At 44.5% G+C, this 56,088-nt stretch carries 63 protein-coding genes and 1 tRNA gene (2 of these 64 only partly in view); 25 read left to right on the top strand and 39 right to left on the bottom strand.

The window, feature by feature from the left end; translation table 11 throughout:
- The 6 genes in view from AC5SLM_RS12490 to AC5SLM_RS12465 are tightly spaced (at most 43 nt apart) and all read left to right on the top strand, a layout consistent with a single transcriptional unit that may run on beyond the window.
- Positions 1-389, top strand: the 3' end of a protein-coding gene (locus tag AC5SLM_RS12490; RefSeq protein ID WP_495251296.1) for a glycerate kinase type-2 family protein. 859 nt of this gene lie to the left of the window's left edge; only the last 389 of its 1,248 coding nucleotides appear in the window; its start codon lies beyond the left edge, outside the window; it ends in the stop codon at positions 387-389.
- 3 nt (positions 390-392) lie between these two features.
- Positions 393-1,607, top strand: a complete 1,215-nt coding sequence (locus AC5SLM_RS12485; protein WP_495251295.1) for a glycosyltransferase family protein — start codon at positions 393-395, stop codon at positions 1,605-1,607.
- Positions 1,588-3,288 (top strand): alpha-amylase family glycosyl hydrolase, encoded by a 1,701-nt coding sequence (locus AC5SLM_RS12480; protein WP_495251294.1) that lies wholly within the window; start codon positions 1,588-1,590, stop codon positions 3,286-3,288. The genes AC5SLM_RS12485 and AC5SLM_RS12480 overlap by 20 nt, the downstream gene beginning before the upstream one ends.
- 43 nt (positions 3,289-3,331) lie before the next feature.
- The gene (gene galU, locus AC5SLM_RS12475; protein ID WP_495251293.1) at positions 3,332-4,162 is read left to right on the top strand and encodes a UTP--glucose-1-phosphate uridylyltransferase GalU; all 831 of its coding nucleotides are present in this window, start codon (positions 3,332-3,334) and stop codon (positions 4,160-4,162) included.
- A gap of 9 nt (positions 4,163-4,171) precedes the next feature.
- Entirely contained in the window at positions 4,172-5,413 is a 1,242-nt protein-coding gene (locus tag AC5SLM_RS12470) for a glucose-6-phosphate isomerase (RefSeq protein ID WP_495251292.1), read from the top strand.
- Positions 5,410-5,982, top strand: coding sequence for a hypothetical protein (locus AC5SLM_RS12465; protein WP_495251291.1), 573 nt, complete (start codon positions 5,410-5,412; stop codon positions 5,980-5,982). The genes AC5SLM_RS12470 and AC5SLM_RS12465 overlap by 4 nt, the downstream gene beginning before the upstream one ends.
- Here AC5SLM_RS12465 and AC5SLM_RS12460 read toward each other — a convergent pair.
- Positions 5,941-6,711 (bottom strand): patatin-like phospholipase family protein, encoded by a 771-nt coding sequence (locus tag AC5SLM_RS12460; RefSeq protein WP_495251290.1) that lies wholly within the window; start codon positions 6,709-6,711, stop codon positions 5,941-5,943. The two genes, AC5SLM_RS12465 and AC5SLM_RS12460, sit on opposite strands and share 42 nt — an antisense overlap.
- Entirely contained in the window at positions 6,695-7,456 is a 762-nt protein-coding gene (locus AC5SLM_RS12455; protein ID WP_495251289.1) for a UDP-2,3-diacylglucosamine diphosphatase, read from the bottom strand. The genes AC5SLM_RS12460 and AC5SLM_RS12455 overlap by 17 nt, the downstream gene beginning before the upstream one ends.
- A 99-nt stretch (positions 7,457-7,555) precedes the next feature.
- Between AC5SLM_RS12455 and AC5SLM_RS12450 the strand changes: the two genes are divergently transcribed.
- Complete coding sequence (locus AC5SLM_RS12450) at positions 7,556-9,145, top strand: methyl-accepting chemotaxis protein (protein ID WP_495251288.1); 1,590 nt, start codon at positions 7,556-7,558, stop codon at positions 9,143-9,145.
- Between the two features lie 9 nt (positions 9,146-9,154).
- Here AC5SLM_RS12450 and AC5SLM_RS12445 read toward each other — a convergent pair whose 3' ends face one another.
- Positions 9,155-9,508, bottom strand: coding sequence for a DUF4870 family protein (locus AC5SLM_RS12445; protein WP_495251287.1), 354 nt, complete (start codon positions 9,506-9,508; stop codon positions 9,155-9,157).
- Position 9,509: 1 nt separating this feature from the next.
- On the opposite strand from AC5SLM_RS12445, the gene AC5SLM_RS12440 reads away from it, so the two are divergent.
- The 4 genes from AC5SLM_RS12440 to AC5SLM_RS12425 all read left to right on the top strand — a co-directional run bounded on the left by AC5SLM_RS12440 (position 9,510) and on the right by AC5SLM_RS12425 (position 13,181).
- Complete coding sequence (locus AC5SLM_RS12440) at positions 9,510-10,100, top strand: SprT family zinc-dependent metalloprotease (protein ID WP_495251286.1); 591 nt, start codon at positions 9,510-9,512, stop codon at positions 10,098-10,100.
- A gap of 141 nt (positions 10,101-10,241) precedes the next feature.
- Entirely contained in the window at positions 10,242-10,676 is a 435-nt protein-coding gene (locus AC5SLM_RS12435; RefSeq protein WP_495251285.1) for a Dps family protein, read from the top strand.
- Between the two features lie 47 nt (positions 10,677-10,723).
- Entirely contained in the window at positions 10,724-11,533 is an 810-nt protein-coding gene (gene zupT, locus AC5SLM_RS12430) for a zinc transporter ZupT (RefSeq protein ID WP_495251284.1), read from the top strand.
- Positions 11,534-11,690: 157 nt separating this feature from the next.
- Positions 11,691-13,181, top strand: coding sequence for a fumarate hydratase (locus AC5SLM_RS12425; RefSeq protein WP_495251283.1), 1,491 nt, complete (start codon positions 11,691-11,693; stop codon positions 13,179-13,181).
- Between the two features lie 271 nt (positions 13,182-13,452).
- Here the strand turns inward: AC5SLM_RS12425 and AC5SLM_RS12420 are convergent, their stop codons facing one another.
- Positions 13,453-14,481 carry a chemotaxis protein CheX gene (locus AC5SLM_RS12420; RefSeq protein WP_495251282.1) on the bottom strand — a complete coding sequence of 343 codons (1,029 nt, stop codon included), beginning with the start codon at positions 14,479-14,481 and terminating at the stop codon, positions 13,453-13,455.
- A gap of 654 nt (positions 14,482-15,135) precedes the next feature.
- Here AC5SLM_RS12420 and AC5SLM_RS12415 point away from each other — a divergent pair.
- The 5 genes from AC5SLM_RS12415 (at position 15,136) to AC5SLM_RS12395 (ending at position 19,538) form a co-directional block, all read left to right on the top strand.
- Positions 15,136-16,254, top strand: a complete 1,119-nt coding sequence (locus tag AC5SLM_RS12415; protein WP_495251281.1) for a hypothetical protein — start codon at positions 15,136-15,138, stop codon at positions 16,252-16,254.
- Positions 16,255-16,383: 129 nt separating this feature from the next.
- Positions 16,384-16,638, top strand: a complete 255-nt coding sequence (locus tag AC5SLM_RS12410) for a hypothetical protein (protein ID WP_495251280.1) — start codon at positions 16,384-16,386, stop codon at positions 16,636-16,638.
- A gap of 253 nt (positions 16,639-16,891) precedes the next feature.
- The gene (locus AC5SLM_RS12405; protein ID WP_495251279.1) at positions 16,892-18,208 is read left to right on the top strand and encodes a hypothetical protein; all 1,317 of its coding nucleotides are present in this window, start codon (positions 16,892-16,894) and stop codon (positions 18,206-18,208) included.
- Positions 18,209-18,532 carry an excisionase family protein gene (xisR, locus tag AC5SLM_RS12400; RefSeq protein ID WP_495251278.1) on the top strand — a complete coding sequence of 108 codons (324 nt, stop codon included), beginning with the start codon at positions 18,209-18,211 and terminating at the stop codon, positions 18,530-18,532.
- Entirely contained in the window at positions 18,468-19,538 is a 1,071-nt protein-coding gene (locus AC5SLM_RS12395) for a tyrosine-type recombinase/integrase (protein ID WP_495251277.1), read from the top strand. The genes xisR and AC5SLM_RS12395 overlap by 65 nt, the downstream gene beginning before the upstream one ends.
- A gap of 841 nt (positions 19,539-20,379) precedes the next feature.
- Here AC5SLM_RS12395 and AC5SLM_RS12390 read toward each other — a convergent pair.
- From AC5SLM_RS12390 to AC5SLM_RS12340, 11 genes are all read right to left on the bottom strand, one after another.
- The gene (locus AC5SLM_RS12390; protein ID WP_495251276.1) at positions 20,380-20,784 is read right to left on the bottom strand and encodes a hypothetical protein; all 405 of its coding nucleotides are present in this window, start codon (positions 20,782-20,784) and stop codon (positions 20,380-20,382) included.
- Positions 20,785-20,793: 9 nt separating this feature from the next.
- Positions 20,794-22,227, bottom strand: a complete 1,434-nt coding sequence (locus AC5SLM_RS12385; RefSeq protein WP_495251275.1) for a plasmid recombination protein — start codon at positions 22,225-22,227, stop codon at positions 20,794-20,796.
- A 154-nt stretch (positions 22,228-22,381) separates the two neighbouring features.
- Positions 22,382-22,573 carry a hypothetical protein gene (locus AC5SLM_RS12380; protein ID WP_495251274.1) on the bottom strand — a complete coding sequence of 64 codons (192 nt, stop codon included), beginning with the start codon at positions 22,571-22,573 and terminating at the stop codon, positions 22,382-22,384.
- 105 nt (positions 22,574-22,678) lie between these two features.
- Positions 22,679-23,896: a tyrosine-type recombinase/integrase gene (locus AC5SLM_RS12375; RefSeq protein ID WP_495251273.1), complete on the bottom strand. Its 1,218-nt coding sequence runs from the start codon at positions 23,894-23,896 to the stop codon at positions 22,679-22,681.
- A 234-nt stretch (positions 23,897-24,130) separates the two neighbouring features.
- Positions 24,131-24,221: transfer RNA gene (locus AC5SLM_RS12370), tRNA-Ser, on the bottom strand.
- A 96-nt stretch (positions 24,222-24,317) separates the two neighbouring features.
- Positions 24,318-24,464, bottom strand: a complete 147-nt coding sequence (locus AC5SLM_RS12365) for a hypothetical protein (RefSeq protein ID WP_495251272.1) — start codon at positions 24,462-24,464, stop codon at positions 24,318-24,320.
- A 51-nt stretch (positions 24,465-24,515) separates the two neighbouring features.
- Positions 24,516-25,199, bottom strand: a complete 684-nt coding sequence (gene pyrF / locus AC5SLM_RS12360; protein WP_495251271.1) for an orotidine-5'-phosphate decarboxylase — start codon at positions 25,197-25,199, stop codon at positions 24,516-24,518.
- Positions 25,199-25,597: a transcription antitermination factor NusB gene (gene nusB, locus AC5SLM_RS12355; protein WP_495251270.1), complete on the bottom strand. Its 399-nt coding sequence runs from the start codon at positions 25,595-25,597 to the stop codon at positions 25,199-25,201. The genes pyrF and nusB overlap by 1 nt, the downstream gene beginning before the upstream one ends.
- Positions 25,598-25,606: 9 nt before the next feature.
- Positions 25,607-26,071, bottom strand: coding sequence for a 6,7-dimethyl-8-ribityllumazine synthase (gene ribH, locus AC5SLM_RS12350; RefSeq protein WP_495251269.1), 465 nt, complete (start codon positions 26,069-26,071; stop codon positions 25,607-25,609).
- Between the two features lie 37 nt (positions 26,072-26,108).
- Entirely contained in the window at positions 26,109-26,912 is an 804-nt protein-coding gene (gene kdsA / locus AC5SLM_RS12345; RefSeq protein WP_495251268.1) for a 3-deoxy-8-phosphooctulonate synthase, read from the bottom strand.
- Positions 26,909-27,811: a DMT family transporter gene (locus tag AC5SLM_RS12340; RefSeq protein ID WP_495251267.1), complete on the bottom strand. Its 903-nt coding sequence runs from the start codon at positions 27,809-27,811 to the stop codon at positions 26,909-26,911. The genes kdsA and AC5SLM_RS12340 overlap by 4 nt, the downstream gene beginning before the upstream one ends.
- Positions 27,812-28,038: 227 nt before the next feature.
- Here AC5SLM_RS12340 and AC5SLM_RS12335 point away from each other — a divergent pair, with 227 nt between their 5' ends.
- The 6 genes from AC5SLM_RS12335 (at position 28,039) to AC5SLM_RS12310 (ending at position 35,720) form a co-directional block, all read left to right on the top strand.
- Entirely contained in the window at positions 28,039-29,133 is a 1,095-nt protein-coding gene (locus tag AC5SLM_RS12335; protein ID WP_495251266.1) for a mechanosensitive ion channel family protein, read from the top strand.
- A 7-nt stretch (positions 29,134-29,140) separates the two neighbouring features.
- Positions 29,141-30,529, top strand: a complete 1,389-nt coding sequence (gene der / locus AC5SLM_RS12330) for a ribosome biogenesis GTPase Der (RefSeq protein WP_495251265.1) — start codon at positions 29,141-29,143, stop codon at positions 30,527-30,529.
- Entirely contained in the window at positions 30,526-31,035 is a 510-nt protein-coding gene (locus tag AC5SLM_RS12325; RefSeq protein ID WP_495251264.1) for a shikimate kinase, read from the top strand. The genes der and AC5SLM_RS12325 overlap by 4 nt, the downstream gene beginning before the upstream one ends.
- A 124-nt stretch (positions 31,036-31,159) precedes the next feature.
- Entirely contained in the window at positions 31,160-32,125 is a 966-nt protein-coding gene (trpS, locus tag AC5SLM_RS12320; protein WP_495251263.1) for a tryptophan--tRNA ligase, read from the top strand.
- Positions 32,126-32,134: 9 nt separating this feature from the next.
- A complete protein-coding gene (gene serS, locus AC5SLM_RS12315; protein ID WP_495251262.1) occupies positions 32,135-33,379 on the top strand; it encodes a serine--tRNA ligase in 1,245 nt (414 codons plus the stop codon).
- Position 33,380: 1 nt separating this feature from the next.
- Positions 33,381-35,720, top strand: a complete 2,340-nt coding sequence (locus AC5SLM_RS12310; protein WP_495251261.1) for a tetratricopeptide repeat protein — start codon at positions 33,381-33,383, stop codon at positions 35,718-35,720.
- Here AC5SLM_RS12310 and AC5SLM_RS12305 read toward each other — a convergent pair.
- From AC5SLM_RS12305 to AC5SLM_RS12245, 13 genes are all read right to left on the bottom strand, one after another.
- Positions 35,717-37,273: a 2-isopropylmalate synthase gene (locus AC5SLM_RS12305; protein ID WP_495251260.1), complete on the bottom strand. Its 1,557-nt coding sequence runs from the start codon at positions 37,271-37,273 to the stop codon at positions 35,717-35,719. The genes AC5SLM_RS12310 and AC5SLM_RS12305 overlap by 4 nt on opposite strands.
- A gap of 165 nt (positions 37,274-37,438) precedes the next feature.
- Complete coding sequence (gene pssA / locus AC5SLM_RS12300; RefSeq protein ID WP_495251259.1) at positions 37,439-38,182, bottom strand: CDP-diacylglycerol--serine O-phosphatidyltransferase; 744 nt, start codon at positions 38,180-38,182, stop codon at positions 37,439-37,441.
- Positions 38,182-38,826, bottom strand: coding sequence for a phosphatidylserine decarboxylase (locus AC5SLM_RS12295; RefSeq protein ID WP_495251258.1), 645 nt, complete (start codon positions 38,824-38,826; stop codon positions 38,182-38,184). Before AC5SLM_RS12295 ends, pssA begins: the two co-directional genes overlap by 1 nt.
- A 2-nt stretch (positions 38,827-38,828) precedes the next feature.
- On the bottom strand, positions 38,829-40,853 hold the full coding sequence (ftsH, locus tag AC5SLM_RS12290; protein WP_495251257.1) for an ATP-dependent zinc metalloprotease FtsH: 2,025 nt from the start codon (positions 40,851-40,853) through the stop codon (positions 38,829-38,831).
- A 6-nt stretch (positions 40,854-40,859) separates the two neighbouring features.
- Positions 40,860-41,687, bottom strand: a complete 828-nt coding sequence (locus AC5SLM_RS12285; protein ID WP_495251256.1) for a 50S ribosomal protein L11 methyltransferase — start codon at positions 41,685-41,687, stop codon at positions 40,860-40,862.
- A 6-nt stretch (positions 41,688-41,693) separates the two neighbouring features.
- Positions 41,694-42,059: a chemotaxis response regulator CheY gene (locus AC5SLM_RS12280; protein ID WP_495251255.1), complete on the bottom strand. Its 366-nt coding sequence runs from the start codon at positions 42,057-42,059 to the stop codon at positions 41,694-41,696.
- Positions 42,060-42,102: 43 nt separating this feature from the next.
- Positions 42,103-42,840 (bottom strand): 1-(5-phosphoribosyl)-5-[(5-phosphoribosylamino)methylideneamino]imidazole-4-carboxamide isomerase, encoded by a 738-nt coding sequence (gene hisA / locus AC5SLM_RS12275; protein ID WP_495251254.1) that lies wholly within the window; start codon positions 42,838-42,840, stop codon positions 42,103-42,105.
- 26 nt (positions 42,841-42,866) lie between these two features.
- The gene (locus tag AC5SLM_RS12270) at positions 42,867-43,151 is read right to left on the bottom strand and encodes a type II toxin-antitoxin system RelE/ParE family toxin (RefSeq protein WP_495251253.1); all 285 of its coding nucleotides are present in this window, start codon (positions 43,149-43,151) and stop codon (positions 42,867-42,869) included.
- A complete protein-coding gene (locus AC5SLM_RS12265) occupies positions 43,151-43,426 on the bottom strand; it encodes a hypothetical protein (protein ID WP_495251252.1) in 276 nt (91 codons plus the stop codon). Before AC5SLM_RS12265 ends, AC5SLM_RS12270 begins: the two co-directional genes overlap by 1 nt.
- Positions 43,427-43,468: 42 nt before the next feature.
- Positions 43,469-44,080, bottom strand: coding sequence for an imidazole glycerol phosphate synthase subunit HisH (gene hisH / locus AC5SLM_RS12260; protein ID WP_495251251.1), 612 nt, complete (start codon positions 44,078-44,080; stop codon positions 43,469-43,471).
- A 19-nt stretch (positions 44,081-44,099) separates the two neighbouring features.
- On the bottom strand, positions 44,100-44,651 hold the full coding sequence (locus AC5SLM_RS12255) for a c-type cytochrome (RefSeq protein ID WP_495251250.1): 552 nt from the start codon (positions 44,649-44,651) through the stop codon (positions 44,100-44,102).
- 226 nt (positions 44,652-44,877) lie between these two features.
- Complete coding sequence (locus tag AC5SLM_RS12250) at positions 44,878-46,002, bottom strand: porin (protein ID WP_495251249.1); 1,125 nt, start codon at positions 46,000-46,002, stop codon at positions 44,878-44,880.
- 133 nt (positions 46,003-46,135) lie between these two features.
- Positions 46,136-47,314: a major outer membrane protein gene (locus AC5SLM_RS12245; RefSeq protein ID WP_495251248.1), complete on the bottom strand. Its 1,179-nt coding sequence runs from the start codon at positions 47,312-47,314 to the stop codon at positions 46,136-46,138.
- 253 nt (positions 47,315-47,567) lie between these two features.
- Between AC5SLM_RS12245 and AC5SLM_RS12240 the strand changes: the two genes are divergently transcribed.
- The 3 genes from AC5SLM_RS12240 to AC5SLM_RS12230 all read left to right on the top strand — a co-directional run bounded on the left by AC5SLM_RS12240 (position 47,568) and on the right by AC5SLM_RS12230 (position 48,445).
- Positions 47,568-47,837, top strand: a complete 270-nt coding sequence (locus AC5SLM_RS12240; protein ID WP_495251247.1) for a hypothetical protein — start codon at positions 47,568-47,570, stop codon at positions 47,835-47,837.
- Entirely contained in the window at positions 47,834-48,106 is a 273-nt protein-coding gene (locus AC5SLM_RS12235; RefSeq protein ID WP_495251246.1) for a type II toxin-antitoxin system RelE/ParE family toxin, read from the top strand. The genes AC5SLM_RS12240 and AC5SLM_RS12235 overlap by 4 nt, the downstream gene beginning before the upstream one ends.
- A 96-nt stretch (positions 48,107-48,202) precedes the next feature.
- Positions 48,203-48,445 carry a DUF2442 domain-containing protein gene (locus AC5SLM_RS12230; RefSeq protein ID WP_495251245.1) on the top strand — a complete coding sequence of 81 codons (243 nt, stop codon included), beginning with the start codon at positions 48,203-48,205 and terminating at the stop codon, positions 48,443-48,445.
- A 73-nt stretch (positions 48,446-48,518) separates the two neighbouring features.
- On the opposite strand, the gene AC5SLM_RS12225 is transcribed toward AC5SLM_RS12230, so the two are convergent.
- The 11 genes from AC5SLM_RS12225 to AC5SLM_RS12175 form a co-directional block, all read right to left on the bottom strand.
- Positions 48,519-48,854, bottom strand: coding sequence for a type II toxin-antitoxin system RelE/ParE family toxin (locus tag AC5SLM_RS12225; protein ID WP_495251244.1), 336 nt, complete (start codon positions 48,852-48,854; stop codon positions 48,519-48,521).
- A gap of 350 nt (positions 48,855-49,204) precedes the next feature.
- Positions 49,205-49,447, bottom strand: coding sequence for a ComEA family DNA-binding protein (locus AC5SLM_RS12220; RefSeq protein WP_495251242.1), 243 nt, complete (start codon positions 49,445-49,447; stop codon positions 49,205-49,207).
- A 146-nt stretch (positions 49,448-49,593) separates the two neighbouring features.
- Positions 49,594-50,037, bottom strand: a complete 444-nt coding sequence (locus tag AC5SLM_RS12215; RefSeq protein WP_495251243.1) for a HepT-like ribonuclease domain-containing protein — start codon at positions 50,035-50,037, stop codon at positions 49,594-49,596.
- Positions 50,030-50,317 (bottom strand): nucleotidyltransferase family protein, encoded by a 288-nt coding sequence (locus tag AC5SLM_RS12210; protein WP_205459184.1) that lies wholly within the window; start codon positions 50,315-50,317, stop codon positions 50,030-50,032. Before AC5SLM_RS12210 ends, AC5SLM_RS12215 begins: the two co-directional genes overlap by 8 nt.
- Positions 50,318-50,397: 80 nt before the next feature.
- A complete protein-coding gene (locus tag AC5SLM_RS12205) occupies positions 50,398-50,640 on the bottom strand; it encodes a ComEA family DNA-binding protein (protein ID WP_495251242.1) in 243 nt (80 codons plus the stop codon).
- A 128-nt stretch (positions 50,641-50,768) separates the two neighbouring features.
- The gene (locus AC5SLM_RS12200) at positions 50,769-51,044 is read right to left on the bottom strand and encodes a type II toxin-antitoxin system RelE/ParE family toxin (protein ID WP_495251241.1); all 276 of its coding nucleotides are present in this window, start codon (positions 51,042-51,044) and stop codon (positions 50,769-50,771) included.
- Positions 51,034-51,288 carry a prevent-host-death protein gene (locus AC5SLM_RS12195; RefSeq protein WP_495251240.1) on the bottom strand — a complete coding sequence of 85 codons (255 nt, stop codon included), beginning with the start codon at positions 51,286-51,288 and terminating at the stop codon, positions 51,034-51,036. The genes AC5SLM_RS12200 and AC5SLM_RS12195 overlap by 11 nt, the downstream gene beginning before the upstream one ends.
- A 160-nt stretch (positions 51,289-51,448) precedes the next feature.
- Positions 51,449-52,237: a 3'(2'),5'-bisphosphate nucleotidase CysQ gene (cysQ, locus tag AC5SLM_RS12190; RefSeq protein WP_495251239.1), complete on the bottom strand. Its 789-nt coding sequence runs from the start codon at positions 52,235-52,237 to the stop codon at positions 51,449-51,451.
- Positions 52,231-53,595, bottom strand: coding sequence for a phosphomannomutase/phosphoglucomutase (locus AC5SLM_RS12185; RefSeq protein WP_495251238.1), 1,365 nt, complete (start codon positions 53,593-53,595; stop codon positions 52,231-52,233). Before AC5SLM_RS12185 ends, cysQ begins: the two co-directional genes overlap by 7 nt.
- A gap of 8 nt (positions 53,596-53,603) precedes the next feature.
- On the bottom strand, positions 53,604-55,742 hold the full coding sequence (locus AC5SLM_RS12180) for an STT3 domain-containing protein (RefSeq protein ID WP_495251237.1): 2,139 nt from the start codon (positions 55,740-55,742) through the stop codon (positions 53,604-53,606).
- A protein-coding gene (locus tag AC5SLM_RS12175; protein ID WP_495251236.1) for a UDP-glucose dehydrogenase family protein crosses the window boundary here: on the bottom strand, positions 55,739-56,088 show its 3' end. Its footprint extends 976 nt past the window's final position; only the last 350 of its 1,326 coding nucleotides appear in the window; the start codon falls outside the window, past its right edge; the stop codon is at positions 55,739-55,741. Before AC5SLM_RS12175 ends, AC5SLM_RS12180 begins: the two co-directional genes overlap by 4 nt.

The raw sequence follows: 56,088 nt of genomic DNA, 5'->3' as shown, positions 1-56,088 counted from the left end.
AGGTTGCCGCGCGCATTTACGCGGACATCACCGCAGCCCCCTCTAAAACCTGCTTGCTTTATGGGGGTGAGCCTACGGTGACCCTCACAGGCGATGGACAAGGGGGTAGAAACCAACAGGTGGTGCTTTACTTTTTAACCCACCTCACCCCAGACGCACCCGTCGCCTTGCTAAGTGGCGGTACCGATGGAGTGGATGGCAACAGCCCTGCTGCGGGTGCTTTTGGGGACAATAGCGTGCGCTCACGTGCCCAGCAACGTGGCCTAGACATGCACGCACATCTCCTTACATGTAACGCTTATGCGTTCTTTGAACAAACCCAAAGTGCCCTCATTACCGGCCCCACAGGCACCAATGTCATGGACATTCTCATCGCCCTCAAGGAGTAAACAATGGCAGATTTTTACCAAAACGGCACCATCACCACCTTGCAAAAACTTGGAGGTCGCTCCCTTGCCTCCCTCGAGGAAGAGTTGAACCACTTCGCCAAGTACCATGGTATGGTTCTTTTGTTGCCCGCCTTGTACAGCGAATTTAGCACGCCGGCCATGGAAACCATCTTGGAAGAGTTGCGGCATGTGACCTACTTGAAAAAAATCATCCTAGGGCTTGATTGTGCCAATGCCGCGCAATTTGCCGATGTGAAAGCGCGCATGGCACACCTGAGCGTCCCTGTGGATGTGGTGTGGAACGATGGCCCGCGCGTTCAAGCCCTCTATGCAACCCTTAAACGCGAGGGGTTTCACGGCCTTGACATCCCCGGAAAAGGGCGTAACGTGTGGACCATGATAGGCTATGGCATGACCGACAAAGACAATTACGCCTTTGCGTTGCACGATTGCGACATTGTAAATTATTCCCGCGAAGTGGTCGCCAGACTCTTTTACCCCATCATCCACCCCGCACTGGATTTGGAGTTCAACAAAGGCTACTACGCCAGAGTCACAGACCGCCTTCATGGGCGCGCCACACGGCTTTTTCTGACACCCTTTCTTGCTTCCATTGAAAAAACCCTAGGCCCGCACAATTATTTGGAATACCTCAAAAGCTTTCGCTACATCCTCTCGGGAGAATTTGCCTTCATCCGCTCCCTTGCGCGAGGTATTCGCATCTCACCCACGTGGGGGCTAGAAGTGGCAACGCTAAGCGAAGTCTTTGACAACACCTCCTCCAAGCGCATTTGCCAAAGTGAAATCATGGAAACCTATGAGCACAAACACCAAGCCCTAGGCACCAAAGAAAGCGGCGATGGCGTTGTCAAAATGGCCAATGAAATCGCTCAAGTCATTTTTAGAACCCTTGCCCAAAAAGGGATGGTTTTTACCGAGGCGACCTTTCAAACCATCATCGCGGCGTATTTTCTCGAATCCCGCAATACCATCTTAAAATACAACGCCCTCTCCAAACTCAACGGCCTCACCTACGTGCGCGAAGAAGAGATTAGCGCAGTGGAAGCCTTTGAACACTCCCTCAAAGAGGCGGCACGTGTTTTTTTAAAAGACCCCATGGGCATTCCCATGCTTTCAGCCTGGATTACGGTGCGCTCGGTTTTGCCTGATTTTTCTGAGCAATTTGCAGAAGCCGTGCATGCAGACAACGCAGAATAACCTCGCCTCCATCCACACGCGTCTTTTGCGGCTGTACGGCAAAGAAGACTCCGCCCACGCGCTTCTTGCTTGGAAAAAATGCATAGAACACTACCGCGCACGCATCACGCCGCACCCCCACACGCCCAGCCACCGTGATTGCATTTTGATTTGCTATGGCGATAGCGTGAGCGCCCCAGATGAAGCCCCTTTAGCAAGCCTAAAAGGCTTTATGGATGCCCACTTGCGGCCCTTGTTTCAAGCAGTGCATTTGTTGCCCTTTTTTCCCTACTCTTCTGATGATGGATTTTCCATCATCGACTACACCGCCGTCTCGCCGCGCATGGGAACGTGGGAAGACATCAGCGCCCTGCAAGAGCATTTTCATTTGATGGTCGATGGAGTCATTAACCACATTTCACGGCACTCTTCTTGGTTTCAAGGCTACCTTGCGGATGCGGAAGAGTTTAAGGATTTTTTCATCGCCTTGCCGCCTGAAACAGACCTTAGCCACGTAGTACGCCCGCGCACCTCGCCCTTGCTCACCCCCTTTGTGGACCACGCCGGCAAAACCCGCCACATTTGGACCACCTTTAGTGCCGACCAAGTGGACTTAAATTTCGCCTCATGGCGGGTGCTTTTGGCTGTTTTAGATGCGTTATTGTTTTATGTGGAAAAGGGAGCTACCCTCATTCGCCTTGATGCCATCGCCTTTGTGTGGAAACAACTGGGTACCTCTTGTGTGCATTTGCCTCAAACCCACGAGGTGATTCAATTTTTACGCGAATCCATCCACTGCGTCGACCCCCACGTACGCATCATCACCGAGACCAACGTGCCCCACACCGAAAATATCTCTTACTTTGGCAGCGGGGAAGACGAAGCCCAAATGGTCTACAACTTTGCCCTCCCGCCCCTCATCGCCCACGCCATCTTAACCCAACATGCCCACGCCTTGCAGTTTTGGGCGCATGGATTAAAACTCCCTAACGATAAGGTCTGTTTTTTTAACTTCACAGCTAGCCATGATGGCATCGGTTTGCGCCCTGTGCAAGAGATTCTAACCCACGAAGAAATCACCCAACTCCTCCTTACATGTAAAGCCCACGGCGGAGAAGTTTCTTACCGAGAACAAGAAGGAAAAGAGGAGCCGTATGAGCTGAACTGCACCTATTTTGACCTCCTTTGCTCGCCCGAACTTCCCATGAAAACGCGCATTGAGCGGTTTTTGCTCTCCCAAGCCATCATGCTAGCAATGCCTGGCATCCCAGGGGTTTACTTTAGTTCGTTATTTGGCGTGGAAAATTACCACGATGGGTTCAAGCACACGGGCATTGCGCGTACCCTCAACCGCGAAAAATTTAACCGCGACCACCTCCAAAGCCTCATAGAAAACCAAAGTAGCAAGGAATCCGAGGTTTTTAAAACCTACCAAACCCTCTTGCAGCTGCGACGTCAAGAGGTAGCATTTCACCCTTTTGGGGACTTTACATGTATGCCCTTACACCCCCAAGTTTTTGCTATCAAACGCCATTTTGGCAACGAAACCCTTTTAGCGCTACACAACCTTAGCCTAGACGCTGTGCAGTTTGAATTGCCTCCTGAATTTTCCCACGCCAAAGAGCTTTTACAAAACCGCATCCTCCACGGCGCACTCAGCACCCTAGCCCCCAGCCAAATCGCTTGGCTTAAACGCGCTTAACCCAAAATGCGCTAGAATGCGCTAAATCAACAAAGGACAGTTTATGATTCAAAAATGCCTTTTTCCTGCTGCAGGTTATGGCACACGTTTTTTGCCTGCCACCAAGGCCCTCCCCAAAGAAATGCTTCCCATTCTCACCAAACCCCTCATCCATTTTGGCGTCGAAGAAGCGCTAGAAGCTGGCATGGACACGATGGCTATCATCACAGGGCGCGGTAAGCGCGCGCTGGAAGATTATTTTGACATCAGCTACGAACTCGAACACCAAATCAAAGGCACCAACAAGGAACATTTGTTGGACGAAACCCGTGATCTCATGAACCGTTGCACCTTTGCCTATGCCCGCCAAAACGAAATGAAGGGCTTGGGAGACGCCATCTTAAAAGGCCGACCGCTCATTGGCGATGAAGCCTTTGGCGTGGTCTTGGCCGATGACTTGTGCATCAACGAAGGGGGCGAGGGTGTCATGTCCCAAATGGTACGCATGTATGAAAAATACCGCTGCTGCATCGTTGCGGTGATGGAAGTGCCCGAGGAAGAGACCGACAAATACGGCATCATCGAAGGCAACGTCATCGAAAAAAACTTGTTGATGGTTTCTAACATGGTCGAAAAACCTGCCCTTGGTACAGCCCCTTCCAAGCTTGCTATCATCGGTCGCTACATCCTCACGCCTGATATTTTTGACATCATTGAGGGCACAAGCCCGGGCAAAAATGGGGAAGTACAAATCACCGACGCGCTTCTTACCCAAGCCAAAAAAGGCATGGTCTTGGCGTACAAATTCCAAGGTAAACGGTTTGATTGCGGGAGTATTGATGGGTACGTCGAAGCCACCAACTACGCCTACAGTCTCACCCAAAAAAACAAGTAAAGGAGCCACATGGTAACCAATACGCTCCATTTTAAAACCGTCGAACCCGACCTCATCAACGCCTACGTTTCACGGCTTCATGCCGAAGTTAACGGGGGCAAGGTGGGGTATTATCACCTTCCCAAAGAGGGGGGCCAAATCGTCCAAAAAGCCGCCGCCTTTGGGCGTATGCATCCGCATTTTAAGCACATCGTGGTGATTGGGATTGGCGGGTCATCCTTGGGGCCAAAGGCCGTTGCTTCCTTGCTCTTTGCCCATAAAAAAGAGGGGTCGCCGACGTTGCATTTCATCGAAAACATCGACCCGTGGAGCGTGGAAGCTACCCTAAAACCCCTCCTTCTTGAAGAGACCTATTTTCTCATTGTTTCCAAATCTGGCACGACCATCGAAACCCTCTCTTTGGCCAAAGTCGTCATGGCCCAAACAGGCTGTTTGCCAGGGAGTTTTCACTTTGCTGACCATTTTGGCGTCATCACCGACGAAAACTCTCCTCTTGATTCTTTTGCCAAAGAGTACGGGCTGAGTGCCTTTCACATCCCCCAAAACGTCGGCGGACGCTTTTCGGTACTCAGCGCCGTGGGTCTTGTGCCACTCACCCTCTGTGGTTACGACACCAAAGCCCTTTTAGAAGGGGCGGACGCGTGCAAAGAAACCTACGTGGAACAAGGCGACGAAGCCATCATGCAAAAAGCCTACCGCTACGCCATCCACAAGCAAGCTTCCATCAACGTCCTTTTTTCCTACGCCGATGCCTTTCGGGAATTCAACGCGTGGTACACCCAACTTTGGGCCGAATCTTTAGGCAAAAAACACGGCTACGCGCGCATGGGCCTTACGCCTATTGGCCTTATTGGTTCTGTGGACCAACACTCCTTTTTACAGCTCATCATGGAAGGGCCCAAAGATAAAACGGTCACGTTTATTAAAATCAAAAATTTCAATAAACCCAATCCCATCCCTAGCATCAAGCTCCCCTTTTTAGACAAGGTGGACTACACCGCAGGCCTTAGCATGGGAAGTTTGCTCAACGCCCAATGCGCCGCCACTATGCAAAGCATCATCCAAGAGGGCATCACCACGGACCTCATTGAACTTGACACCCTTGATGCGTGGCATACAGGGTATTTGATGTACTATTACGAATTGCTTACCTCGACGTGCGGCTTGATGCTTGGTATCAACACCTACGACCAACCCGGGGTGGAAGTGGGCAAACGTATCTTAAAAAATGTCTTAGGAGCCAGAGGATGAAAACGTGGGTGGGAGGTGTCATAGGTGTGTTACTACTTAGTGGATGTGCGCACTTGCCCTCTCCAAGCGCGTCAACCTCCTTTCCTTCATGCCTAGCCCCCCTTCGTGTGCTTGGCACCACAAGCCACGCAGGGCCCTTACATGTGACGCGTACCTTTTACCTAGGACACACGGGCGAAGTGTTGGTGTATGAAGAAGCTAGCCTTGATAGCGCACTAGAGTTTATCGTGGGCCCCGTGAGCATCATGAACGCAGGGTTTGAGTTTCGAACCTACCGCACCTTTGACCTTGACCGTTACCATGATGGCATCGAAGGCATTGGACGCGACGGGGAGCCGGTGCATTTGGTGACGCGCGCGCTGTATGAGGGATTTTTAACGGCTTATTCACGCGACCCTGCCCTTGTGGCTTCTTTTCAAGCCTGCCTCATGGACCAAACCCCCATGCCCTCGCCCGCCGCCTCAACACACACCCCAGCACTCTTTCAAAAAGCCGTCAAGTCCGACTGGAGCGGACGCACCTTTTGGCTACACGCCATCGCTAGAAGCAAATACCTCGAACGTTTCTAAACACGCGCGGTAACCCATTTCCATCAGCGTGTCGATGGAAGAAAAAGAGAAGAGCGAGAAATGCGAAAGCGCGGGTGAGCTTATGAGCCACGTGGCCTCCTTCTCTTGGGTGCGCACATTGGCATGCCAGCACAAAAACAACGCACGGCGCAACAAGGCGCCTTGTTTTTCTTGAACCACACAAGGGTGAAGGTTTACCGCCAAAAGGGGCAAGCCGCTCTCTTTGAGTGGGTGCAATGGCAGATTGTCCATAAACCCACCATCCCCATACCACTTTCCCGCAATAGCCCGAAAAGGAAAAAAGGGAGCCAATGCACATGTGGCCTCTAAAAAGTGGTGCAAGTTGCCCGCTTTGGCGTACACCACCTCCCCGTATTGCACGTCACACACGCTTACATGTAAAGGAAGAGGAAGGGTTTCAAGGCGCGTATGGCCACGAAACAGGGTTTCAAAAATGGGGTCTTTGACGTTGATTTTCCACACACTCCCGCCCCAAAGATTCCACTTGATGCTCTTTCTAAAGGCGCGGCTTTTGAAAAATGCCGCCATCTCTTGGGGCGCATTGCCACACGCGTATCCCGCGCCAATCACCGCGCCAATACTGCTACCGCTGATGGCCCTAACGCCAATGCCAAGCTCCTCAAGGGCTTTTAACACTCCTAAATGGTAGGCCCCGCGCGCCGCGCCGCCTGAGAGACACAGGCCAATCTCTTTAGGTATAGTTCCCAAAATCCAACACCTCCCAGCGTCCATCATGGTGCTCCACAATCGCCGTGCAACTCTCCACCCAATCGCCGCAGTTGAGGTACTCAACGCCTTCAATCATGCGAATCTCCGCCTTGTGGATGTGCCCGCAAATGACCCCATCGTACCCGTAACGCTTGGCATGGTCGGCCAAAATGGTCTCAAAGTCCGTGATGAAACTCACCGATTTTTTGACGTTTTGTTTGATGTATTTTGAGAGGGACCAGTAGCTACGCATCCCGCATTTTCGCCGCGTATAATTGAGCGCTTTGTTTACATGTAAGAGCATTTCGTAGCCTTTGTCGCCCAAATGCGCGACCCATTTTTTCGTTAAGGTAATGCTATCGAAAAAATCCCCATGGGTGACATAATAGGACTTGCCATTAAGGGCTTCATACAGCGTGTCTTTGATGATGTGCAAACGCTCCCCTAAAACCAATGGCGCAAAAGAGCGTAAAAACTCATCGTGATTGCCCAAGATAAAAAAGACTTCCGTTCCCTTGCGGGACTTGCGTAAAATCTTTTGAATCACGTCCGAGTGAGACTGGGGCCAATGCAAGCGCCGCTTAATGGCCCAACCATCGATGATGTCCCCCACAAGGTAGAGATGGTCGCTCTCGTGGTCGCGCAAAAACGCCAACAACTCCGCTGTTTTGGAAAATTTTGTCCCTAGATGCACGTCTGAGAGAAAGATGCTACGGTAGGTTTTCATGAATCTAAGTGTACACATATTTCATAACCAAACAATTACTGCATTAAACTATTGTTTACTTTTCGCTATAATCCCCGCGTGTGTGTCAAAACCGTGCATACCACCAAGGAGTGTCTTGTGTCATTAACCATTAGAACAAAAGGCTACGTGTTGGCCTTGTTTATTGTTGTTGGATTTACGGCAAATTTTCTCGTCGTTCTCTCAACCTTTTCTTCGTCAAAAAACGAATACAACCGCCTCGAAAACTTACTCAATCAAGAAAGCATACTCAAATCCCTTTTGGTCAATGGCTTACTTTTCAACTCCTCCAGACAGGTTGCCTTTAGTGACCTCTCCCAATCCCAACCCAAAGAAACCATGCAGCGCTCCTTAGAGGGCTTAAAAGAAGAGCTTGCGCGCCTTAAGCAGCTTGATGGCCCCTTGCATCAAGCCATCGTTCCTGCTGCTCACGCCTTTTTAGAACAAGCCACCCTCCTTCAGCGCCTCGCCCTTGAGGGCACGCCTGCTTCTTCTACTCAAAACGCCCTCACCTTGAAACATTGGCGAGAACTCAGAGACACCATAGGCGTCAACGAAGGAAACATTGGCCAAAAGGTGGCAGAAGAAAAAGAATCTTTTAGCGCACTCCTTGAAAATGCGCAACTTTTTATCAGCATCTTTTCCCTCATCGGACTAGCCTTTTTTACGGCGCTCATCTTTTTTATTATGCGCAGTATCACACGCCCTATCCATGAAGTCAACACCGTCGCCAAAGACCTTGCCATGGGAGAAGGCGACCTCACAAGGCGCTTGTTTTTGACAAGCCAAGACGAAATAGGCCAAGCCTGTCACAACATTAACGCCTTTATTGCCAAAATTCAAACCCTCATCCACCAAGCCAAACAACTCGCCGTCGAAAACGCTTCTATCTCCCACGAACTTTCCACAACGTCCCAAAGCGTGGGCGGGCATACCGAAAAAACAACCGAGGTGGTCGAACAAACAACCCAAAAAGCCCTGCAAGTCCAAAAAGAGATTGATGTGTTTGTAAAAGAGGCACAACAAAACAAAGAAGAGATGGGTCAGGCCAATCAAGAATTGCTCTTGGCTAAAAATGCCATGGCCCAACTTGCCAATAAGATGGGGCAAACCGCCCATGCTGAAACAGAGCTTTCATCGCGCATGGAAGGGCTTTCTCAGGAGGCCAAAGAGGTGAAAAATATTTTGGTTGTCATCAGCGACATTGCCGACCAAACCAACCTCCTTGCCCTTAATGCCGCCATCGAAGCGGCCCGCGCAGGGGAGCACGGACGCGGGTTTGCAGTCGTGGCCGATGAGGTGCGCAAATTGGCCGAAAAAACCCAGCATTCCCTCACACAAATCCACTCCACCATCAATGTCATCGTCCAATCTATCGCCGATGCTAGCGGGCAAATGACCCACAACGCCCAAGAAGTCCAAAGCCTCCTTGGCATCACAGAACAAGCGCAAAACCGCATCGGACAAGCTGTAAGCAAGGTGGTTTTGGCGACGCAGGCGAACGAAAAAAGTGTCAAGGACTTTACCCAAACGGGCAAGGAAATTCAGGGCATTGCTAGCAGTATTGAGCGGGTCAATCACCTCTCGGCTCAAAACGCGCGCAGCGTGGAAGAGATTTCAAGTGCGGCAGAGCATTTAGGGGAACTCACAGAACAGCTCAACCAAAAACTCGACATGTTCCGCACCTAAAAAAGGAGGCTAATAGGCCTCCCTCCCCTCCAAAAGCCGCAGCCATCCTCTAGCGATGCGGTAGATAAACCACACCAACGCGCCAAGGATGACAAAATACCCCACCACCACAAACAGCAATACTACCCCCACAACACTCCAAAAGACAAGCCACCAAAAACTACGAATTTGCCACGTATAGTGGCTTTGTAGCCACGTTCCGCGCGCGTCGCCTTTTTTCACATGGGCGATAATCACCCCAATAATCGCCGTAATGCCCACAAAAAATGAAGCAGCATACAACGCGTACACGGCTGTGGCAGGGCCTTTTTGTGCCCCAGGGGCATCTTTCACGTAAGGGCGTTGATCGTAACTGTGTTCCATCATGACCTCTTTTTTTGCCAAGATTGTAACACAAAAACCGCAACATCCCCTTACGCAAGGGCAACGTTTTGGCTATACTTTCCCCATGGATTTTCACACCCTTGCCCATGACACCTTGGCCTCCTATGTTGCGCGTGCGCATGACGCATCAACCCTTGCTATCACCCTTACCTTTGACCTCAAGGGCCACAGCACCATCGGCCAATGCCGCCAAGAAAAACGGGGCCATTACCGCATCCGCCTTCACCGTGAACTGTGTGAACACTACGGCCAAACCTACCTTGAAGATGTCATCCCCCATGAACTCGCCCACGCCTTGGTAATGGAACGTTTTGGGCGCAAAGCCAAACCTCATGGGACTCAGTGGAAAAGCATGTTATGCCACCTTGAAGGACGCGTGATTCCTTCAAAAGAGCGCCCCAAATACCCTCTTTTAAAGGCAAAATCCAGGCGTATTTCCCGTTACATGTACCGCTGCCCCTGCCAAAAACTCCACGCCCTTTCTGCCATCCGCCACAACCGCATTGTGCGCAAAACCCACGTGTATGCCTGCCTTACATGTAAGGGTGTTTTGCTGCCCGTAGAAAAATAAATGTTTTTGCACGCCCTGCCCTTTTGCAGCAAGAAAGCTCGGGTGACTCCTAAGGATTTTGGTTTTATTAGTAGATAATTATTTTCTTTTAAGATTATTTATCTATAATACTTCTATTAAAACATACCACAAGGAGTTACTATGAATACTGTTACATTGCTAAACCAAATCCAAGCCGACGCCCATGCGTTGTTTGTCAAGCTTCACAACTACCACTGGAACATCAAAGGGATGCACTTTTATCCTGTGCACAATAAAACAGAAGAGTTGTACGATAAAATGGCGGAGATTTACGACGCTACCGCAGAACGCGCCATCCAACTTGGCGGTAAAGCCGTCCTTAGCACAGGCCAGCTTGTCGCCCTTACTGCCATCGAAGAAGAAACCGCGGAGAGTTTTGACTCTCGCACCGTGCTTGTGAGCATCATCAAGGACTTTACGTACCTTAAAGGGAAATTTCAAGAGCTTGCAACCGCAGCTGCTGCGCAAGGTGATAGCACCACTGTTGCCCTAGCTGAGGGCGAAATTGCAACATTTGAAAAAGAAATTTGGATGCTTAGCGCCTCTGTGGCATAATACTTCGGGGGCTTTGCCCCCACACCTTTACATGTAAGGACAGTTGCGTGCTAGCAACCTACGGCCCCGCCTTTTTACTCACTCTTTTTGCTGGTCTTTCTACAGGTATTGGCGCGGGACTTGCTTTTTTTACCAAGCCCGGTGACACACGCTTTCTCTCCATTGGTATGGGGTTTTCAGCAGGCGTGATGATTTACATCTCCTTTGTTGAAATCCTCCCAAAATCCCAAGACGAATTTGTCGCAGTGTATGGAATGATTGGTGGTGAAATCCTTGGCTTGCTCTGCTTTTTTGGCGGCATCGCCCTTGCCTTTTTAATCGACCACTTCATCCCAGAAGACGTCAACCCCCACGAATTTAAAACCAAAAGCGAAATTCGCACCCTCAAAAGCAACACCGCCGTACTTAAACGTACCGGCGTGTTTACTGCCGTTGCCATCGCTATCCATAACTTCCCTGAGGGCTTTGCCACCTTCGTCTCCGCCCTTGATAGCCTCGCCCTTGGCATTCCCATCGCCCTTGCCATCGCTATCCACAATATTCCTGAGGGTATGGCGGTTTCCCTTCCCATCTACCACGCCACAGGAAAACGGCGCACTGCCTTTTGGTATGCCTTTGCCTCGGGTCTCGCGGAGCCTGCGGGTGCCTTGATTGGGTATTTTCTACTCGCCCCCCTTATGGGCGAACTGACCCTTGGCATCACCTTTGGCTTTGTGGCAGGCATGATGGTTTACATCTCCTTTGACGAGCTCTTGCCCTCCGCTAGGGTCTATGGCAATGCACACACCACCATTTTGGGCATCGTCCTTGGGATGCTTGTCATGGCACTTAGCCTCATTGGCTTTGCTCTTATTTAATATTTCGCATTAACACAAAATCCAAAAATTATCCCCAACTCATGGTAGAATACCCTCATCGACCTTACATGTAAAGCGTTTACATGTAACCACCTGCGTGGCTTTTACAAGCTCACCCTGTGTTGCTGCCGCAACCCAAATTCTCGTAAGGAATCTCATGAGCACTATTACCGAAGAACACATCATTCAAAGCGTTCAAGACGCGCTTCAGTACATCTCCTATTACCATCCTGCTGACTTTGTCAAGGGCATGGTAAAGGCTTATGAAAACGAACCCTCTCCTGCTGCTAAAAATGCGATTGGTCAGATTTTGATTAACTCCAAAATGTGTGCCATTGGCAAACGCCCTATCTGTCAGGACACGGGCATGGTTACCATGTTCGTTAAACTCGGCCTTAACGCGAAGCTTGAACTCAAGCGTCCTTTGCAAGATGTGCTTAACGAAGGTGTTGCAAAAGCCTACACCCACCCTGATAACACCTTGCGTTACTCCGTACTAGCAGACCCTGCAGGCAAACGTAGCAACACCAAAGACAACACTCCTGCGGTCATTCACATCGAAACAGACCTCTCCGACACCCTTGAAATCACCGTAGCAGCTAAAGGTGGCGGTAGCGAAAACAAAGCCAAATTTGGCGTGTTAAACCCAAGCGATGACCTTGAAGAATGGGTAGTGAAACAAGTTGCAGGCATGGGCGCAGGATGGTGTCCCCCCGGCATCATCGGTATTGGTATCGGTGGTAGCCCTGAAAAAGCCATGATTCTTGCAAAAGAATCCTTGATGGACCCTGTAGACATTTTTGACCTAAAAGCCAGAGGGGCCAAAAACCACCTCGAAGAAAAACGCTTAAGCTTGTTTGAAAAAATCAACAACCTCGGCATCGGCGCCCAAGGCCTTGGCGGGATGAATACCATCCTTGATGTCAAAATCAAAGACTATCCTACCCATGCAGCTTCCTTGCCTGTTGCTATCATCCCTAACTGTGCCGCCACACGCCACATTCACTTCACCCTTGATGGCTCAGGCGCAGCAGAGTTTACGCCACCGTCCTTAGACTTGTGGCCAGACATTGAGTTGCCTACTGATGGGTTGAAAAAAGTCAACATCGACACCCTTACCAAAGCAGACCTTGCCCAGTTTAAATCTGGCGACACCTTGCTTATTAGTGGCAAAATCCTCACCGCCCGTGACGCGGCGCACAAAAAAATCATCGACCTAATAAAATCAGGCGAAGGGCTTCCTGAAGGGCTTGATTTGAAAAACCGCATGATTTACTACGTGGGACCAGTTGATCCTGTGCGTGATGAAGTTGTCGGACCAGCAGGCCCAACCACCTCTACCCGCATGGACAAATTCTCCAAAGATATCCTAGAAACTGGGATTTTGGGCATGATCGGCAAAGCAGAGCGTGGCCAAGCTACGGTTGATCTTATCAAAGAGTACGGCAGTATTTACCTCATCGCCACCGGTGGCGCGGCGTATTTGATTGCCAAGTCCATCAAAGGCGCACGTACGGTTGCCTTCCCAGAAATGGGTATGGAAGCGGTATATGAATTTGAAATCGAAGACATGCCAGTGACTGTTGGTGTGGATTCACAGGGTAATTCCATCCACCAATCTGGCCCACTTTTGTGGAAAAAAGCCTAACTTAACCCCGTGCGGCGCGTTTGCCGCACCCTTTTCTCTCCTCAAGGCACATGCTTGTAAATTCTTGCAAGCATGTGCCCAAACACCCCTCCCTCAAACCTTCACCCAGACCCTTTACATGTAAGGCATTTTGCCAAAAAACTTCTTAAAATAAACATTTTTTAGGCATTAATATACAGTATGGTTTTTATTTTATGATGAATTATTTATATTTTATACATTAAACTGTATATAAGAAGAATATTTACGGGGATTTAGTCTATTTTATGGGTTATCTGGTGATGAACATGTAGAAAGGATTGCCGTCTAATTGCATGTCAATCCAAATGCCATTTTCTTGGCCAATTGCCGCGGTTAGGGCTGCGATGGAAGTGTAGGTTTTAGGGAGGTCAAAGATAACCTTGATGTTTGTCTTAGACAACTTAGACTTCGCACTTCCGGTGATAATATTGCACAACTCACCCACGCCGTCCATAATGGCTTCATTGTCCGTAACAGCCACCTCTTCGCCTAGCATCGCTTCAAGGGCGTACACCGCCAAGGGACGCGGGAAAAGCAGTACAAAGTGTCCTTGGATGTCTCCCTTGAAATGCATCATCGCCGTGATAACATCGCCTTCGATTTTGGTCGTAAAGGGCTTGATTTGGTGAGAGGTTTTTTTTGCTTCCATGCCTGTGTAAGAGACCAAGGTTTCTACGGCGGTATCCATGAAGATGGGAAGGTTTGCCACTAAGATTTTTGACAAAGGAAGCGCACTTACGGCGGGTTTGCTCGTTGAAGAATTGAGGCGACACTGCGTAATGGCGATGTCGTAACCGTTTTCCATGCGTCGTTTAAAATCCGACTCATCGTTGGCACGATGCACGCTGTACCCTTGACGCACTAGCATGGTGCAAATCTTATCCATGTTCGTTTCATCTTCGTCAAATACTAAAATATTGAGGTCTTTTTTGAGTGTTTTTGGGGCAAAAAACAAGCGGGCCGCTTGAACGGTCTTGCACAATTTAACAGGGGTGTCGTGTGTCATCACCTTTAGCGCTTCATAGGTTCTTCCCGAATAATCCGTCAAAGCCACCGGAACGCCCAAAAGTTTAGGAATGGTCTCAAGACGTGCGATTAAAAATTTTAAAGATTTTGCATCATACATGGCGCTTTTGAGGCTTATCACCACCCCTTTGACATTGCGGTTTTTAACACTCTCGCGTGCACTCACGATTGTGTTAACAAGCATGGTCACTTTTTGGTCTTGCATAGCCCCAGCATAAGCCACTGTCATAATCTCATTTTGAATCGTGTACATTCCACCCTACCCTATTTTGACAAATTAAAGTAATATCTTAACCAAGAGAGTATTGAAGTATGATTAAAATTCAAAATAAACATCTTCTTTTCCAATAAATATTCTAAAAAGAGAAAAGATTTCATTTTTCTTTTTAAATCCCTAAATATCGGCTTTGAAAACTTTGTCACAAAGTCATGATTTTATCATTTTTCTTGAAGTTTACCTGCGGTTGCGCGCAAGGCTTCTTCCCCTAAGGCACCATCGGTGTTTTGAAAAATAATACACAGTGCCACGCTTATAAAGGTACTTTTTGGGTACATGTTGCGCACATAGTCTTAAAAAGATAAAGGATTTTGAAGTTGGTGGGGTTTGTGGCGGACAGAGAGGGAAATCTTAAACGAATATAAAACAACTACAAACTACCACAAATACGTACTTTCGTAATTCTGTTTTTTTCAAAAAAATCTCTCATTTTTAACATTTTTGGGCACAATTTGGACACAGTAAAGATGGCTAAATTTCCCTCTTTTTTCTGCAAATATATATCACGCGTAAAATCAAACTTCTTTTCATTCCTGAAGCATTTATTAAATTACAAAAAATATTAATAATTAATCTTATGTTTTTTTACCGTGCTATAATAGAAAAAATTTATGTGCAAGGTTATGCAAAATGTACGAACTGCACCAGATTGACCCAAGAATAGTCAAAAAATACTACGAAACAGTTGCAAAAATAACTAGCACAAAGCATCAGTACATTATACTTTTTAGCATTATGAAAAAAACTTTTCACCACCTAATCCCCACACAATATAGTTATTTTGCTGAAAGCTATTTACACAAACTTCTTGAACCACTAAAAAAACAAATTGAAGCTAAATATAAAATTAGAAAATTTAACTCGCCCAATGAAGCGGATGGAGTGTTTACTAAAATAGAAAATCAAATAGATACTACATCCTTTAAGTGCGCAGATGAAAAAAAAGAGTTTGAAGACATAATTGACTCTTTTTATGAATTACTAGATCATGATTTATATGCAGAAGCCAATGGTGAATCATTCTTGTATTCTTTTTCTCACATCATCCATATTGGAACTCAACATGAAGAGGCTTATCAAAAATGGGAAAGACAAAATACCAACAAGCCCCATGAATCAAACTATGATATTTCTAGAAATACAAATGACACTAAAGCAAAAATGATTGCCTTCAAGCTTAATCATCTCAACAATGAGCTTGCAAATCCATCTCTAGAAGAAACTAGGATGCTTGGGTATAGCTATCAAAAAGAAACCTTGCAAGATTTTATAGCCCATAGCCACATCACTGCAAAATCAATCAACGAACTGAAAAAAATAAAAGATAATTTTCCAAATGATATTCTTATACAATCCAAAACGGATTTAGCGCATATTATCAATGCAAATACCCCTATTGAAAAAAAAGATATTTTTCGAAGTTTTTTTACTTGTATATTTGGTGTATATACATTTACTTCAAAAATTAATGGCAGGGAAATACCATATACAAAAGTATATAGCCTTGCTACCAAACTATCAGAACTCTTCTTCCCTGAACTAAAGAATTGGAAACAGCCTTTATTTGCAAAAGAAAAAACAAAAAGACCCATAGTTGAAACTAAAATATTTAATGGTCTTCCTCTGATGACATTTGAAGATGGGAGGAGGAAGATTAAGAAAGAGCAAGAAGAAATTGCAATCACAACTGAATATTTGGAAACATTTATCAAGTCTTCTCAAAAATACCTTCATTTAAGCAAAAGTTAAATTCTCTAAACATTTTAAAACCCTACTTTTTACTCCTGACAAGTCAGCCTCCAAAATCTTACAATCCTCTTATCAATTGATACAAAATCAAAAACTTGACTGAGCTCAGTCTCCAACAAAGGAGACATCATGCTTACTCTCAAAGGTAAGTTACTGAACATATTCACCACAAGTGAATACACAACGGCAGAGGGGAAAACTATCCCTCCAAAGACAAAGTTGCAATTGCTCACCAAAGTGCCTTTAAAAAACGGTTCTTTAAAGAATGAGTTGATAGATTTATCAATTCCTATTGAAAAAGTCACCAAATACAAAGGCAAGGAAAACAGTGACGTGGAAGTAGATGTTGCCATTATAGGCAAATGTAATTTTTATGGAGTTTAGTTGCGGCCAACTTCGTCTTGGAGGAGAGAGCTGTTGCGCTCGACTTCGAGTCGGAGTTGGTCTAACAACGAGCTAAAAACATGAGTACTCAATAAATATATCCGAGGCGTTAGATTCACAAAAACTTAAAGGACTGGCGGTTTTTACTTAGTGCGGTGGGTGGGTGCGAATAAGTAAAAACTAGCCAGAGGTTACAGGGGGTGCTAGTAACACCCCCTCACATACATCAAATAAAATATTTCAAGGAGATAAAATGCTTGATTATAATGACATGCCAGCCCTTATCTCTGGTATTGATACATGCTATTACTTTGCCAAAAGCAACCATCTATATGATGAACTATTTGAACGACTATTGGGTAGCATTTCCCAAGAAATCTCTAGATTAGCAACATTTGGCATCGATACCAGAAATCATCCTGTTAGGATAACTATAGATGAGCACGAGTTCATTTATACAGGCAAAGGCCAAGACGGTTTCCATTGGTTCAAAAACGAGGTGGTAAGGCTAGGATTCAAGCATCCTGAGTCAAACGTCACGCAAAATGATATCAAAGTCCAACTAGATGCCAAAGGTATCTACACAGCGGGTCTAAAAAGCTTAATCGAGTATGTCAATCATGATATCTTGGGAAAATATGTTTTAGACCAAACTTTTCCCATTACAAGAGTGGATTTGAACTGCTTTATACAGCATGATTTTTCATACCTTGATGCTAGCATGATTGTTTCCAAAAAAAAGAGCTATTCTGAAATCATCAAAAGCTACGGGAGCACAAGAACTAAAGAGACTATCTATGTGGGCAAAAAACCCTTCATGCTTAGAATCTACAACAAAAAGAGTGAACTTAAAAACTCCCCCAAAGAAGCCATGATGATGGAGTATTTCAAAGCCCGTCACTTTGATTTGGAAAAACCCATATTCAATGTAGAGTTTGAATTGCACCGTGAATTTTTGAAGCAATATGACATCACTACACTAGAGCAAACCCTTAGTCGCGCAGAGATTCTTTTTCGTCACTGCATGGACACCATCAGAATCATCAACCCAGAGAGCATCAACGAAAAAGAAAAAAATTCTTACAACAGAAACAGAGCCAAGACCAATCCAGTCTGGACATTCATGAAGCTCTCTTATATTCTGAAACAATTTTTCCAACACCAACATGACCTCAGCCGTATCAATAAAAATCCTGAGCGATATTCTCTCACTGACGCACAAAAAGCCATTGAGAAGATTCTCAAGCGAACCATCTTCAATGGGGGTGGATTGCCCACTAGGCTATTCATGCATCAATGTTTGGACAGTGTTAAGCAGAGCATGGAAATTGACACGGCTATTCATGCATCCAAGCTATTGGTTCAAGTATTGGATAATTCAACCCAAGAGCCCTATGAAGCCAAACTCCAACGCCTTAGCAATGATGATTTACTTGCTTTAGAAAAAGAGATGACAGATGCAATTGGCAACCATATTTACAATCAAGAAGAGCTCTATCAAAAATATATAACCCTCTCATGCTACATGGAAAAAAGAGGTATTGACCTTGTGGGTCGATTGGAGTTTTAAATGATTGATATGGAAAACATCAACCTTATTAAGGAAATGGCTCAAGATATTGAGGTTATTAAAAAATCTCTCTCAAACCAAACTCAAAAGAGGTGGTTAAACGTTAAAGAACTGGCTATTTATCTAGGTTACTCTAAAGATAGAATATACAAGCTCAAAGAAGAAGTGCTTATTGAAGGCGTTCACTTCTATAAAAAAACTGGTAAACTTCTATTTGACAGAGTTACGATTGACGAATGGGTAGTTGGGAAGGATACCAATGACATTAACAAATCGCAACGGCAAATTGTGGATAACATTTTATCATCAGTCACAAAGATATAGAAAATCTTTGAATCTTGATGATACAAAGGCAAACCGCAAATTTGCAACAAACCACATTATTCCAGAGTTGCAATACAAAATCAACTCTGGAGAGTTCTTTAACATTGAAAATGAAAAAGTACCAACTGTTGGGGCATTTGCTAAAGTTAGCTTTGACATTCACAAGAATGAAAGACGTGAGATAACTCAAAAACGTTATATCCGTTTATATGAAATCCATATTGAGCCTTATTTTAAAAATAGGCGCATGGATAGCATCAAACCTTCTGAGTTAGCTAGATGGCAAAATAAGCTCTTGGAAAAAGTAACTGGAAAAACTGCAAAAGGTGTTAGAACTATCTTTTATACATTTTTTGAAGATGCTCTCAAAGATGAGATAATTACAAAAAATCCATTTGCTTTGATAAAAGCCCCTAACAGTGAAATCCAATTGCATAAAAACCCTTTTTCAGTGGAGCAAATATTTAAAATCTTAGACGCTCTTCCTGACAAGGTAAGGGCATTTTTTGCACTTGGTTTTTTTACTGGTATGAGAACTGGGGAGATTATTGGTCTGAAGTGGAAAGATATAGATTTCTACGATAAAACGATCAGAGTTGAGCGGAGCAGAAGGCAAGGCGTGGAAACGCTTCCTAAAACAAAAAATAGTATCAGAACGATTGATATTATCGATTCGCTCATGCCCCACTTGGAGCTTCATAGGATGCTTGTAAAAGATAAGAGTGAATATGTATTTGAAACTTATCTTGGAGAGCCTTTTAACACTTGTGACAAAATCAGTTCTCACTACTGGCGCCCAACTTTAAAAAAGCTAGACATTACATATCGTAACTTGTATCAAATGAGACATACTTTTGCATCACTGATGATATCAAATGGAGAAGATGTTTTATGGGTTTCTAATATGTTAGGTCACAAGCACAGCTCGATGACACTTGACATGTATGCTAGATATACAAGGCAAAAAGAGAGGAAAAGAGCGAGCTTTTTACAAGAAGCATCTTGACACTTTTGGGCACAATTTGGACACAGTGGGATTTTCTCTTACCGGAAGTACCGTAAAATAGGGGTTTTAAGGTAGGTGGCGGACAGAGAGGGAAATCATTATTGATATACCCATAGCCAGAAACCCCCACCATTAGGGGGTTTAATGACATTTTAACTCCTTTTTTTGTTGGACACTTGTTGGACACTTATTAAAAACAATATCAAAAAATAGCCATAATTCAACTTAATTTTATTAAAATGGGTTATTTATCAATTTTTTAAACTTATATAGGTCTAAGGGCTTACATTGATACAATTTCAATAGGTTTTAGTAATTTGTTTTGTGTTGTTTAATGCTTTATATTTTATAAGTAAGTGGTTTATATATAATAATCTGCACTATAAAAGTGCATCTTATTACGCGTATGTTGTAATAGTCAATTCATATATAAAAATAATATATAGTTTTATTAGTCTTTGGTGTATTGTATAAATGATATATTATTTTTAAGAAGACTAAATCAAGAAGACTACATACATATAAGACTTTAATAATAATCCCTTTTAAAAAAAAAGGCTAACGTAGTTAGCCCTAGAAAAAGAAAGTAATATATATTTTTATATGTCTTATAGTCTTTTTGATATATAAAAAGAATATATCTTTTATCGCGCGTATATGTATTAAGTCTTAATATATATATAATAAGGGGTTGTTTATTTTTATTTTAGTTAATAGTGGTTTTTGTGAGGGTTGTATTTTATTGAAATGGGGCTAAATTGTATCAAAATAAGCCCCTAGGCTTTGAAAGTTGAAAAAGATGGGTAAAAGTAGCTATATGTTGAAAAATTAAAGAATAAGGCTATATTTTATATAAAACTTTAACATATTCTTTTTTATATTGTTGCTCTTGCTCTTGTTTAAATTGTGGTTTAATTTCATAGTCGTCAAAAAAATCATTGATATTATATTGATTATTTTTATTTTTTTTATATTCGTGAGTTTTTGGAATGTGGTGAAAGTACATTGTCTTATAGTAGGTTATATCTCTTAATAATGTAATTTTATGTTCTAGCACTGCTATTTTTTCATTTAAAAAAATGTTATTTATTTTATAAGTAATTGAAGCTATAGCAATAAAACAAATTAGCACAATTGCAACCCAATTACGAAAAATAATTCTATAAGTTGTTTTGTTATTTTGTAATAATAATAGTTCTTTTTGTAGCTCTTTATTTTCTTGTTTTAGTTGTTCATAATTTTCCATTTTTGCTCCTTATCTGTCGCTAAAAGTTGTTGTTTTTCTTGCTTGTTCTAGTTCTTGTCTGTGCTTTTCTTTTTGTTCTTGTAGCTCTTTTTCTTTTTGTTGTAAACGTATTGCAACTTCCTCCTCTGCAAACAGCCCCACAATAATTCTTAGATTTGAAATTTCTTGCATCATTTCTATTTTTTCTTTGTTTTGATTTTCTATTAATTTTTGTAGATCTATATTTTCCATTTTTAGCCCCTTATTTTCTTGTTTTAATGGTTCTAATTCTTGTAAAATAGATGTTAATTCTTGATTTTTGTTTTTGTATTTTTGTAATAAATTTATGTTATCTTTTTGCTCTTTTTCTTTGTTTTCTTGTGTGTTTTTTAATATAAAAATTTCTTGATTTAATTTTTTAATTTGCTCACTTTGTTGCTCTATGTCAGTATTGTTAAATTTTTGCAATTTTTGAATTGCTAAGTCTTTTAAATGGGTTATGTCTTCAATCTGGTTTTGTTGAAATTTGATTATTTTTTCATAATTTGCAACTTTTAAAATAATTTCATTTTTAGCCTCTTTGATTTCTTTAATGTCATTTTGTATATTGTTGTTTTTATGTATATAATTTAATATATCTTGTTTTAAATTGTCTTTATCAGTGATAACATTTAAAATTGTATTATTATTTATAATGTCATTAACTGTATTGTTTAACTCTTTTTTATATTCTTTTAATGTTTCTTTTTCAATAATTTTTAATGCTTTTGGTTGTATGTAATCAAAACCTCCTGAATTGATTTTATGAGTTGCAAATAATTTTCTTATAGAATTTTTTTTGTCTTGTTTATGTTGTGTTGTTTGTTGTATTTGTTGCAATTGTTGTTGTGCTGCTATTGGTAAAAGTTGTGCTTTTTCTTGTAATGTTTCTCTTTCTTTAATGTTATATTTTTCTAATATTGGTATAAAATTTTTTTCAATGTTGGCCACATCTGTTTTTCCTGCTTTCATTAAATTATCTTGGTTAAATTTCATTTCTTTTAAATTAAAAAAAGATAATGAAAAATGTAAGTGAGGAGTAGTTTCGTCAAGGTGTATTATGCTCTCTAAAATTTGCTGATCTTTAAAGTATTCTCTTAAATGTTTGTCTATTTCTTTTAAAAATTGTATATGCTCCTCCTCTTGCAATCCTTTGGCTTGTATTGTGTAATTTACACTAAAAGCACTTCCTTCTTTTAGCATCCTGTTTTTTGTTTTGTGTTGTAAATTATGCTCTCTTATTTGTTCTTTTTTTTCTTGTAAAAAACTGTCCCAGTTGTAATTATTTTCTTGTAAAATTATGTTTAAGTGTGTTCTACTTGGGTCTATATTTTCTTTAAATTTTGTGCGGTTGTTATGGTTTTTTATATTATTAAATGCCTCTTTGTTTTTAATTTTTAATACATTAAATGCTAATTTTGCCATTTTAAAACTCCTTTTTAATTTCTTTTTTTCAGCCCTTTAGGGGGCTGGAAACACCGGCTAAGGTACTTAGCCATAAGGTGCTATGTCTAAGCAAGCTTAAACAGTTGAAATTAATTATAGAAGTTTTTAAAAAAGTGAAAAGTATGAAGAATTATTATTTAAAATAATTTAAGTAGTTTAACTTTGCTTGTTCTTTCTCTTTTTGTTCTTGTAGCTCTCTTGCTAATTTTATAAATTGCTTAGTAAGCTCCCTTACCTCCCTTTTATTTTTGTAATAAATTTTAAACTCATTTAACAACTCTTGCTCTCCCTTTTTTTTTAAAAAAGCAACTAATAAAAAAAACATTTTAACCCCTTTTGGTTTATTTAATTTAATTATATAAACCTAATGGCTAACTACGTTAGCCTTTTTTTTAAAAAAGGATTATTTTATAGAGCTTATGCTAATACTTTAATAATTAAAAGTTATTTGATTGATACAATCTTTTAATTTTTCTAAGTTCATTTTGCCCCTATTGTAAACCATATGGGTAACATCTTTTGCAAAACTATGTCCCATTAAATACTTTTTAGTTTTTTCCTCACTTGTTGTATTTAGTTCTATCTCTTGAGAAAAGTTTTTTCTAAATGAATGAAATGATTTATCTTTTACTAATTCCTTTAATTTTCTGTTTATTCGTTTCCCTATATTTCGAGCCCTATTTTCAAGGTCTTGATTAAAGAATAGATAAATACCTTCTTTATTCTTTTTTAGTGTATTAATAGGGCTTAAAATGTTGCTATGAATAGGTATTATTCTTGTATGTTTCTTGTTGCTTGTATCTTGTAGATTTATGTGAATAAAATTATCTTTAATATCTTGTTTTTTTAATAGTAAAACCTCCTCCAATCTCAAACCTGTGTATAAACTAATTTTGCAAAGATATTTATATTCTTGCTCCATATCACTATTAAAAATTAAATCTAATTCTTTTTGTGTGTATTCCTCCCTCTTGATTTCTTTGCTTTCTTGTAATGGTTTTATGTTTAGAAGTGGATTTTCTTTGATAATTTCATCATAAACCAAATAATCAAAAAAGGTTTTGAAATTACTCATATGATTGTTGATTGTTTTTGGGTCTAATGGTTCATAATTTTCTTTTTTTCTTAGTTTTAAAACTTGCTCTATTGTGCTTTGATAATATTTTTTATCTTTGAAAAAGTTTTTTGGTAATTGTTGTAAATCTTTTTGTAGTTGCTTGAAAAATGCAAAGTTAAAAGTAGTATTTTTATTTGTAAAATATTGTAAATATCTATAACTTGCACTATATGCTTTTATGGAGCTGCTTGAAACTTTGTCAAAGTTTTTTCTATGTTCTAAGTAGTTTTCAAAATGTTGATCTATGTTTGTAATTTCTTGGGTTGTAGGTTGTGAAATTTTACCTTCTAATTTTTCCAACCTTGCCAAGATTTGATTATCTTTGTTTTGTTCAAGTTGTTTAATATATTTATGTGTTTCTATTTCTTCCTCAAAAATGTAATTAGTTAATGCTTCTTGCTCTTGTGGTGTTAATTGTATAAAATTTTCTTGTGCCTTGATGGTTTCTTCACCATATGCTATTGTGGCTTCTTCCCTTGTTAATGTTTCCCTATTTTTAATTTTGTTTAAAACTTGCTCCAATGTTGGCATTTCCAGCCTTTCAATTATTTTATCTCTTAGTATTATACAATACTCAAGATTACCACTTTTTAGGGATATTTTAAAAGGTTTTCCATTGATTCGCTTTGAAAAATAATAGATATTATTTCTCTTGTAAAGATATTTAGAATGTTGGACAGTTGTTGGACAAAATGTTGGACACTTATAGTTAATGGGGTTGTAATTTGCTTGAAAGTGCTTATTTATGGGGTTTTGGTGAAGTTCTGGCGGACAGAGAGGGATTCGAACCCTCGGTCAGGTTTCCCCGACGCACCCTTAGCAGGGGTGTGGTTTCAGCCAACTCACCCATCTGTCCGTAAAAAGTAGATGGGAATTATACACACCTCTTACTAATACTACCCTTAAAAGAAAATAGCCTTACATGTAAAGGGTTACATGTAAGGCTAAAACCCTAAAGAACGGCGATTTCTGGGGAAGAAATGGCACGCTTTAAAAGGTTTTCGAGTTTTCGCGCCGCACGTTTGTCTTCGGCCTTGACCTCTTCGATTTTCGCTTTTAGCATCGCGATAAGTTCAGCCTTGCGTACTAAACACTGCATGGAAGCTCCTTCTGTGATGGAATGCCTCAAAGAAGCAAAAACAATTCCACCCTAAAAGCGCTCTAAAATCTTCTCCACCACGCCACGAGGGTCGCTAGCGTGGTAAATTGGTCGTCCCACAACGATGAAATCTGACCCTTCTCTTCTGGCTACCTCAACCGTTGCCACCCGCTTTTGATCCCCCGCTTCTTCTCCAAAAGGGCGAATACCGGGGGTAAGCGTCAAAAATTCCTTACATGTAAAGGCCTTAATCTTTTGGCTCTCATACACCGAACACACCACGCCATGCAGCCCGCTCTCAAAGGCGTCTTTGGCAAACTGGGTGGCTTTTGCCTCGATAGTTGCGCCATACACCGCGCCAAAACCCGCCTCATCAAAGCTTGTCAACGCCGTAACAGCAAGCACAAGAGGAGGATTTGGCAAGCCGCTCACACGCGCCATCACCCTTTGCATGGCTTCTTTACCCGCGCTCGCATGCACGTTGAACATCTCCACGCCCATCTCCACCACCGCTTCAGCCGCGTCGGCCATGGTATTGGGAATGTCATGAAGTTTCAAATCCAAAAAAATCTTAAACCCAGAGTCGATGGCACGAATCTCTTCTAAAAACGGTTTGCCATCGCGAATAAACGCCCTCAACCCCACCTTCATCCACACATCCAGCCCCTGCAAAGAACGCACAAGGGCCAAGTTTTGCGCGGCACTTGGCAAATCAAGGGCGACACACAACTGCATCACACGCCTTTTTTAAGGGCGTCTAGCACGCCGTTGATAAACTTGGGCGACGTGTCATTGCCCATCTCTTTAGCCAACTCAATCGCCTCATTAATCGCCACCGCACTGTCCACCTCCGTGAACAAAAGCTCGTACGTCCCAAGGCGCAAAATAGCCCGCTCGATGGTGCCAAGCTTTTCAAGCTCCCACTCTTTTAAGTGTTCGTTGACCGCCTTGTCGATGGCTTCTTTGTTGGCCTGCACGCCCTCGTATAACCCTAACGCAAAAGCGCGTTGTTGGTTGCGGATTTTCTTTTCATCAAAAAGTTCGTTGATAAATTTATCGATGCCCTCATTGCCAATATCATGCGCGTAGAGCAAGCCTACAACGCTTTCACGCACTTGGTGTCTTGTTGCCATCCCTTATCCCTAAAACTGGCGGTAAAGGCTAAGAAGTTCAACGATACCTGTCATTGCTTCAAAACCTTTGTTGCCCGCTTTGCTTCCCGCGCGCTCGATGGCTTGTTCAATGTTATCCACCGTCAACACACCAAAGGTGACGGGTTTTCCATGTTTTAGCGCGACGTTTGCCACACCCTTAGTCGCCTCGGCCGACACATAATCAAAATGTGGTGTCGCGCCACGAATCACAGCGCCTACGCAGCATACCGCGTCAAACTTCCCACTGGCCAACGCCCGCTCAAGCGCCATAGGAATCTCAAATGCCCCAGGTACAAGCACCAAGCTTAGGTTTTCCTCTTTGCCGCCATGGCGCAAAAACGCATCGCGCGCACCCTCAACCAAACGGTCAGTAATGATATGGTTAAACCGTGCATTAATAATCGCAACTTTTTCATCGCCTTTTAGCGAGAGATTTCCTTCAAGAATTGTCATTGTGTTCCTTTACATGTAAGTGTTTTTTAGCATAGAGTTACGAAAAATGCAGTGCCTTTTCAATCGCGTAAATACTCTCAAGCACCGCATCTAGCTGCTCTAAATCAAGCATGTTTGGCCCATCACACAGGGCCTCGCACGGGTTGATGTGGGTTTCAAAGAAAAACCCATCCACGCCCGTAGCCGCAGCGGCACGCGCGAGGGGTGCGACAAACTCCCGTTTTCCACCGCTACTTCCCCCTACGGAACCGGGCATTTGCACCGAATGGGTCGCGTCAAACACCACGGGCGCAAAAGCGCGCATGATGCCAAGGGCGCGCATGTCCACCACGAGGTTGCCATACCCAAAGGTACTGCCCCGTTCGGTCAACCACACCCCGTGTTCTTTGGCAACGTCGTACCCTTCGCCGTTGACGCCCCTTGTTTCAAGGACTTTTTTGACCGAATAGCGCATGTCTGCGGGGTTAAGAAACTGCCCTTTTTTGATGTTGACCACGCAGGATGTTTTGGCCGCAGCGACCAATAAATCTGTCTGGCGGCACAAAAACGCAGGAATCTGAAGCACATCTACCACTTCGCCCGCAGGACTAGCTTGGGTGAAATCATGGATGTCTGTTAAGAGCTTAAACCCAAAGGCAGCGCGCACTTCTTCTAATAACTTCAACCCTTCGTCTATCCCAGGTCCGCGAAAACTCTCAAGGCTTGTGCGATTGGCTTTATCAAAACTGGATTTAAAATAAAACTCTATGGCAGGATTTTCGTGGTATTTCACCAACCCTTCGGCTACGCGAAGAAGTAAATCCTTGCTCTCGATGACGCATGGCCCCGCAATGAGTATCATGCCTTTTCCTTTGCTACTAAAATTCCGCCAAAAATGACGAGTATTATACCAAACATGCCTAAAAGATTCGGGAAAACATCCCCCAGCAAAACCCCCAAAAAGACCGAAAAGAAAATACTGCTATAACTTGCCGCTGCCACAATCCCAGCCCGTGTTCCCCCATACGCTCGGGTCAGAAGGGTTTGCGCTAGCGTGGCAAACCCTCCCATCCCCGCAATGTAAACCCATGCCATGCCATGGGGCATCACAAAAACCCCAAGGGCAAAATCAAAAGCGCCCACCTCCACAACCTCGCTAATGGCCATGAGCACCAACGGCCCTAGGGTACCAATACTCATAAACGACAACACAATGGCCCGCGTATCGTAGTAGCGTTTTAATTCGCGCACACTTGTGTACGCCAACCCCGCCCCAAGACCGCTAAAAATGCCCAATATATCGGTTTTTTCAAGGGTAAATCCGTCAGGTTGTATCACAAAGACAATCCCCACAAACCCAAGACCAATCGCCATCCACCCCCTAGACCCGATGGATTCTTTCAAAAACCACGCGGCCAACAAGGCGGTAAAAATGGGAGAGGTGTAAGAAAAAATCATCGCCTTGGCCAACGAAATGTGGGCAATGTTGTAAAAAAAGGCGAGCAAGGCCAAAAAGCCGATGGTGCCGCGAAAAACAAGTAGCCAAAATCGCCCACCACGGTTGTTCATGGGGTTTTTCCACACGCTTAGGCCAATGAGCACCACCCCGATGAGGTTGCGGAAAAAAACTACCTCCACAGAAGGCATGAGCCCGCTGAGCATCTTAGCACACGCCCCCATGAGGGCAAAGAAAAAGGCGGCCAACACCATCAGCCGCACCCCTTCATTAAGAACAGGCATCGCCATACGCTTACGCAGCATTAAAACAACCTAAACCTCTCCACCCAACACATTTGCAGTTTTTTACATGTAACGCTTTGCCCAAAACAGGACAAGGGGTTTGAATACACACACGCGGACCTTTAAATGACGCAAAAAGAGTATTTCCCTAACGCCACATGATTGAATTACGCTATTTTAATCTACCTTGTGTTAAAATCCCATTACCTTCACTTAAAAACCACGGTATTATCCAACAGAGGACCCTCATGGAACAATTTCAAGAACTACTTGATGCCACGCTATTAGATATTCGGCTTCAAGATATTGCCATTGCGATTGCCGTTTTTTCTTTTTTTCTGCTATTGCGTACGGTCTTTACCAAAACAGTACTAGCCACCCTGAAATCCTTTACAGAAAAGACAAAAACCTCCCTTGATGAGAAACTCGTAATCGCCTTGGAAGAACCTTTGCGCTTTATCTTTCTCCTCTTGGGTGCCTACTTTGCCAAGCAAAGCTTAAAACTCGAAGCCCTCGATGGGTTTTTTACCCACCTCATCAGCTCCCTTGCCACCTTTATCTTGTTTTGGGTGCTGTACCGACTTGTCAACGAGTTTAGCACTATTTTTAGCGCATTTTCCACCCGCTTTGGCAAAACACTGAGCAATGACATTGAAAACTTCATCATCAAAACCTTGCGCGTCATCATCATCGCCTTTGGTGTCATGAGTATCTTGCAAATTTGGGGTGTCAATGTCAGCGCTTTTGTTGCTTCCTTGGGACTTGGAGGCCTAGCCATCGCGCTAGCAGCGCGCGACACCGTTGCCAATCTTTTTGGCTCGTTGGTGCTCTTTACCGACCGGCCTTTTCGTGTGGGAGATTGGATTCAAACCAGTGATGTCGAAGGGGTGGTAGAAGATATTGGCATTCGCTCCACCAAGGTGCGCACCTTCGCCCAAGCCCTCATCACTGTCCCTAACGCCATCGTGGCCAACACCGCCATCACCAACTGGACACGCATGGGCAAGCGCCGCATTCGCATGTCCCTAGGTGTCACTTACAGCACCACTACCGCACAAATGGAGGCAATCCTTGGCGACATTCGCGCCTACCTTGCCTCTAACGACACGATTCATCAAGACACGATTATGATTTATTTTGATGAATTTGGCGCAAGTAGCCTCAATATCTTTTGCTACTTTTTCACCAAAACCACCGTCTGGGCAGAGTATTTGAAAGTCAGAGAACAGGTCAATTTAGAGCTTATGCGCATTATTGAGCGCAACGGCGCCTCCTTTGCCTTTCCGACACAATCTTTGCATATCGAATCCATTCCCAGCGAACTCATCACCCAAAAAGGTTAAACCACGCATGTTAAATATCGCACTTTTAGGCAAACCCAACGTTGGCAAAAGCTCTCTTTTTAACCGTCTTGCCAAAGAACGCATTGCCATCACCTCAGACCTCAGCGGCACCACGCGCGATGTGCGCACCAAGCGTGTCCTCATTGAAGGACGCGAGTGCCTCCTTACTGACACAGGGGGGCTAGATGAGAGCAGCACGCTCTTTGAAGCAGTCAAAACCATGTCCCTCAGTGCAGCCAAAAAAGCCGACATCATCCTCTACCTCGTCGATGGCAAATGCTACCCAGACGAAGAAGACCGAAAACTCTTTTACTCCCTCGCCAAACTGGGAAAACCCATCGCCCTTGTGGTCAACAAAGCCGACAATGACGCCGACAAAGAACGCGCATGGGAGTTTGGCACCTTTGGCGCCGAAGTGCTCATCCCCATGTCTGTCTCCCACAACCGTGGCACAAGCACGTTGAAAAAATGGCTTTTAGAGTTTTTGCCGCCCCTTGAAGAAGTACAAGAAGACGAAGAAAATGAAGACGACATGTTTGAGGCATACGAAGAAGACGAGGAAGACCAAGCCCTCCAAGAAGAGCTTATTGAAGAAGACCCTGCCTTAAACATCGGCATCATTGGGCGTGTCAACGTGGGCAAAAGCTCCTTACTCAATGCCCTTGTGGGCGAACAGCGCGCCGTGGTAAGTGATGTTGCGGGCACCACCATTGACCCCGTGGATGAGAGCATCATATACAACGACACAGTCTTCAACTTCGTTGATACTGCGGGTTTACGCCAACGAGGACGCATCGAAGGAATCGAACATTACGCCCTTAAGCGCACCGAAGCGGTTTTAGAGCGCACCGATATTGCACTTTTGGTACTTGATGCGAGCCAACCCTTTACTGAACTGGATGAGCGCATCGCTAACTTGGTGGAAAAATACGAACTTGGCTGCATCATCGTCCTTAACAAGTGGGACATCGCCCATGCGGATTTCAAAGGCAGCACCGAAGCCGTGCGTGACCGTTTCAAGTTTCTCGCCTACGCGCCCATCATCACCGTTTCCGCCCTTTCCAAAAAACGCGTGCCCAAGATTCACGACCTCATTTTGCGCGTGTACGAGAACTATTCTAGGCGCATTCCCACATCCAAGCTTAACGAACTTGTCAAGGAAGCCAGCATCCGCCACCACCTTCCAAGCGACAAAGGCAAGTTGGTCAAGATTTATTTTGCCACCCAGTTTAACATTTGCCCGCCACGCATCGCCCTTGTCATGAACCGCCCACGCGCCATGCACTTTAGCTACAAACGCTACCTCACGAATCGCCTACGCGAAAGCTTTGACTTAGAAGGCTCACCCATCATCCTCATCCCGCGCAACCGCGGCGAAAAAGACGAAGACGCATGAAAAATATCGTCCTCATTGGCTTCATGGGTGTAGGCAAAGGGACCATTGCCCGCGCTTTTTGCGCCCACACCCACTGTGTTGGTGTTGACACCGATGATTTGATTGAGAGCATGGAAAACCGCAGTATTAAAGAGATTTTTGCAAGCGATGGGGAAGCGTATTTTCGCGCCAAAGAACAAGAAATCGCCCTGTGGCTAAGCAAGCACGTCAAAGAGACACTCGTCTCCACAGGTGGCGGATTTTTCATGTGTGAGTCCCTCAAAAAAATTGGCACGGTGGTCTATTTGAAGTCGAGCTTTGAAGGTATTTTAGAGCGCCTACTCAACCACCCCAACGCGGAACAAAAACTAGCCAAACGTCCGCTGTTTACCGACAAAGAAAAGGCAAAAGCCTTGTTTGATAAACGCGCACCTTTGTATGAAAAAAAAGCAGATATTGTCTTACATGTAGAAGGAAAAAGCGTCACGCAAATCGTCAAAGAATTGGAAAAAAAGCTCAAACGCTAAGAGGGCACCGCGCCAACGCATCACCCATTTGCCTAGCCAGTGGGTGGCCAACCTCCCGTTTAATCCAACCTTCTTCTTTCTTTGGCTATAATCTTCCCATTTTACAACACAACTAGGATGTTCAATGCGCACACTAACTGGCATTCAACCCTCTGGCGCGCTTCACATTGGTAATTATTTTGGCGCGATTAAACAGATGGTGGATTTACAAGAGAGGGACGAGCTATTTTTATTCATCCCCAACTACCACGCCCTCACGTCCCTCAAAGACCCTAAAGCCCTTAAGGACAACACCTTTGACGCAGCCATCACCCTTCTCTCCTTGGGCATCGACCCCGCCAAAACAACCCTTTGGGTTCAATCAGACGTCAAAGAAGTCTTGGAACTTTACTGGATACTCTCAGGCTACACGCCCATGGGACTCCTTGAGCGCGCCCACAGTTACAAGGACAAAGTCGCCAAAGGCATTGGAGCAAACCATTCCCTTTTTTCCTATCCTGTGCTCATGGCTGCGGATATTTTGCTCTACCACGCCCAGTGCATTCCTGTGGGAAAAGACCAGATTCAACACGTGGAAATCACCCGTGACATCGCTGTTAAATTCAACAACGACCACGGCGAAATCTTCACCTTACCTGAGTTTAAAGTAGACGAAAACGTTGCCACGGTACCAGGCCTTGATGGCACCAAGATGAGCAAAAGCTACGGCAACACCATCGACATTTTTTCCACCGAAAAAGAGCTCAAAAAACGCTGTTCCGCTATCATCACTGACTCCACGCCCCTAGAAGAGCCCAAAGACCCCTTTACATGTAACGTGTTTGCGCTAGCCAAACTCTTTTTAGACGAAGCGGGCCAAGAAGCCCTCATCGCCCGCTACCAACGAGGCGGCGAAGGGCACGGGCACTTTAAGATGTACCTCAAAGAGCTCATTTGGGACTACTTTGCCCCCCACCGCGAGCGGCGCGCTTACTACCAAGCCCACCCTGAAGAGGTGTTTGAAATCTTAGACCAAGGGGCACAAAAAGCACGCCAAATCGCCCAAAAAACCATAGAAACCATCCGCGCTGCGGTTGGCATTTACCGATAGGATAACCTGATGTTGGACCTTAAATTATTGCAAAATGACATTGAGAGCGTTCAAAACGCGCTAGAAAAAAAACATGTAGACGCGTCCTTGCTTGAACGCTTACGCACCCTCTCTCTTTCCCTTAAAGAGGCACGCCAACAACTCGAACCCCTTCAAGCAGAGCAAAACGCCAAAAGCAAAGCCGTGGGCGTGGCGGCCAAAACGGGTGGCGATGTCGAAGCACTCAAAGCAGAACTTAGCCAAAACAAAATAGCTATCGCTTCACTCCTAGAGCGTGTCAAAACCCTCGAAGAAGAGCTTGAAGCCCTGGCCCTTGGCATCCCCAACATGCCAGACCCTAGCGTGCCTGAGGGCAAGGACGAAGAAGAAAACGTGGTGCTTAAAACCGTACTCACACCTCCTGTTTTTGCCTTTACCCCCAAAGAGCACTGGGAGATTGATGCCAACCAAGCGTGGATTGACTTTGCAAGAGGCGTCAAACTCTCCAAAAGCCGTTTTTCGGTCCTCAAAGGCCAAGGGGCAAGGCTTTCTCGCGCCCTCATTAACTACATGTTAGACTTCAACCGCGCACGGGGCTTTGAAGAAGTTGCCGTTCCCTACATCGTCAACCGCCCTACCCTCACAGGCACGGGACAATTGCCCAAGTTTGAAGAAGATTTGTTCAAGATTGAAGGAGAGGATTTATTCCTCATCCCCACCGCCGAAGTCCCTGTAACCAACCTTTACTACGATGAAATTCTCCCTGCCGAAGCCTTGCCTTTGTGCTACACCGCCGCCACAGCATGCTTTCGCAAAGAAGCAGGAAGCGCGGGGCGGGACACGAGAGGGATGATTCGCCAACACCAGTTTGACAAAGTGGAATTGGTGGCCCTAACCCATCCTAGCCAGAGCGAGGCCATGTTTGACCAGATGGTCGCGTGCGCTTCGGACTTGCTCACCTCATTGGGTCTTGCGCACCGTCACGTGCTTCTTTGCGGTGGAGATTTGGGCTTTAGTGCAGCCAAAACCATCGATTTGGAAGTATGGTTTCCTGGCCAAAACCGCTACCGCGAAATCAGCTCCATCTCCAACACCCACGATTTTCAAGCCAGACGTGCCAAAATCCGCTTTAAAGAGGGCAAGAAAAACACCTTTGTGCACACCCTTAATGGCTCATCACTCGCCGTAGGACGCACCCTTATCGCCATTATGGAAAACTACCAAAACGAAGACGGCACCATCACCATCCCTGAAGTCTTAAAGGTGTACATGTAAGATGGCTGAAGAAGAAATTGTAATCTTAGAAGACGATAGCACAGATGAGATACACGCTATCGACTCCCTTGATTTTCAACTCGAAACCACAGGAGAGGATGCCGCCCAAAGCACCATAAAGGTATCCAAAAAAATTCCTCCTAAAATGCTCTGGCTTAGTGTAGGTGGAGGGGTATTGCTCCTGCTTATCGTTATTCTTTTTCTTCTTATCTTCCGTGGTGCCAAAGAGGTTGAACCTAGCAGTATCGACCCTTCCCAATTAGCCAAAGACTTGCAACGCAAAACACCCGAACAGCCCTTTGGCCCTTCCCGCCTAGAAACCATGCTCAAAAAAGCAAACATGCTTTACGACCAAGGAAACAAGACCGAAGCCCTCAAACTTTACGAAGAAATCGCCATCTTCAATGAAGCGCTCTCCCACTACAACATCGGTGTCGCACAGATGCGCGAAGAAGACTTTGAAGCCGCGCTAGAGTCTTTTAAAAAAGCGATTCTCAACCATGAAAACCGCTCTATTAGCGCTATAAATGCGGCTGTTTGCGCCCTTGAGCTTGGCAACCAACCCTTATTTGAGTATTATTTGGAGCTAGCACAAACTTACCTTCCTGAAGAGAGCAACTCGCCTCTTTATTCTTATTATGTAGGCCTCGTGCATTACTACAAAAATCTGTACTATGAAGCGCTTTCAGCCTTTTCTCACCCAACAGGCGAACACTACAAGGAGCGGCAACGCTATCTTGCTTCTAAAATCCTGAGTTTTTTAGAAGCAAACCATTATGCTATTGACGCTCTCTTGGCGCACCCAAACCAGTACAACGCGCTCACGCTGGGACTTTTAAACGCCCGCATCGGAGAGTATGAGATTGCTAGAGCACAGTTGACGCAAGCCATGGAGCTTGGGGTCGAGCAACGCCGTGCATCCGTCGCCCTTGCTCTTGTGGAATCAAAACTGGGCAACTTGCAAAACACAGCCACTTTATTGCGCCAAACCCTAGAGAGATTTCCCGACCTGGCCACAGAAACTTACCCCATCCAAACAACCCTCAAATCTTCCCTTTTTGACATCAACCAAGCGCAAAAAGACTTTAAAGAAGGCAACTTTTTTAACAAAGAAAAACGCTACGATTTGTTGTTTTATTTCGCACCCTATAAAATCTTTAATGCCCAACAAACCATCGACTACATCCGTAAAGGAAGCCTTAATATCGAGGCCAATGCCGTAGGAGACGCTTTGGACTATTTGCAAGCTGGCTCTACCATTTCACGGGTCAATGCCGCCATGACCCAAGCCCTCAACCTTGCCCTTGATCACCAAGTCTACAAAGCCAACCAACTACTACTTGCCATGATTGACACCTACCCGCAACATGCTATTTTGCACTACAACCTTGGCCTGACCTATGCGCAACTGGGAAATTATTCCCTTGCTAACCGCCACTTTACCACTAGCTACCGCCTCAATCCACGCAACTACCTCTCGGGGGCTTTTGCCCTTATGAGCGCTGATTTAATCGGCCGTGACACAACGCTCCTTGCAAGAGATATCAAAGAAACCCTCGAAAGCGACACCACCCTTTCGGAAATCAACCTTTTCATGACGCTCATCCATTTGGTAGAAAACAACCAACTTTCCATGGCCAGATGGATGGAAGAAGACAAAGAAAACTCTCCCTTTCACTTGGCTTTTGATGTGATTATCTCTAGGCTCACCAACAATTCCAATGCTTATCTTGCAAAAACGGAACACTTGCGTGCTACCTTGCCCCAAGACCTTGTCTCCAACATCCTCGCTTTTCATGCTAAATTTGGCGACAACGAAATCAAAGCCTATGCTAGAGCTATTCAAATTGAGTTTCGTAAGCTTAATGTCAACATGGATGCTTTTTATTATGGGCCAAAGGTAGTGAAAGAGCAATATGTCAAACTGTTGCAAATTGGGGGATTGCTCCACCATGAGCGTGCCGCTTTATTGGCACGCATGGGAAAAGAGACCAAGGATGTTGAAGGTATCGTTAATACGGTGGCATATTTGAGCATTTACACGCACCATTTTCAAGAAGCATACACCTTTTACAATCAGTTGATTGATGATTTTAAACGTCAAGACAGTCGCACTATTTTCCTAGGGGCCGTCGCTTCCGTTGGTGCAGGGCAGACTGCCAATGCCATCGCTTTGCTTGAACTCTCCAAGCGCATAGACCCGGCCAACATTGAAAGCCGCTACGCCCTTGGGCTTTTGTACCAAGAGGTTAAAAATTTTGAAGGAGCCGCTATCCAATTTGGCGCCATTGGAAATAGCGGCTTTGTGTCCAATTATTTTAGTTTCAAAATCGAAAACTAAATACCTTTTTTCTCCAAGCCCCTCATGCGCAATCCCTCGCGGAGTGACATGTAGCTATTGAGTGCCCCAATGTACGCTTTTGCCGTAGCCCACATGGTGTCTACACTCAAACCATGGCCCATAACAGCAGGTTTTTGGTCGTCAAAGGCCACTTTTACCACAACACGCGCCAACGCGTCTTTGCCTTGGGTGACCGCGTCCACCTTATAATCCATCAACTCGCCGTTCACGCCACACACACGGTCAATGACCTTAAACACTGCATCCATTGTCCCATTGCCAATAGCAGCGTCTGTGGTCTCTTTGCCTGCATGGCGAATGGTCACTGCAGCGTTAGGCACGCCCCCAGGGTTGCAATCAGAAAGCTGCAAGGTAACCAACTCAAAAATCTCAGGGATTTTTGTGATCTCTTCTGCCACTAAAGCGCGAATATCATCGTCAAAAACCTCTTTCTTCTGGTCTGCTAGCGCCTTAAACAAAACAAACGCTTCATTAAGTTCTGTATCATCCAAGGTATAGCCAAGGGTTGCTAGCCTGTCTTTAAAGGCGTGGCGGCCCGAGTGTTTTCCCATCACAATGGAGTTTTTCTCAAGTCCAATGTCTTTAGCGTTAATGATTTCATAGGTTTCTTGATGTTTTAGCACACCATCTTGGTGGATGCCACTCTCATGCGCAAAGGCATTTTTACCCACAATTGCCTTATTGGGTTGAGGCTCAATGCCCGTAATAGACGCCACCAAACGGCTTGTTGGGTAAATTTCTTTAATGTTGATGTTTGTGGTCAAAGGAGCAAACACATCTTGACGGGTACGAATCGCCATGACAATCTCTTCTAGTGCAGCATTCCCCGCGCGCTCTCCAAGGCCATTGATAGTACACTCAATCTGTCGCGCCCCAAACTCAACACACGCAAGAGAGTTCGCTACTGCCAAGCCTAGATCATTGTGGCAATGGGCTGAGAGCACCGCACGCTTACCCACAAACGCGTACAACTCTTTAATAATCGCACCCATTTCATGTGGCAAACGGTACCCCACTGTATCGGGAATATTAAGGGTCGTTGCTCCGGCATTCATCACCGCATCAAGCACTTCTTTCATAAAGCCTACATCGCTTCTGCCTGCATCTTCGCAGCTAAACTCAATGTCATCGCAAAAGGTTTTTGCATAAGCCACCGCTTCCGTCGCGCGTTTAATCACCTCGGCTGGGCTCATTTTTAGCTTGTACTCCATGTGAATGGAACTGGTGGCAATAAACGTGTGGATGCGCTTCAACGGCGCAGGGGCAATGGCTTCGCCTGCTGCTTTAATATCCCGCTCAATGGCCCTTGCAAGGGAGCAAATGCGAGAGCGTTCGACCTGAGAAGCAATGCGTTGGATGGCCTCAAAGTCTCCAGGGCTTGCCGCAGCAAAACCCGCCTCAATCACATCCACACCTAATTTTTGAAGCTGTAAAGCGATTTGAATCTTTTCTTCGGTATTCATGGACGCACCGGGGCTTTGCTCCCCATCGCGCAACGTAGTATCAAAAATAGTAATAATATCGGGTGTCATAGGTTATCCTTAATGGTGTTAAAGTTACATGTAAACAAAAAAATGAGAGGAAAAAGGAGGACTAGAGGAGCAGGAGAGCGTTTTTGATTTCGATTTTTGGAAGGTGTTTAATGGCTTTCATAATGCCGATATCAACACTGTTCATGGCGTCTCCTTTGTGAAAATTTAGGTATTATACTTATTTTTTTTCCATTTTGCAACGAAAAAAACATAACTCTCCCGCGCCACCCCATAAAGCAAATAGAGGGTCACAAAAAAAGTTGCGCTGTCAATGGGGTACAAATAGACCAAAGAAAAGGTCACCGTTAGGTACACAAACACTTTCATACGGTGTGCTTTTTTAAAATCCAGTTTTTTAAAACTTGGGTAACGCACATTGCTGACCATTAAAAAGGCAAGCACGCCATGGCCCATAAGCACGGTCCATTCAAGCCCTTGCATAAAGGGGTATTTCTCGTACATGAGCACCCACATAGCAGAAACAACTGCCGCAGTAGGGATAGGAACCCCGATGAACACGGAAGGCTCACTGTCTGAACTCATCACGTTAAAGCGCGCAAGACGAATGGCCCCAAAGACCACGAACAAAGCACTTACCAAGGCACCCAAGCGTCCAAATTGGTGCCCGATACTAAAGTAAAACAACATCGCGGGGGCCACCCCAAAGGCAACGATGTCGGCCAAGCTATCAAACTCTGCGCCAAACTTGCTTGTGGTTTTTGTCAACCGCGCAATGCGCCCATCAAGCCCATCAAAAACCAAAGACAAGAGAATGTAAATTGCCGCAGTTTCGTACTGTCCACGCACGGAAGCCAGCACGCCAATAACACCCAAAAAAGCACTTGCAGCAGTAAAAAGATTGGGAATGAGGTAGATAAGTTGAAGTTTTCCGTCTTTAGTAGGGCCCATTATTGCTCACTTTTAAAATAACCCAACACTGTCTCACCCGCCCTAAGGGATTGTCCAAGGGTTACACGAATGCGCACGTGCAAGGGAAGCAAAAGCTCAACCGAACCCTCATGAATATACCCCAAACGCTCGCCAAGTTTAACCTGCGGCTTGTCTGTAAAAAGCCTTAGAGTTTGTGTAAAGACGCCTGCTAAAACACGCATATATACTGCCTCATTTTCCCTTTTACATGTAAGAAGAATTTGTTCGTTTAAAAGCGGTGCTTTAGGGGAAGGCTGAGGTAAAAAAAGTCCGTGACGCGGATGTGCGTGATTGATTTCTAAGGCGCAAGGAGCCCTTAAAACGCCCACATCCAAAAGGGAATTTTCAATCACAATCCTCAAGCACGCCTCACCCGCAGGGGTTTTTCCTTTTTCAATTGAGCGCACCATTCCATCTGCAGGCGCAATAATCACTAGCCTGTCCTCTTCTTCAGGAATCCGCTCAGGGTTTCTGTGGAGCAAAACCAGTGCCACAAAGAGGGTTAAAAACACCCAAGGAATCACGCCAAAAACCAAAGAAAGAACGAAAAGAGCAAAGGCGATTCCAATGCTCTTCCATCCCTCTTTAGCAACAATTTGTGTCGTAGTTGGTGTTTTACTCATGGCTACTCATCTTTGGAGGGCACGGGGGTCTCCCCTGCTTCTTCCTTGGGTGCAGGCACATCTTGTTTCTTTGACTCTTTGGCCGTTTTCAAATCATCATCATGGTGGTGCAAGGGTTGCAATCTGGTTTCAACACCTTGCTCTTTCTCGTATGCTTCAATGATTTTTCGTACACGCAACCCCTCAATGTTTTCCTCTTCAAACAAGGCTTCGACGATATTTTCGATGGCCCCTTTGTAGTCCCGCAAGGTTGAGAGTACTATTTCATAGCGCTCCGCTAAAAGTTTTTTAATATAGCCATCCACATCTTCGGCCATCTTGTCACTGTAATCTTTTCCACCATAACCCCCACCTAAAAAAGTGGTGCGTTGTTTTTCCAAGACCATCAAACCCGCCACATCACTCATCCCATACACACTTACCATGGACTTGATAATGTCAGTTGCGCGCTCAAGGTCATTGCCAGCACCTGTGGAGATTTCCTCGATAAACACTTCCTCAGCAGCACGCCCGCCCAGAAGCACATCTACTTCAGCCAACAATTCGTGGCGTTGCATCAAAAACTTGTTTTCCTCAGGGGTGTTAAGTGTGTAACCAAGGGCAGCAAGACCCCGCGGAATAATCGACACTTTAGAAACCCGTCTCGCGCCCTTGGTGGTTTCTGCGATAAGCGCATGGCCACTCTCATGGTACGCTACGATGCGTTTTTCTTTAGGGTTAATACGACGGCTCTTTTTCTCAAGACCTGCAATAGCACGCTCCACTGCCTCAATCAAGTCGCGTTGCTCTACGTAAGACTTGCTGTTACGTCCCGCCAACAAGGCCGCTTCGTTGATGATATTAGCCAAATCCGCCCCTGCAAGTCCTGCGGTGAGCTTTCCAATCTCTTCCAAATCCACATCGCGAGACAATTTAATGCCCTCAACGTGCACCTTTAAAATGTCCACACGCCCTTTGTAATCAGGCTTATCCACCAACACTTGACGGTCAAAGCGGCCTGGGCGCAAGAGCGCGGCGTCCAAGACTTCAGGGCGGTTAGTGGCCGCAAGAACGATAACTGGCGAAGAGTCTGAACTAAAGCCATCCATCTCAGCTAAGAGTTGGTTGAGAGTTTGTTCACGCTCATCGTTTCCACCCATCATACCATTGGCCGCACGGCTCTTGCCGATAGCGTCGATTTCATCGATAAAGACGATAGCAGGTGCTTCTTTTTTAGCGTTTTCAAACAAATCGCGCACACGGCTTGCGCCCACGCCCACAAACATTTCAATAAAACTTGAACCCGAAACAGAGAAAAACGGCACATCTGCCTCCCCTGCTACTGCTTTTGCAAGCAAGGTTTTACCCGTTCCTGGAGGGCCTACTAGCAAAACACCCTTAGGAATCTTGGCACCAAGTTTCATATAGCGGTCGGGGAATTTTAAAAAATCCACGATCTCCATAACTTCTTCCTTGGCTTCTTCAACCCCTGCAACGTCCGAAAATTTCACTTTGGGTTTTTCAGAATTGACCAGTTTTTTACTGCTGCCCATTCCCAAGATGCCCCCACCCATATTTTTTTGCATACGGCTTGCCAAAAACATCCAAATACCAAAAAAGATAAAAATAGGTAAAACCCACGAAAACAAAATATCTGTAAACCAATTGGTCTCGCTGTAGCCGCCATAGGGAATCTGCTTTTCATCCAAAAGCGGGATGAGCGTCGCATCTTCCCCTACTTTTTTGGCCACATACACGGTTTTTCCCACACCTTCTTGGGTAAACCCGCGAATGGTAGTTTGCCCAAGGGCTACATAGGTGAGTTGTCCGGCCTTAATAAGTTCTTTAAATTCATAGTAATTGATATTTTTTGTCACCGAAGTTGACTGGCTTGTGCCCCCAAAACTCGCATCTTGCGAAGGGCCCATGAGGTTTTTAAAAAGCATAATAATAACTATTGAGAAAATAGCAAAGACTATGAGTGGATTTTGATTAAAAAAATTGTTGTTTTTATCAGGCTTCTTGTTGTCGTTTCGTCGTTGATCCATCGTATGTTACCTTTTGTTAAAAATCATTGTACACCACTCATCTTGCGTGAGGGTTTCTGCGAGTTCGAGTTCGCTAAAACGTGCTTCTACACGCTTGGCGTATTTTTCTAAAATACCCGAAAGCACCAAGACGCCTTGGGGTTTTAGTGCGTTTATAAGTTCGCGGGAAAGCATGATGAGCACATCGGCAATGATATTGGCAACCACCACATCATAGCGCGCCCCTGCCTCACCCACAGAACCCACCCAATGGCGGTGGTAGGTGATAGCGTTGAGTGCAGCGTTTGTCAGAGCACTTTGCACAGCAAGGTCATCTGTGTCACACACATCTACCTTGGCGCCAAGTTTTACTGCCGTAATACCCAGTATCCCACTCCCGCATCCAACGTCGAGGAGTGTAGCGTCTTTGGGTAAATACTTTTGCAACGCTTGCAAGCATCCAAAGGTGCTTTGGTGGTGGCCCGAACCAAAGGCTAAAGCTGGGTCGATACATACATTCAAAAACCCTTCTTTAGGAGGGTCCCAACTAGGATGCACATACACCCCGCCTGCTTCCACGGGTTGAATCGAGGCGCGGTATTGCGCAATCCAGTCTTCATTGTTTTTTTCACATGCCTCAAAGTGCACATGCACTTCTTGCCCTAAAGATTCACCCAGTTTTTGCGCAAAAGCTTCCACGCCAAAGCGCACCATATCTAGCGAATCCTCACTGCGGACAATCAGCGTTTCGCCCTCAATCTCCACAGCCTCTTGCCCAAGCGAAAACACCAAATCGGAAAAAAGTTCATGAGCACAAGAGGGGGTAATACGAAGTTCAGTGTAGGTTGGTTGCATCAAAACTCAGTTCAAAACGTCTTCAAGTTTCTCTTTAAGAACCTGAGGCGTAAAAGGCTTAACGATATAGTTATTCACTCCAGCTTTTAACGCTGTAATGACTTCAGTTTTTCCACCTTCGGTGGTCACCATAATGATGGGCATATCGACATATTTAGCATCGGCACGCACTTTTTGGACAAGCTCTAGGCCATTCATTTCAGGCATATTCCAATCGGTGATAAGCACATCAATGTCTGGATTTTGAGAAAGAATCTGCCATGCTTCAACACCGTGCTCGGCTTCTAAAATCTCTTTATGCCCAAGTCGTCCCAAGGTATTTTTGATAATGCGTCTCATGGTTGAGCTATCGTCGACTACAAGCAGTTTCACGTATCATCCTTACATGTAAAAGTTTGACCCATTTTAGCCTAATTTACTTTGAAGTTACTTTAGGGTTTTGCGCCCTAACGTACTCAAACGCCTCGCGAAGGTCGAGTGTTCCTTCGTAAAACGCCTTTCCGACAATCACCCCCGCCACCGCTTGCGTCGCTAGGAGTGCCATGATGTCGTCCATGTCTTTTACGCCGCCACTAGCGATAGTATCTACCCCACTTGCTTTGGCAATTTCTAGCGTAAAGGGCACGTTGACACCGCTAAGTGTTCCATCTCTGCCCACATCAGTACAGATGATGGCTTCCACACCCACATCCGCAAAACGACGGGCCAAGTCTGTGGCCTTCATGGTTGATTTTTCCGCCCAACCTTCCACGGCAACAAAGCCATCGATGGCATCAATCCCCACAGCAACGCGCGCAACACCGCAAGCTTTTTCAACAAAAGCAGGATTTTTCAATGCAATAGAGCCTAAAATAACACGCTCAATTCCCAAGTCCACATAGCGTTTTACCGTGTCTAAGTCTCGAATACCACCACCAAGTTCAAGCTTGAGAGCACAATTTTTACGAATCTGCTTGATTTGCTCTAGGTTCCTAGGTTCGCCTGCAAAAGCACCATTTAAGTCCACCAAATGCAGCCATGCTGAGCCCATCTCCTCAAAAGCATGGGCTAGCTCCCAAGGTGCATTTGAGTAAATCTTTGCGCTCTCCATTAAGCCCTTCGTTAAACGCACCGCTTGCCCGTCTTTTAAATCAATCGCTGGTAAAATCTCCATCACAACTCCACAAAATTTTTCAAAATTTATTTTATACTGCTTTTATATTTATAAATACCAAGAACAGTGATGATATGATTTTCATTGTCTATTTTATAAGGAACCACATAGCCCTTGTAAACCAAATCTCGCACAAAGGTATGACTAAAGTAAACAGACTGTCTGTATTTCAAGGGCATAAAAGATAAATTTTCTATTTTTCCCTTTATTTCTTCTTTAAAGTTATTTGCTCTGTTAGGGCTATCCTCGGAGATAAAAGTCCAAATATCCATGAATTGCTCTTTAAAAGCAATATCATAAATAATTTGCACTACCGAGCCCCTGTTTGCTTCTCTATCTCACTCCACACCTCTTTGTGGGACAAACATTTCGTTTTGCCACTCTCAATGGCTTTAAGAGTCTTGTGAAGTCTGTCTTTATCTTTCTGAAACTGCTCAGTTTTCATATACCGAAGCGTCCCCGCATCAAGGGTTTCTTCTTTTTTGTCAATCTCCACAACCTCCACTCCATCTTCCTTAAAGCGTTCCAATAGCCACAAAATTTTTTGCGCTACGGTTTTATTGTGAACTTTGACAGCTAAAAGCATGCTTTGCTCCTTATTTCGTGGAATAAATTTTAGCACTGAACATCACAACTCCACAAAATTTTTCAAGATTTTTAATCCGTTTTCGTGAGACTTTTCAGGGTGAGGTTGGAAGCCAAAGACGTTTTCCTTTTGCACAGCACTGGGAAAATCATACCCGTAGCGGGTAACGCCCACCACATATTGGGGCTCACATACGGCATGAAAGCTGTGAACGAAATACAAATACATACGCTCTTCAAGTCCCTTAAAAAGGGCACAGTCACCCTTTACATGTAAGGCATTCCACCCCATGTGAGGTACTTTTAAGGCAGAAGGAAAACGGGCGGGATTAAACTTTTCAACGTTTCCGGGGATGAGTCCAAGCCCTTTTGTTTCACCAAATTCTGTGCTGTTCTCAAACAAAAGTTGCATCCCAAGGCAAATGCCAAGCAAGGGCTTTCCCGAAGCGGCAAACGCCCTTACAGCTTCATCCATGCCCTTGTGTTCGAGGTGCTCCATAGCCTCCTTAAAGGCCCCAACACCTGGCAAAATCACCTTGTCGTACGCTTTCACACAGGCAGGGTCACGCACAAGCTCTGCTTTGACACCCAGTTTTTCAAAGGCATTCATCACACTTTGGAGGTTGCCCATATTGTAATCTATAATGCCTATCATCGTCCCTCTTTTATTTGGATTACTTTAGGTAAGTTCCTTGTATGGGCGTAGCAGGCTCAGCTTTTGGGCCACTAGAAACTGCTTGGTCTGGTGCGCCATCTAAACTACTAATATATTCTGCCAAGGAGCGAACTTCTTGCGAGGTAAGTGTCACTGAGGCTTGATGCATAATGATTGATGTGCTTCCGCCATACGAAGAATCTCTGCGATATTCTTCCATCTGATTTATAAGTTCTTCTTTAGAAAGGGTGCGAAGCACTCTAGCGTTGTTGTAGCTACTGCGTTCCGCCTCTACACCATGACAGCGAAAGCAGGTACGGTCATAGAGTGCTTTTCCCGCAGCAACATTGCCCACCTGTGTCCGTGGCGAAAGAATAGCGTCCAGCACCCCACCGCCACCCGTGGTGTATTCAAGAGGAACTTCTTGAATCTCAACCTGCCCCTCTTGGGCATGTTTTTCCATGAGCGCTTTAAGCTCCTTAGCAAACTCCCCCTTCGCGGTAAACACATAGGTTTCCTCCGCCACCATCATTGAAGCCACAAGAACACATGAGAGCAACACTCGTTTCATTAAACATCCTTACATGTAAAGTCAAAAGGGGATGATTATAGCATGGCTAAACTAAAGAAGTTATCAATATAAACGGGGGGAGAAAATGGAGAGATAAAAAATAACCTCGGGTCCCATTTGTTTTTTGTATATTGGCTTTGGTGGTATTTTAACGAAAGAGGCTTTTTGCAAGATAAGCAAAACTACATCCAAAAAACCCGAGGAGAGACTCCTCGGGTTTGGAAAACTAGAACTTGTAAGTCGCTTGGAAGCGGATTTGTTTGTAATCTTCATTGGCTACCGCAGAATCGTAGTCCACGTCAGAATAAAAACTATAGAAACTAAAGTTTTTAGAATAGTCGTACCCTGCTTCTACGTAGATTTCACGGCCATAATCGTCGCTACCTGTTTTTGCTTTAGAGTAGCCGGCACCCACAGAGTAGTCACCAAATGCATAACCTGCTTTAGCAAAATAGGTTTTAGCATCAGCCAAGTTTGTGGTGTCGCCATAGAGGTTTTGACCTGCAATGATATGTTGGCCATCTGCGCTAAGGGTGTGAACAGGTTGGTCTTTGTCATTTCTAATGTAACCTCCACCTACGCTAAAGCCTTCAATCTCATAGCCCGCCTCAACAGCCCAAAAAACACCTTTGTCATCTGCAAAAAGAGTTTTGGTTTCGTCAGCTAATTTCAATTGATTTACTTGTCCCTTCAAGCTAAATCCAGCAAATTCAGCAGAAAGTTCTACAAATGCAGAATAATCAAAGATATTCTCCATTTTTGATACCCAAAATTGAGCATTCACTGGTCCCATGGAGCCAATAGCGGCAGCTGCATAGATATTCTCCTCGCCAATATCACCAACAACACTACCAAGACGGTCTTCAAGCGTGGTGTTTAAAAATGCACCACCTGCGAAAGTCCAACCATCTACGCCTGTATAAAATGCCATTACACCATTACCAAAGTCGCCATCCCATGCGTTTTCTGTCCATGGTGTTGCAAGTTGCATTTTACCTGCTTGCACACTGTAGTTGGCTACTGCGTACTGAAAATACGCCTGCGATACGGCGAGGTTTTCTTCATTAGTTCCCAAGGAGCTCGCATCTCTCGCATCACTAGGAGTATTGTATCTTAGTGTTAAAACACTTTTTACATTTTCAGCAATAGGGGCCGTAAAGGTAAAAACACCTGAAAATCGGTGACTATCTGTACCCGAACTACTGTCATAATCGTGCATATCAACACGGTATCTCATAAGGCCTGTTAGGTCAACACCTTTGATGGCTTCTTCGAGTGGGGCTGCAGAAGCGAATGTTGTCATCGCGCCTGCAGCAACAATAGCAGCAAGGCTAAGTTTAGCAAGTTTCATAAGAACTCCTTTAGAAAAAAGTAGAGTTAATTGTACCATAAAAGGAAAAACGGTTGAAAAAAAAATGATGAAAAACTAAGCAGTAAAGAAAGAGAGAAGGGCGGATGAGTCAAAATGACTCATCCAAAAAACACTAGAAGCTATAAACTGCTTCGATACGGATACGGTCGTTACCTTTTTTATCATCCATTTCGAGTGCAGAGTAATAACCTGCAACAGTAAAGTTTTTAGAGTATTTGTAAGCAGCATCCACATACCACTCGTCCCACTCAAAGTCACTCGTTGTCCCTGCAACGTCTTTGTCTTGCTCAGATTTAACATAACCAGCACCAAAAGCAATGTCGTTAACTTTGTAGCCTGCAGTTACGAAGTATGTCTCTGTGTCAGCTTTGTTTACAGTTTTTCCATAAATTTGTTTACCAGCACGAATCATCTTGTGGTCTGCAGCAAGTGCGTAGATACCCATGTCTTTGTCGGTTTTCATATAACCTGCACCAACGTTAAATGCATCGATTGCATAGCCCGCTTGTGCTGCCCAGAAAAGACCTGAGTCATCATTTCCTGTTATATACTTATTAGTCACGGCACTGGTCGCAACGGCAGTATTAATATTATCATCTTCTAGCTTAAGTTGGTTAGCTTGCACTTTCAAGCTAAAGCCAGCAAATTTTGTAGAGAGTTCTGCAAATACAGAGTGTTTAAACACATGGTCAAGCTTGCCTACCCAAACTTGTGCATTAACTGGACCTACAGAGCCAATTGCTGCAGCTGCGTAAAGGTTTTCTTCATCACCCAAAAGACCAGCGGTTGCTTTGCCATTGTCTGTGTTGAAGAATGCAGCACCAGCAAATGTCCAACCTTCTACACCTTTATACATACCAAGCACACCATTTCCACGTTGACCGTCATATAAGCTGTCATAGGTCCAAGGTGAAGAAATCATCATCTTACCAGCGTTAACTACATAATCTGTATTAGCGTACTGGAAATATGCTTGAGTTACAGCGAAGTTTTCTTCGTCGGTGCCATCGGCTCTTGCATTTCTTTCATCACCCAAAGTGTCATAACCAAGTGTTAAGATACTCTTAACACTTTCCGCTACAGGAATTGTAAACGTAAATGCACCTGAAAAACGGTGGTTGTCAGATGAAGCACTAGTTTTACTCTCAGGGTCATTAATGTCTACTCGGTATCGCATAGAACCTTTAAGGTCAACACCCTTAATGGCTTCTTCAAGTGGGGTAGCAGATGCAAATGTCGTCATCGCACCAACAGCAACGATAGCAGCAAGGCTAAGTTTTGCTAATTTCATGTAAACTCCTTAGAAAATTTGTGTTACGGGGAAAATTATACTACAAAACCCTCTCATTTTGCTTATTTTAAGCTTAAAAAAACAAAAAACTACAAATTTGTTACCGTTTGTTTACCCTCAAAGAGTAAAAGGCACCAAAAAGCCTTACATGTAGAGGGGTGTTTTGGGAGGGTAAGGCTATAGTGTTTTTTTCTTGAGGGTGTTTTGCTATAATCACAAATAGACCACCAGTAGATTTTTTGCGAGGATTAAAATGAAAACATTGACACTTCATATTAGCGATGATTATTTTGATAAAATCGTTTCACTCTTGGAGATGTTGCCCAAAAAAGCTGTAAAAATTAAACAAGAAGACAAGAAAGAATGTGTGGCGCGTCCAATACCTAAAAACCACCTTGCTTCTAGTGTTCACGAAGTGCGACAAAGGGTACTCGCCTCAGAGCAAAGTGTTGACGTGGATGAGCAATGCTACCAAAAAGAAATGAAGCATTTTTTACACCATCAACTCAAGATAAAACCTTGAAACTTATCAGGAAAGCGCATTTTATCGCTTCCCTTAAAAGCATTTTAGAGTTCATCGCCCAAGACAAGCCCAGTGCGGCTTTGGACTTCTTCTCACAACTAGACCGTCAGCTTCTTACACTGCTAGAATCGCCTTACATGTATAGAAAATCTCACTACTTTACAGAAGAATGCTACAGGGACTTTATCTTTAAAGGTTACACGGTCATCTACAAGGTAGATAGCAACACTGTTTATGTTTTAGAAATTTTTAAATGGAAAAAACGATAAAAACAACCACGCCAAAACCACAAGACAGAGCAAAAGGCACAAAAGCCTTACATGTAGAGGGGGATTGCTGTCAAAAAAAACTTATAGGAGCTTGGAATGCATACTTTCATCAGTAGGCTTGATTTTGGAGACAAGATTTATGTCTATCTTCAAAGTGGCGACATTTTGACCATCCCCTACAGTTACACCAAAAAAATCCAACAAGCGACAAAAGAAGAGCTTTTGACTTACCGGCTCATTGGCGGAGGTATTGGGGTGCATTTTGAGAGCATAGACGAAGACATCTCACTTGGGGGAATCATCGCCTACAAGCTAAACCACGAGCTTAGAGCAAGCTAGTAGCCTTACATGTAAAGGGGGATTTGGAGGTTTGTATTAAATCTTTTTACGTGTTGTTGTTTGGTTAAAAGCACTAGGTCACCTCACCTCTGTCAATCCACTTAAAGATATCAAGAACTTGGATGAGGCGCTCGTCTTGCACTACTTTGTAGATGACAATGTAGCCCTTGTGGGTAAGGTCGCGGTAATTTTCGTTTTCAATAAAGTGCGATGCTCGGCAACGGTAAGGGTTTTGCCCAAGAGACTCAAGTTTAGTTTTTAATGTTTTTTTAAAATTCCTTGCCGCACTTGGCTTGTCGGCCCAGATGTAGGCACAAATACGTTGTAGTGCTACGCCAAACTGAGCCCCATAAACAACACTAAACACCCATGTCTCTCCAAAATTCTTCGCCAGAACAAAACGTAGCACTTTGTTCTGCCTTGGCTATCCTATGGAGAACTTCTTTTTTAGAAGTTACCACCTCGGGTAGAGGCTCTTTTTGGATGTCAACTTTCTCAACAATACCTTCCTTCAAGGAAGCTAAATATTCTAGAAAAAATTTTGCTTTGTTTTCGTTAATCTGTAATCGTACCACCATATCACACCTCCGCGTTTTGAAATTATACCACAGAGCAATTCATGCCCATCGACGCAGAGTGTCTTCAATCTTAAAAGCACCCATAATTGCTTCCTCGGGTCTTTGTTTTCGAGGTATTGTATCGCATTTTATGCTGTTAGATAAATTTGAAAATAAGGCCCAAGAGTTTGGGCCTTTTGGATTACTTGACTTCGATAGACTCTTTTAAAGAATCTAGGGTTTTCTCGCCGATGCCTTTGACATTGGCGAGTTCTTCGATGGTTTTAAACCCGCCGTTGGCTTCGCGGTAGGTGATGATGGCTGTGGCTTTTTTGTCACCGATGCCTTTAAGGGTAGCTAACTCTTCCGCAGTCGCAGTGTTGAGATTCACCTTGGCCCACAGGGCAACTGCTAAAAACAAAAACAACATGATACTTCGCAGCATCATTTCTCCTTTTTGTAAGATAGGGGGTGATGGTAACATAAAAAAGTAGTTAGTTTTGCTTAACACGCTTGGGAAAACAGTTTTACTGCTTTTTGTAAAAGTGGCGCCAAGGTTACTTTGCTAGCAAACTATGAATCTTAGGATATTTAAAGCAACGTTTGAAGGTAGCGGGTAATTTTTTCATCTCGCGCAGAATATTCTTTAATGGTTGACACTAAGGCCTCTTTTATGTCAAACTGGGCGTTCGCCACACGAAGAAGGTCTTTGTTTAAATCTTCAAGTTTTTGCGTTATTATGTCCCACACCTCTTCAGCATCAATACCAAAGTAGCCATGAGCAATGACGTTTCTAAAATTAACAATTTTTCGAAAATACGAAGGAGAAAGGTTTTCAAAGTTTTCATCCTCCAAAAGATAGTTAAGTGACTCACCAATGATTTCAAAGGCTCTCATAGTGGCATCCCAGTGAAGAGAACTATGTTGCAAGTCATGGCCACTTTTAAACTCAGCCGTGTAGGATTTTACTTTGTAAATAGAAACGAAGGTATCGACAATAAAAAGTTCAAAATCTCTCTCTTCTTTTTTATGCATAAAGAATCTCTTTGGCGATTTTTTGTTTATAGAAGTCTCGAAAACTATCAAAATAGCCCACATCAACGGGTGTTTTAAAAGAATTTTGAAGATATTCTCTTAAATCCTCGCGAAGAAAAAAGTCTTTTTTGGTTGTAACGATAGCCAAATCAATATCACTGTTTTGATGTGCTGTTCCTCTTGCGTAACTACCAAATAGCCCTATTTTAGTGACAGCATATTTTTGGCGCAATTCATCTTTGTGTTCTCGCAAAAAAGTCAAAATCTCTTCTTTTGTCACAATTGCCTCCTTTGCTTTGATTGATTTTAGCACACTTTAAACACAGAAAGGCAAGGCCCAAAAGCTTGGGCCTTTTTGAGCTACTTCACTTCGATAGACTCTTTTAAAGAATCTAGGGTTTTCTCGCCGATGCCTTTGACATTGGCGAGTTCTTCGATGGTTTTAAACCCGCCGTTGGCTTCGCGGTAGGTGATGATGGCTGTGGCTTTTTTGTCACCGATGCCTTTAAGGGTAGCTAACTCTTCCGCAGTCGCAGTGTTGAGATTCACCTTGGCCCACAGGGCAACTGCTAAAAACAAAAACAACATGATACTTCGTAGCATCATTTCTCCTTTTGGTAAGATAGGGAATAATAACATAAAGTATTATTTTATGTTGCTTAAACGTATTTAAAAATAAAAAAGAGAGAAAGCCTTACTGTTTTTGTTCAGAATCACACTGAGGTTGCTTGCTAGTAAACCTCATCATGCACGCCAATATCTATGGGGATTATTTCTTTCTCATTGAGAATAAAATCTATGACTATTCTATATTGCATAGTAATAGAAACACTATAGTAAACCCCTAATTTTCCTTTTAATTTGTGTAGTCTTAGCGAAGGGCGATAGGGGTCTAATTCAAGTAATTCTATGGTTTTTACATAGCGACTTAGCACGTCGGGGTGTTTTTTGATAAACTTTTTTAGCTTTTTAAAATACTCATCCGTTCGGATGATCTTATAGCGCATCCATCAACTCTTTCACGTGTTCTGAAGCTGTTTGGATTTTGTATCTTCCCTCCTTGACATCTTGCATTGCCTTCATATGCGCAATGTCTAACTCGTGCTCCCTAAAGGCCTTGTACCTTTCTATATCAAGAATCACGTATTTGTTTTTTCCCCGAACATTGACAATAAGTTCGTCGGTCTTTTGAAGCATTTTTTCAAACATGGACACGCCGTTCACTTTGACTTCATTTGCTGTGATTATCATAATAGTACCTCCAATAGTACTTTTAATAGTATTTTACTCCAAAGAGGTTTAAAAGAACCAAAATAAAGTAGCGTAGTTGTTACCTTTGACCAACGAAGTAGCCGCTAAAAGCGCTTAGACATAGAAAAATATAGACGGGTTTGCTACTTTCTGCCAACGCCTACACAGCGATAAAACTAGGGTTATAGAGCGAGGGCTTGTTGTAGATTAGGGGCGTAACGCCTTGGCGCAAGTAGTAGTGCGAAGGAGTGCGTTCGGGGTTGTACATGTAAATCTCGCCACCCGCTTCTTTTAAGATGGCATGACCCGCGGCGGTGTCCCATTCCATAGTGGGAGCGATGCGCGGGTAAAGGTGGGCTTTGCCCTCGGCGATGAGGCAGAGTTTTAGCGAACTTCCCCTTTGTTGCATTTGCACTTCTGCCACTTCTGTTTTGAGTGTGGCGATGAAACGCTTAGTCTTGGAAGAAAGGTGCGATTTACTCGCTACCACGATGCAATGGCGCGTGTCAAAAGGCGTTACATGTAAGGCTTCGCGCCCTTGTGCGGTCTCTTTAAACGCGCCTTTTCCCTCTTGCGCCCCATAAAGCACGTCCCAAACAGGGGCTTGCACCACCCCAAGCACGGGCACGCCGTGACGAATGAGGGCGATATTTACCGTAAAATCGCCCGTTTTTTTGATGAACTCTTTTGTTCCATCGATGGGGTCCACGCACCAGTATTCTCTCCACCCTTGTCGCTCCTCATAAGGCGCGGCCTTGGTCTCTTCGGAGAGGATGGGAATGTGGGGAAAACGGGCATTTAGGGCGTCACAAATGAGGGCATTGGCCAATAAGTCTGCTTCAGTGAGGGGCGAATTGTCCGCTTTGTACGTAACCGCAACTTTGCGCCCGTACACCTTCAAGACTTCCGCACCTGCTGCCTTGGCAATGCCCACAACTGCTTCTAACATAAAGGGCTGCATCCCCTGAGTGCCTCTTCTAGGGCTTTTTGATAGGTGCGCATCAATGCGTGGGTCTTTGCCTCAAAACGCGCCACAAGCACGGGCGTAGTATTGGACGCGCGCACGAGCCCCCAGCCTTCTTCAAACACCACCCGCACGCCATCCACGGTGATGATTTCTTTAATGGCAGGAAAATCACTCGGCGGGGTTTCCAAAAAGGTTTTGAGCTTCACGATGGTTTCAAACTTGGTTTCTTCGGTCGTGGGGATTTTAAGCTCTTCGGTGGTAAACATTGTGGGAAGTTTGGCCAGTTCCGCGTCCAAATCTAGGCCTTTGTAAAGCAACTCTAATGTACGTAGCATCGCGTAAATCGCATCGTCGTACCCAAAATAGCGGTCAGCAAAAAAGATATGTCCGCTCACTTCTGCGGCAATGTCGATGCCAAGCTCTTTCATTTTGACTTTGATGTTGCTGTGGCCTGTTTTGTACATGTACGCCGTGCCAATCTTAGCCACTTCGTCATACATCACTTGAGAGCATTTCACCTCGCCCAAGATTTTGGGATTTTTAAGAAGCTTGGCGTACAAAAGTGCCAACTGGTCGCCCTTGAAGTTGTTGGTTTGAGTGAGCACCGCCAAACGGTCGGCATCTCCATCAAAAGCAAAAGCGATGTCGCCGTTTTGCGTTTTAAGCAAAGCTTTGACATCGTGCAGGTTTTCTTCTTCGCTGGGGTCAGGGTGGTGATTAGGAAAGGTGCCATCGGGCTGGGCGTAAAGAATGGTGGTGTTTAGCTCCAACGCTTCGCACAGTTTTGGCACCACCACGCCCGCGGCTCCGTTGCCACAATCAATAGCAATGCGCGTTTTCATGCCCTTTAAGTGCGCAAACGCTTTGACTAAAAAATCCGTGTATAACGCAAGGGTATCTACGGTTTTACATGTAAGGTTATCAGGAATGTGTTGTGAAAACGCCATCACTTCTTGCCCAAGGGCGGTGATGTCTGCGCCAAAAAACGGGGCTTGGTTTAGGGTGATTTTGAGGCCGTTGTATTCGGGGGGATTGTGCGAACCTGTCACCATCACTGTCGCGTCTGCTTTGTGCTCATGGTCAAAAAAACCGCCAAAATAGTTACACGGCGTGGGTACAAGCCCCATGTTTAACACCTCAAGCCCTGCGTGGTTGAGGCCACTGGTAAGCCACCCTGCAATGGTAGGAGAATGCAGCCTTGCATCGTACCCTATGGCTACGGTGTTGCCAACCTTAGCAATGCGTTTGCCCAACAAAAAACCGATGGTTTTAATGCTGTGTTCGTTTAAATCTTTTTCGTAAATGCCACGAATGTCGTATTCTCTAAAAATGTGTTGCATGGGTTTCCTCAACGGTTAAGTTTATAAATCTTTGCCCACGGCGTGAGCGAAACAGGTGTAAAAAATCTTTGGTCTGGGTTTTCTAACACAAAAAGTTGCACAAAAGTAGAAGCAAACATGGGCTCATCCACCAGTAAAAACGTCTGGTACGGCTCCATGAAAATGAGCGTGAGCGCACCATCTGGGTGTAGATTTTGAGCCTCATAAGCCAACGCGCCCGCTTCGTAACGGGTTTGTATGAAACGCTTTAAAGGCACTTGCTGATCTCCAAGGTGCATGATGCCGCGCACTTTATCAAGCTTAACGCCTCCACCAAGGTGCAGCGCCTCTTTGGTATCTTGAAAACGCGATGTCATAAAAAACAAAGGCGGGCGCTTGGAAGTACCGCTCATCACATCTAGGGCGCTAAATTGGGCAACAGTTTGCATAATGGGCATCATACGATAGGGCAAGTACATGTAAACCTCATGGTTTTTAGGCGGCAGTGCCACATGGGGCAAATCGTCCAAAAACGCATTAGCGTCTTCGTAGCCGTACTCGCTCATCATCCACGCGAGGTTTGAACGGGGCAAAAGCACACGGTCGTCTTTGGGCTTGGTGCGGTTGTCTTGGCCGATGTCGTAACGCATTTGGGTATATTCGACCTCCAGGCGCGCCATAGAAGAAGCGCTTTCTTGGTCAGCGTGAAGCATAAAACTCACAGGAAAATTCACCGCCCCAGAGTGCTTCCCCCCATCAATTAAAGTGCGCATTTTGCCATAGTAACGGAGTGGGTATCCATAATCCCACCATGAAACCACGTAAGCTTCCTCGCCCGCACTCTCTCCAAGGGTTTCAAGTTGCGCCACTTCGCTCGCGTTCATGACTGTAGGTACACGGTAATTAATAACATGTGTAATGTTAGGGTATAGCGCCCCAAGTGTTGCCACGACTACCAACGCCCCGCCCATTAACGCCACACTGCGCTCTTTGGCAAAGCGCGTCGCAAACCACTCTTTGCACCACACAATCCCATACCCAAGGCCCAAAGCAGCGATAGGAACGGCGTAAATTGTAAAGCGAAGCCCGCCCACATAGGCCAAAAATCCAAGACCAAGCAGGGGAAGACCAAGGAGCATCACGAGATGTTTGCGCACCAAAAGCAGGTACCCAAGAAGCGACACGACAAAGGTCGCTACATGCCCGCTAATGCGCACTGCAAAGGTTTCAAAGGGGATATGCCCTGCCTCGCGCACCGTTTGCATGACACTAAAAAAATGCAAAATGATTTCATCTTCATAACTTGCAGTGCTAGCGCGAAACACATACCCTTGCAGTTGCTTCCAAACAGGACCAAGCCCGCCCGTGGCAAAAAACAGCACAAGCACCACGCCAAGTAGGGTCACAGAGTGCCGTTTTAAGGTTTCAACACGCTGGAGTCCAAAAAGCACAAATACGCCAACCAAGCGAACCACATCAGGCAAGCCCATCATGGCGATGAGCATCATGGCAAGGAGTTGGTAGTTGTAGGTGTTTTTGCGCTCATATACAAGCACATACAGCAAAACCAATCCAAAAAAAGCAAATTCAAGGGAGTAGCTTTGCGGGTACCACCACCGGTAGGCCACCATTTCAAGGCCTGTGATGAGCAGATATTTGGCTTCCTTGGTTTGCAGGGCAAGGGCCAGCGACCATACCAAAAGCATGGGAAACACGATGTTGAGCATGTCTGTGTCGTAGTAGCCCGCCATCGTGCGGTTGTAGTAACTCACCCCAATACTTGCCACCAATGCCCCAATAAACGCAGCGCCTCGTTCATTGAGATGGTTTCCTAGCAACAAGATGGGCACCACCACCAAGGAGCCAAGCACGGCGGGCATATAGAAAATAATAGTTTCAAAGGAAAAAGGCAATACAAAGGCAAAAAGAGCGGTAAGTTGAGCAAGCGCGGTGTGAGTAGGAGAAAAAATACCCGCCTCCCCGCGCAATAAATCCCGCGCACCCTCGGCAAAATAGTAGCCGTCGTTGGTATTAATCATAAACATACCGTTGTGGTACACGCTTTCTATGCCATTAAATTGGTACACCCAAATGAGGCGCACCGCGATACTAAAGGCAAACGCAAGGGCGATGAACACCCATAGCGGAAGCGCGTTTAAACGGCTCATAGCGCGCCTATTTGGTGGTATTCAAACCCGTATTTTTGCATTTTACTTTTGGTAAACTGATTGCGTCCGTCAAAGAAAATAGGATTTTTGAGGCGTTGTTTCATCTCGACAAAATCAGGGCTTCGAAACTCTTGCCATTCGGTCACGAGTACCAATGCGTCCGCACCATCAAGGGCGTCGTATTTGCTCTTGACATAGTGTACATGTAAGGCCTCTTTGAGGTAGTGTTTTTGGGCTTCTTCCATGGCTTTGGGATCATACGCCACCACTTTTGCCCCGCGCTCACCTAGCAAACGAATAAGCGTCAACGAAGCGGCTTCACGCATGTCGTCGGTTTCGGGTTTAA

Source organism: Sulfurospirillum sp. HTRB-L1 (assembly GCF_059415125.1).
This window is presented reverse-complemented; position numbering and strand designations above follow the sequence as displayed.

Excerpts from the sequence above, each read along its gene's own strand:
- pyrF (WP_495251271.1), bottom strand. The coding sequence starts at position 25,199 with ATGCAGTTGTGTGTCGCCCTTGATTTGCCAAGTGCCGCGCAAAACTTG.
- AC5SLM_RS12240 (WP_495251247.1), top strand. The coding sequence starts at position 47,568 with ATGAAAACATTGACACTTCATATTAGCGATGATTATTTTGATAAAATC.
- AC5SLM_RS12295 (WP_495251258.1), bottom strand. The coding sequence starts at position 38,826 with ATGAGTAAAACACCAACTACGACACAAATTGTTGCTAAAGAGGGATGG.
- AC5SLM_RS12200 (WP_495251241.1), bottom strand. The coding sequence starts at position 51,044 with ATGCGCTATAAGATCATCCGAACGGATGAGTATTTTAAAAAGCTAAAA.
- AC5SLM_RS12435 (WP_495251285.1), top strand. The coding sequence starts at position 10,242 with ATGAATACTGTTACATTGCTAAACCAAATCCAAGCCGACGCCCATGCG.
- AC5SLM_RS12305 (WP_495251260.1), bottom strand. The coding sequence starts at position 37,273 with ATGACACCCGATATTATTACTATTTTTGATACTACGTTGCGCGATGGG.
- AC5SLM_RS12215 (WP_495251243.1), bottom strand. The coding sequence starts at position 50,037 with ATGCATAAAAAAGAAGAGAGAGATTTTGAACTTTTTATTGTCGATACC.
- AC5SLM_RS12375 (WP_495251273.1), bottom strand. The coding sequence starts at position 23,896 with ATGCCAACATTGGAGCAAGTTTTAAACAAAATTAAAAATAGGGAAACA.
- AC5SLM_RS12420 (WP_495251282.1), bottom strand. The coding sequence starts at position 14,481 with ATGTACACGATTCAAAATGAGATTATGACAGTGGCTTATGCTGGGGCT.
- AC5SLM_RS12410 (WP_495251280.1), top strand. The coding sequence starts at position 16,384 with ATGCTTACTCTCAAAGGTAAGTTACTGAACATATTCACCACAAGTGAA.
- AC5SLM_RS12325 (WP_495251264.1), top strand. The coding sequence starts at position 30,526 with ATGAAAAATATCGTCCTCATTGGCTTCATGGGTGTAGGCAAAGGGACC.
- AC5SLM_RS12485 (WP_495251295.1), top strand. The coding sequence starts at position 393 with ATGGCAGATTTTTACCAAAACGGCACCATCACCACCTTGCAAAAACTT.
- AC5SLM_RS12385 (WP_495251275.1), bottom strand. The coding sequence starts at position 22,227 with ATGGCAAAATTAGCATTTAATGTATTAAAAATTAAAAACAAAGAGGCA.
- AC5SLM_RS12465 (WP_495251291.1), top strand. The coding sequence starts at position 5,410 with ATGAAAACGTGGGTGGGAGGTGTCATAGGTGTGTTACTACTTAGTGGA.
- AC5SLM_RS12220 (WP_495251242.1), bottom strand. The coding sequence starts at position 49,447 with ATGCTGCGAAGTATCATGTTGTTTTTGTTTTTAGCAGTTGCCCTGTGG.
- ribH (WP_495251269.1), bottom strand. The coding sequence starts at position 26,071 with ATGACAATTCTTGAAGGAAATCTCTCGCTAAAAGGCGATGAAAAAGTT.
- AC5SLM_RS12395 (WP_495251277.1), top strand. The coding sequence starts at position 18,468 with ATGACATTAACAAATCGCAACGGCAAATTGTGGATAACATTTTATCAT.
- AC5SLM_RS12455 (WP_495251289.1), bottom strand. The coding sequence starts at position 7,456 with ATGTGTACACTTAGATTCATGAAAACCTACCGTAGCATCTTTCTCTCA.
- AC5SLM_RS12335 (WP_495251266.1), top strand. The coding sequence starts at position 28,039 with ATGGAACAATTTCAAGAACTACTTGATGCCACGCTATTAGATATTCGG.
- AC5SLM_RS12365 (WP_495251272.1), bottom strand. The coding sequence starts at position 24,464 with ATGCAGTGTTTAGTACGCAAGGCTGAACTTATCGCGATGCTAAAAGCG.
- xisR (WP_495251278.1), top strand. The coding sequence starts at position 18,209 with ATGATTGATATGGAAAACATCAACCTTATTAAGGAAATGGCTCAAGAT.
- AC5SLM_RS12250 (WP_495251249.1), bottom strand. The coding sequence starts at position 46,002 with ATGAAACTTGCTAAACTTAGCCTTGCTGCTATTGTTGCTGCAGGCGCG.
- AC5SLM_RS12380 (WP_495251274.1), bottom strand. The coding sequence starts at position 22,573 with ATGTTTTTTTTATTAGTTGCTTTTTTAAAAAAAAAGGGAGAGCAAGAG.
- AC5SLM_RS12470 (WP_495251292.1), top strand. The coding sequence starts at position 4,172 with ATGGTAACCAATACGCTCCATTTTAAAACCGTCGAACCCGACCTCATC.
- AC5SLM_RS12255 (WP_495251250.1), bottom strand. The coding sequence starts at position 44,651 with ATGAAACGAGTGTTGCTCTCATGTGTTCTTGTGGCTTCAATGATGGTG.
- AC5SLM_RS12180 (WP_495251237.1), bottom strand. The coding sequence starts at position 55,742 with ATGAGCCGTTTAAACGCGCTTCCGCTATGGGTGTTCATCGCCCTTGCG.
- kdsA (WP_495251268.1), bottom strand. The coding sequence starts at position 26,912 with ATGATACTCATTGCGGGGCCATGCGTCATCGAGAGCAAGGATTTACTT.
- AC5SLM_RS12405 (WP_495251279.1), top strand. The coding sequence starts at position 16,892 with ATGCTTGATTATAATGACATGCCAGCCCTTATCTCTGGTATTGATACA.
- AC5SLM_RS12425 (WP_495251283.1), top strand. The coding sequence starts at position 11,691 with ATGAGCACTATTACCGAAGAACACATCATTCAAAGCGTTCAAGACGCG.
- AC5SLM_RS12195 (WP_495251240.1), bottom strand. The coding sequence starts at position 51,288 with ATGATAATCACAGCAAATGAAGTCAAAGTGAACGGCGTGTCCATGTTT.
- AC5SLM_RS12445 (WP_495251287.1), bottom strand. The coding sequence starts at position 9,508 with ATGGAACACAGTTACGATCAACGCCCTTACGTGAAAGATGCCCCTGGG.
- trpS (WP_495251263.1), top strand. The coding sequence starts at position 31,160 with ATGCGCACACTAACTGGCATTCAACCCTCTGGCGCGCTTCACATTGGT.
- AC5SLM_RS12390 (WP_495251276.1), bottom strand. The coding sequence starts at position 20,784 with ATGGAAAATTATGAACAACTAAAACAAGAAAATAAAGAGCTACAAAAA.
- pssA (WP_495251259.1), bottom strand. The coding sequence starts at position 38,182 with ATGGGCCCTACTAAAGACGGAAAACTTCAACTTATCTACCTCATTCCC.
- hisA (WP_495251254.1), bottom strand. The coding sequence starts at position 42,840 with ATGGAGATTTTACCAGCGATTGATTTAAAAGACGGGCAAGCGGTGCGT.
- cysQ (WP_495251239.1), bottom strand. The coding sequence starts at position 52,237 with ATGTTAGAAGCAGTTGTGGGCATTGCCAAGGCAGCAGGTGCGGAAGTC.
- AC5SLM_RS12480 (WP_495251294.1), top strand. The coding sequence starts at position 1,588 with ATGCAGACAACGCAGAATAACCTCGCCTCCATCCACACGCGTCTTTTG.
- serS (WP_495251262.1), top strand. The coding sequence starts at position 32,135 with ATGTTGGACCTTAAATTATTGCAAAATGACATTGAGAGCGTTCAAAAC.
- AC5SLM_RS12310 (WP_495251261.1), top strand. The coding sequence starts at position 33,381 with ATGGCTGAAGAAGAAATTGTAATCTTAGAAGACGATAGCACAGATGAG.
- ftsH (WP_495251257.1), bottom strand. The coding sequence starts at position 40,853 with ATGGATCAACGACGAAACGACAACAAGAAGCCTGATAAAAACAACAAT.
- hisH (WP_495251251.1), bottom strand. The coding sequence starts at position 44,080 with ATGATAGGCATTATAGATTACAATATGGGCAACCTCCAAAGTGTGATG.
- AC5SLM_RS12265 (WP_495251252.1), bottom strand. The coding sequence starts at position 43,426 with ATGCTTTTAGCTGTCAAAGTTCACAATAAAACCGTAGCGCAAAAAATT.
- AC5SLM_RS12245 (WP_495251248.1), bottom strand. The coding sequence starts at position 47,314 with ATGAAATTAGCAAAACTTAGCCTTGCTGCTATCGTTGCTGTTGGTGCG.
- AC5SLM_RS12440 (WP_495251286.1), top strand. The coding sequence starts at position 9,510 with ATGACCTCTTTTTTTGCCAAGATTGTAACACAAAAACCGCAACATCCC.
- galU (WP_495251293.1), top strand. The coding sequence starts at position 3,332 with ATGATTCAAAAATGCCTTTTTCCTGCTGCAGGTTATGGCACACGTTTT.
- der (WP_495251265.1), top strand. The coding sequence starts at position 29,141 with ATGTTAAATATCGCACTTTTAGGCAAACCCAACGTTGGCAAAAGCTCT.
- AC5SLM_RS12185 (WP_495251238.1), bottom strand. The coding sequence starts at position 53,595 with ATGCAACACATTTTTAGAGAATACGACATTCGTGGCATTTACGAAAAA.
- nusB (WP_495251270.1), bottom strand. The coding sequence starts at position 25,597 with ATGGCAACAAGACACCAAGTGCGTGAAAGCGTTGTAGGCTTGCTCTAC.
- AC5SLM_RS12205 (WP_495251242.1), bottom strand. The coding sequence starts at position 50,640 with ATGCTACGAAGTATCATGTTGTTTTTGTTTTTAGCAGTTGCCCTGTGG.
- AC5SLM_RS12230 (WP_495251245.1), top strand. The coding sequence starts at position 48,203 with ATGCATACTTTCATCAGTAGGCTTGATTTTGGAGACAAGATTTATGTC.
- AC5SLM_RS12340 (WP_495251267.1), bottom strand. The coding sequence starts at position 27,811 with ATGCTGCGTAAGCGTATGGCGATGCCTGTTCTTAATGAAGGGGTGCGG.
- AC5SLM_RS12415 (WP_495251281.1), top strand. The coding sequence starts at position 15,136 with ATGTACGAACTGCACCAGATTGACCCAAGAATAGTCAAAAAATACTAC.
- AC5SLM_RS12285 (WP_495251256.1), bottom strand. The coding sequence starts at position 41,687 with ATGCAACCAACCTACACTGAACTTCGTATTACCCCCTCTTGTGCTCAT.